Raw genomic sequence first — 54593 nt, forward strand, 5'->3', positions numbered from 1 at the left:
CGCCTCCAGGTGGTCCATCACGTCGTCGAGCAGCGAGCCCAGACGGTAGATGTCCTCCCGGTCGAACGGGGTGATGAAGGTGGAGTTGATCTTCTTGTAGAGCTCGTGGGTGATCTGGTCACTGTCGTGCTCGACCTCGGTGAGCCGCTCGCTCACCGACTGGACCTCGACGTCCGGCAGGCCCAGCTCGTTGAGCAGCTCGGTCCCCTTCACCAGGTTCTGCGCGGCCCTGGTGAAGAGCTCGTAGAAGGCGCCCTCGGTGGGACGGAAGGAAAACTTCACAGCACGGACCTCGTCGTGTCGGTGGAAGGGTGGCGGTCGCCCCGGAGGACGCCTGCTCTGCGCATGCTAGGTACCCCGTGGAACCGGGCAACCGCCGGCCCACCCCTGGTCAGGCCCGATTCACCACTCGTTCACCTGCCGTTCACCTTGCCCCGTGCCGCCCTCGCTCCGCAGCCGGTTCCGCTCCCGCGCGAGGTCGAAATCGGCAGGCGGATACCCCAGATCCAACCTGTCGAACGTCTCCCTGAGCAGGTGCGCCACCGCCCAGTCGCGGTACCACTTCCGGTCCGCCGGGACCACGAACCAGGGCGCGGCGTCCGGGCCGCACCGCTCGATCGCCTCGGCGTACGCGGCCTGGTATTCGTCCCAGCGTGCCCGGGTGTCCAGGTCGCTCGGGTTGTACTTCCAGTATTTCGTCGGGTCGGTGAGCCGCTCCATCAGCCGCTCACCCTGCTCGGCGTGCGAGATCTGCAGCATGACCTTCACCACGGTGACCGCGTTTCCGGCCAGCTCACGCTCGAAGTCGTTGATCAGGTCGTAGCGACCCCGCCAGGTGGCCTCGTCGACCAGGCCGTCGACCCGGGCGATGAGCACGTCCTCGTAGTGCGAGCGGTTGAAGACGCCCACGTAGCCGGGAGGCGGCAGGGCCCGGCGGATCCGCCAGAGGAAGTCGTGCCGCCGCTCCTCCTCCGTGGGCGGGCCGAACGAGCGGATGTGCAGCCCGAGCGGGTTCATGGCCCCGGCCACCCGCTTGACCGTGCCGTCCTTGCCACCGCAGTCCATGGCCTGGAGCACCAGCAGCACCCGGCGCGGGCGGTCACCGGACAGGTCGGCGCCGGCCTGGGTGGGCGCGCTGGTCGCGCTGTCCGGGCCGGCCGCGACCTTCGCGGACGCGTACAGCATCTCCTGCTGCCGGCCGAGCTCCGCGCCGAGCAGCTCGACCTGCCCGCGCGCCCACTCCTTGCGCGCCTTGCCGCGCCCGGCCGCCGCAGGCAGCCCCGGCGTCGACCGGGGGTCGATCGCCGCCAGATCCACCGCGCCCGGGCCGGCCCGGAGCAGCTCCCACATCGACCCGCCCTCGGGTCGCACCACCTCGTCGACACCGCTCATCCCACGATCCTCACCCACCCCGCCCGCCCCCGCCTCCCGAGCGATGTCACACCCGGGGGCGGCGGCACATCCAGGGGTACGGGGAGAATGGGAACTCCGGGCGGGAGGAGCGCGACGTGCAGGAGCGGGCGGCGGAGTTCGAGGCGGAACGCGGGCACCTCCTGGCGGTGGCGCAGCGGATGCTGGGCAGTCGGAGCGAGGCCGAGGACGCGGTCCAGGAGACCTGGCTGCGCTACGCGGGCGCGCTCGCCGACCCCGCCGCCCGCGAACAGGTCCGCGACCTGCGCGGCTGGCTCACCACCACGTGCTCGCGGATCTGCCTCGACGTGCTCCGGTCCGCCCGGGTGCGCCGTGAGGCGTACCCCGGTCAGTGGCTGCCGGAGCCGGTGGTGAGCGCGGCGCCGACCGCGGACGGGTTCGCCCCCGACCCGGCCGAGCGGGCGGTCCGGGCCGACCAGCTCGGCACCGCCCTGCTGGTGGTGCTGGAGCGGCTGACCCCCGAGCAGCGGGTCGCGTTCGTGCTGCACGACGTCTTCGCCGTGCCGTTCGCCACGGTCGCCGAGGTGCTCGGCACGAGCCCCGCGGCGGCCCGGCAGCTCGCCTCCCGGGGCCGCCGCGCGGTCACCGCGCCGGACGTCCCCCGGCACACGGCCGACCTGGCCGAGCAGCACAAGGTGCTCGCCGCGTTCGTGGCGGCGGTCGAGTCCGGGGAGCTGGACCGGCTGGTCGAGGTGCTCGCACCGGACGTGGTGGTGGTCGGCGACAGCGGCGGCCACTTCCCGGCCGCCCGCCGGCCGGTGGTCGGCGCCGAGCTGGCCGGCCGGTTCATCCTCGGCCTCTTCGGCCAGGCCGCCCGCTGGGGCGGCCCGGTGCACGCCCGGCCGGTGCTGGTCGACGGCACGCTGGGCTGGCAGGCGGAGACGGTGTTCCGGGACGGGCGGCCGCTGCGGATGGTCACCTCGTTCGCTGTGCACGAGGGGCGGGTCACCGGCGTGTTCAACCAGCTCAACCCGGAGAAGGTGACACACCTGAGCGGCATCGAGGGCGAGGACTGGCCGCCGCGCTTGTGAAGGCCCGGCTCAGACCACCAGGGCCAGCCACTTCCGGTAGGAGGTGGCGAAGGGCTCGGTGCCGTCGTCGAGCGCGCCGAGCAGCCAGCGGGCCGCGGCCTCGGCCTCGGCCACCACGTCGTCGGGGTAGCCCCAGCGGGCCCGGTGCTCGGCGAACTCGTCCTCGTCGCGCAGCTCGACCAGGCCGGTCTCCCGCCGGCGCACCACGTCCAGGTCGAGGTCGACCAGGTGGACCGTCTCCTCGCCCTCCCAGCGGGCCGGGGTGGCGATGTCGCAGTAGACCTCGCTGGTGCGCGGGGGCGGGTTGAACATGCCGGTCCACCAGCCCTGCCGGGGCACCAGCAGGACGAAGGGGATCCGCTCGACGGAGGGCCGGCCGTGGTAGACCGATTCGGTGCCGGCCGGGACGCCGAGCCAGACACCGAGATCGTCCTCGGCGAGGCGGCGGGCCGGGTAGTCGCGGTGTGCGCTGCCGTCGTACTTGCGGTAGATCACGCGGACCACGTCGCTCGGCATGACTGGCACCCTAACCGATTCCGGCCACGCGACGCGATCGGCAGGTAACCGGTCGCGACCTGCCGCCCACGCCACGCGGCGGAGCGACCCACCCCCTGTCGGCCGAGGCGGGTACGGTCGCACGGTGACCGCGCCCCGCACCGCCACCGGCCCCGTTCCCAAGAAGCGCCGGGGCGGCCGGCCCGGCGGCGGCGAGCTGCTGGCCGCCGCGGTCGGCGCGGTCCCCGGCGGCGCGGCCCGCCCCGGCCAGCAGCAGATGGCCGAGGCGATCGAGCGGAGCATCGCCTCGGGCGAGCACCTGCTGGTGCAGGCCGGCACCGGCACCGGCAAGTCGCTCGCCTACCTGGCCCCGGCGCTCACCGTGGACGGCCCCGTGGTGGTCTCCACCGCCACCCTGGCGCTGCAGTCCCAGCTGGTCGACCACGACCTGCCCCGGCTGGCCGACGCCGTCGAGCCGGTGCTCAAACGCCGCCCGACCTTCGCCGTGCTCAAGGGGCGGCACCACTACCTCTGCCTGGCCCGGCTGGACAGCTCGGTCGAGGAGGAACCGGAGGACACCCTCTTCGACACTCCGCGCCCCACGGGCGGCACGAAGTGGCTCGGCGAGGCGGGCCGGCTCGGCAAGCAGATGCAGCGGCTGCGCGACTGGGCGGAGGAGACCGCCACCGGCGACCGCGACGAGCTGGACCCGGGCGTGGACGACCAGGTGTGGCGGAGCATCTCGATGCCGGCCCGGGAGTGCGTGGGCGCCACCCGCTGCCCGTTCGGCCAGGAGTGCTTCGCCGAGGCGTCCCGGGCGCGCGCCCGCGAGGCCGACATCGTGGTGACCAACCACAGCCTGCTCGCCGTCGACATGCTCGCCGGCCGGCACATCGTGCCGCCGCACAAGCTCCTCGTGGTCGACGAGGCGCACGAGCTGGCCGACCGGGTGTCGTCGGCGGCGCAGGCCGAGCTGGAGCCCCAGCTCATCGACCGGTCCGCCCGCCGGGCCCGCCCGCTGCTCCGCCCCGAGGTGGCCGAACGCCTCACCGAGGCCGGCGACGCGCTCGCCGTGGGGCTGGCCGAGGCGCCGGCCGGGCGGCTCACCGCCGGCCTGCCGCCCGCGCTGCGCGAGGCGTGCACCCTGCTCGACGCCGCCACCCGGGCCGCGCTGGAGGCGATCGGCGACATCAAGGCCGACGACCCGGACCCGGTGCGCAAGCAGCAGGCCAAGTCCGTGCTGGACGAGCTCTCCACCACCGCGCAGCGGCTGCTGGAGGAGGCCGACCACGACGTGGCCTGGGTGGAGAAGCCGGAGAACGGCAGCCGCCGGGCGCTCGTGGTGGCGCCGCTCTCGGTCGCCGGCACCCTCGCCACCCACCTCTACGACGAACGCACCGTGGTCGCCACCTCGGCCACCCTGGCGCTGGGCGGCCGGTTCGACACGGTGGCCCGGGCGCTGGGGCTGGACGCGCCGCCGCCCGCCCCGCCGTCCCCGGCCGCCGCCGCGCTGGCCACCGCGGCCGCCGCCGGCCGCGCCGGCACCACGCCGCCGGTGGCGAGCACCGACGGCAGCCGCGCGGCGACCGGCACCGTCCCGGCCACCGAGGGGCCCGGCTGGACGTCGCTCGACGTCGGCTCGCCCTTCGACTACGCCCGGCAGGGCATCCTGTACGTCGCCGCGCACCTGCCCCGGCCCAGCGTCTCGGGGCTGCCCGAGGCGGCCGGCGAGGAGCTGCTGGCGCTGGTCGGTGCGCTCGGTGGGCGTACCCTCGGGCTCTTCTCCTCCCGCCGGGCCGCGCAGCAGGCGGCGGAGCTGCTCCGCGCGCGCACCGACCTGCCGGTGCTGCTCCAGGGCGAGGAGGCGCTGCCGCTGCTGGTCCGCCGGTTCCGGGAGGAGCGGGAGAGCTGCCTGTTCGGGGTGATGTCGCTCTGGCAGGGGGTGGACGTGCCGGGCGACTCCTGCCAGCTCGTCGTGATCGACCGGCTGCCCTTCCCCCGGCCCGACGAGCCGCTCGCGGCGGCCCGGGCGGCCGCCGTCGACGCCGGCGGCGGCTCCGGTTTCGCGGCGGTGAGCGTGCCGATCGCGGCCGTCCGGCTGGCCCAGGGGGTCGGCCGGTTGATCCGGGCCACCGGCGACCGGGGCGTGGTGGCGGTGCTCGACTCCCGGTTGGAGACCGCCCGGGGCTACGGCCCGTTCCTGCGCCGCTCGCTGCCCCCGTTCTGGTACACCACCCGCCCCGACGTGGCCCGGGGCGCGCTGGAGCGGCTCGGAAAGAGCTGACGCCCGCGCCTCCCCCGGTAGGGGCGACGCGGGCGTCGAGGGCTCGCTCGGGTCAGGGCGCCTGGGAGGCGACCACCACGGCGTCGGGCGGGGTGTCCGGCACGGTCCGCGCGGCCAGCCGGCGGACCGCGGTGTTGAGCACGGCGATCAGCGGCACCGCGACCAGCGCGCCCGCGATGCCGGCCAGCACCACCCCCGCGGCGATCCCGATGATCACGGCGAGCGGGTGGATGGCCACCGCCCGGCCCATGATCAGCGGCTGGAGCACGTGCCCCTCGACCTGCTGCACGCCGATCACCACGCCCAGGATGATCAGCGCGGTCACCGGGCCGCTGTCGACCAGCGCCACCAGCACGGCCACCACGCCGGACAGGAAGGCGCCGACGATCGGGATGAACGCGCCCAGGAAGACCAGCGCGGCCAGCGGGAACGCGAACGGGATGTCGAAGATGACCAGGAAGATGCCGATGCCCACGGCGTCGATGAAGGCGACCAGCACGGTGGCCCGGACGTAGGCGCCGAGCGTCGCCCAGGAGGCCCGGCCGGCGTCGTCCACCTTCCAGCGGGCGTTCACCGGCAGCAGCCGGACCAGGAACCGCCAGATGTTGCTGCCGTCCCGGAGGAAGAAGAAGGTCGCGAAGAGCACCAGGACCGTGCCGGTGAGCACCTCGGCCAGGGTGGCCGCCGTGTTGAGCGCCCCGCTGGTGAACTTCTCGGTGTTGCCGTTGATCCAGCTCTGCGCCTCGTCGATGTAGCGGTTGAGCTGGCCGTCGGAGAGGTGCAGCGGCCCGGTCTTGAGCCAGTCCTGGATCTGCCGGACGCCCTGTGACGACTTCTCGCTCAGCTCCGGCACGCCCTGGATGAACTCGTTCACCACCAGGGTCAGCGTGCCGATCACCGCGGCCAGGCCGCCGACCAGCACCACGCCGGTGGCCAGCGAGCGGGGCAGGCGGGCCCTGAGCAGCCAGCCGACGGCCGGGGCGAGCAGCGCGGAGAGCAGCAGCGCGACCGCCAGCGGGATGATCACGATGCGGATCGTGCCGACGATCTTGAGCAGTGACCAGGTGACGATGCCGATGACGATGAGCCGCCAGCACCAGGCCGCGGCGAGCCGCAGCGCGTGCGGCACCTCCCCGTCGTCCTGGCTGTTCGTCGAGGCGAACACGGGGGCGGAGGGCTCCGCGCCCACCACGGTCGCCGTCGGGGGCGCCACCGGGCCGGGCGAGGCGGGCGAGGCCACGCGCTCGTCCGGGTCGGTCCGCCGGGCCCGCGCCGACTCGCGGCCGGACTCGTACGCGCGGCGGAGCCGTCCACGCATCCGCTCGAAGCGGCTCAAGCGCACCTCCCGCAACTGGTCCACCCGGGGCACAGGGTGGACAGGATACGTCCGTCCGCCCCACCCTAGGGCGACTCCGCCACACATTGCCCCCCTGTCGCCCGGCCCAACCACACCGGGATCGACCCTCGGGCACGCGGTAGCGTCTTCGCGTGACCGCCGACCAGAATCTCGACGCCGGCCTGCCGATCCGCCTGCTGCACGACCGCGTGCTGGTGCGTACCGAGAACGGCGAGGGGGAACGCCGTTCCACCGCCGGCATCGTGATCCCGGCCACCGCGGCGGTCGGCAAGCGGCTGGCCTGGGCCACCGCCGTGGGCGTCGGGCCGCACGTCCGCTCCATCGTCTCCGGGGACCGGGTGCTCTTCGACCCCGACGACCGCTCGGAGGTCGAACTGCACGGCCGGGCGTACGTCCTGCTCCGCGAGCGGGACGTGCACGCCGTGGCAGCCGAGCGGGTGGAGCGGGAGCCGACCGGCTCGACCGGCCTCTACCTGTAGGCCCGGCCCCGCCGTTTGCGCCGCCGCCCGGCGGGAAGCCCCAGGCACGACCGCGCCCTGGGGAGGGACCATGCCGGTAGTCGTGAAGAAGATTCTCGCCTGGGGATTCCTCGCGTTCCTGATCTACTTCATGGCCTTCCGGCCGGACGGCGCGGCCCAGCTGTTCAAGGGGATCGGGGTGGCCCTCATGGCCATCGCGCAGGGCCTCGGCGACTTCCTCACCGGCCTGATGACCTGACGCACCCCGCGCACGGCGGGGTCAGGCCGGGGGCCAGGGGGCGGCCGACCGGTGGCCGTGCCAGCCGGACGGGCCGTAGCCGGGCGGGAAGGCCGGCGGTGGCGGCGGGGCCAGCACCACCGGGATCGGCACCACCGGCTCGTCGGGGGCCTCGACCGCGCGCCGCGACCCGTCCGGGAAGCGCAGGTGGTAGCGCTGCCCGTCCCAGACCCCGACCGGCGCCTGCGGGTCCCGGCCCACGAAGAACGCCCGGTACGCCCCGATCGCGTCCAGCAGTTCCCGCTCCTCCCGCGCCGTCCGGTCCCGCTCGGCCGGCTTGCGGTCCAGGCCCCGGCGCATCCCGTCGCGCAGCAGGGCCAGCCGGGTGGCGGCGAACTGGTAGCCGCGCATCGCCTTGACCCCGCCGTCCCCGGCCACCCGCCGGGCCCAGGTGCGCGCGGCGTGCCGCCGGCCCAGGCTGCCCAGCGCGGCCACCTCGGGCGGGGTGAGCCAGCCGGCCCGGACGTAGTCCGGCAGGGTGCGCTCGGTGAGCCGCCCCTCCCAGGCGCGCAGCCAGATGGCCAGCCCGACCATGCCGAAGAAGATCGGCACCATCACGCCGATGTAGCCGTAGAGGGCGATCAGCGGCTGCCCGGTGGCGGCGGCCAGCGAGGGCAGCAGGTTCCAGGTGCCGTGCAGCATCATGGCCAGCAGCAGGCCGGCGATCGGGGCGAGGATCCGCACCCGCCGGTCGGCGGTCCGCGCGGCGACGCCCAGGCCCACACCGGTCATCGAGGTGAACAGCGGGTGGGCGAAGCCGAAGAGCAGGATCCGCACGATGAAGATGGCGATCACCTGGCGCGCGCCGGTCGCCGGGCCGTATTCCTCGACGCCCGTGCGGTAGCCGTAGCCGCCCAGGTAGAGGATGTTCTCCACCATGGCGAAGCCGACCGCGGAGAGCCCGCAGTAGACCAGGCCGTCGGTGATCCCGGAGAACTCCCGGCGCCGGAAGATCAGCAGCAGCAGCGGGCCGGCGGCCTTGGTCAGCTCCTCGATGAACGGGGCGACCAGCACGGCGGTCAGCGCCGAGGGCAGCCCCCAACTGTCGAACAGCCGGGCGCCGGTCTCGTTGACCAGCAGCGAGATGGCGGTGGAGACGAACGCGCCCCAGGCGAAGCAGAAGATCAGGTACTTCAGCGGCTCCGGCTCGTAGCGGTCGAGCCAGAGGAAGCAGGAGACCAGCACCGGCACCGGCAGGATCGCCGCGATGACGCCGACCAGCAGCGCCTCCGCGCCGAGGCTCTCGCCCAGCGTGAAGACCATGAAGACCGCGCCCGCGGCGATCAGCAGCACCACACCGGCCAGCGCCAGGAACCGCCGCCAGCCGAGCCGGCGCAGCGGCATCCGGGGGGCCGGCGACCCGGGCGGGACGGCGGGCGCGGTCGGCGGCGGCGGCAGGGCTCCGCCGGGCGGGGTGACGGCCATGCGGTCAGCGTAGTCACCCGGGACCCACTGGTCCGGTCGCATCGCGGCCGCTATGCTCCCGGACAGGTCACGAGTGCCAGCGTCAAGCCCCGGCTTGCTGGCCGGCAACCCTCGTCGAGTTCGCGGTGGGGTGCCCCGGGTGATGACCGGGCCCAGCCCGAACCGCGTGCTGGGCAAGCGCGGACCCCGTCCCGGTGCCCACCCACCCGGGGTCCCCCTGGACCCGGGAGGCTCCGGCATGACCGTCACCCTCGCACCGTCGCTGCCCACCATCTCGACGCCGAGCCGGCCGGACCCGCTCGGCGTGCTCGGCGTACCCGGGGAGATCAACCTGGACCACGCCGCCAGCGCGCCGTGCGCGCGGGCCGCGGCCGACGCGGTGGCCGAGCTGCTGCCCTGGTACGCGAGCGTGCACCGCGGCGCCGGCGCGCTGTCGCGGCGCTGCACGCTGGCCTACGAGCGGGCCCGGGAGACGGTCGCCGACTTTCTCGGCGCCCGCCCCGACGACCACGTGATCTTCACCCGCAACACCACCGACGCGCTGAACCTGCTGGCCCGGGCCCTGCCCGCCGGCACCACGGTGGTCACCTTCGCGGGCGAGCACCACGCGAACCTGCTCCCCTGGCCGCGCGGCTCGGTCCGGCTCCCGGTGCCGGACGGCCCGGGCGGTGCGGTCCGCTCCCTCGACGCCGCCCTGAGTGAACTGTCCCGCGACGCCCGGCCCGGGCTGCCGGTGCTGGTCGCGGTGACCGGCGCGAGCAACGTGACCGGGGAGCGCTGGCCGGTGGCCGACCTGGCCCGGGTGGCCCGCCGGCACGGCGCCCGGATCCTGGTCGACGCCGCGCAGCTCGCCCCGCACGCCCCCGTGGACCTGGCCGCGCTGGACGTCGACTACCTGGCACTCTCCGGCCACAAGCTGTACGCCCCGTTCGGCGCCGGCGTGCTGGTCGGCCGTTCCGACTGGCTGGACGCGGCACCGCCGTACCTGGCCGGCGGCGGGGCCACCAGCCACGTCGGGGCGGCCACCCACGAGGTGCGGTGGGCGACCGGCCCGGCCCGGCACGAGGCGGGCACCCCGAACCTGCTCGGCGCGGTGGCCCTGGCGGCGGTCTGCGCGGCGCTGGCCGACGCCGACCGGGACGCCCTGCACGCCCGCGAGCAGGCGCTGCTGGCCCGGCTTCGGGCGGGCATCGCCGCCCTGCCGCACGTGGTGGAGCTGCGCACCTTCGGCCCGGACGCACCCCGGGTGGGCATCGTCAGCTTCGTGGTCGCCGGCCGGGACTCCGCCGAGGTGGCCGCCCATCTGGCGACCGCGCACCGGATCGGCGTCCGGGACGGCCTGTTCTGCGCCCACCCGCTCGCCCGCCGCCTGCTGACCGAGGCGGCGACCCGCAGCGGCCGCGGTGACCTGCCCCCCACCGCTCTCCGCGCCAGCCTCGGCCTGGGCACCACCCGCGCCGACGTCGACACCCTCCTGACCGCCCTGGCGACCCTCCCCTGAGTGGAGGTCAGCCGACCGGGGGCGCCGTGGGGGGTTTGGCATCGCCGTTCTGCTCGGTGGTCTCGCCCGAACGCTGCTCGCGGTCGCCGAACGCCTCGCGGACCAGGCGGTTCGCGTCCTCCTGGTCGACGCCGGAGGCGACCAGGAGGTCGCTCGCCGTGGTCCGCACCTGGGCGATCACCACGCTGCCGGAGAAACCCACCCCCTCGGCGTACGCCCGGCCGGCCTCGCTGACGGCGCGCAGTGACCGCTCCCGGGCCTTCTCCGGCTCCTCCCCGGCGGCGAACTCGTGCCGCAGCAGGCGTACCGACTCGGCCAGGTGGGCGATCGAGTCGGGCATCGGCTCCGGCACGGGTTCCTCGTCCTCGATCATGGTGACCGAGCGGCGGATCAGCGTGCCGCTGTTCCGCATGGCCCGGTCGATCGGGTCCGCCGCCTCGGCGTAGTGGGTCAGCTCGTCCCGCCGGTGCCAGCGCGCCGGCGAGATGGTGATGGTCTCCTTGGCGCCCTCGATGGCCTCGGAGAGCGCGGCCAGCTCGTCCTTGTTCTCCCGGAGCCGGAACAGCGCCTGCTGGGCCGTGCCCCGGTCCCTGCTACGCAGCGCCTCCGCGCAGATGTCCAGCTGCCCGGCGAGCAGGTCCAGCGCCGGCCGGGCCGCCCGGTTGATCACGCGTAGCGGGTTGAGCGGCAGCAGGATCGCGGTGACCAGCAGCGCGATGCCGCCGCCGATGAAGGCGTCGACGAAGCGGGGTATCTCCAGGTTCTGCGTCGACGGGCTGAGCGTCACGATCAGCACGGCGGTGGCCGCCGCCTGGATCACGATGGCGACGCTGGCCCCGGCGAAGACGGTCAGCAGGATCGCCGCGGTGACCACCAGGCCGAGCTGCCAGGCACCGGTGCCGAGGAAGTAGATGAGCAGGTCGCCGACGCCGACCCCGACCGCCACCCCGAGGATCAGCTCGACGGTGCGGCGGAACCGCTGGCCGACCGAGGCGGCCAGGGTGCCCACCGCCGAGATCGGCGCGAACACCGGCTGCGGATTCTTCAGCACCACATGGGAGATCAGGTAGGCCAGGCCGGCCGCGAGACCCGCCTGGACCGCCAGGCCGCCCGCCGTGCGCACCCGGTGCAGCCGGTCGTGCAGGGTGGCCCTGCTCCGGTGCCGGAGCTGCTCGACGGCCTCGGAGATCCGGGCCCCGTCGACGTCGACCAGTCCCTGGCGCAGCGCGGTACGCCGGAAGAACGGCGGTCGTCGGTCCCGGGCCACGGCCATGGCCGGGACTACCCGTCCCACCCCCGGTGAATCCTGCGCACCGGCCACGGTGGGGCAGACTGCACCGGGTGGACGAGCTGATCGAACGGTGGCGGGGCGCGGCCCGGGCGGCGGGTGCGGCCGACCCGGCCGGCGTCGAGCGGGCCGGGGCGCGGTTGCTGGCCGGCTGGCGGGAGCCGCACCGGCACTACCACACGGTGACGCACCTGCGGGCGGTGCTCGACGTCGTCGACGCGTACGCCGGGTCGGCCCGCCGCCCGGACCTGGTTCGGCTGGCGGCGTGGTGCCACGACGCGGTCTACGACCCGCGGGCCGGCGGTGACGCCAACGAGCGGGCCAGCGCCGAGCTGGCCGGGGACCTGCTCGCCGCCGCCGGGCTGCCGGCGGACGCGGTGACCGGGGTACGCCGGCTGGTGCTGCTCACGGCCGGCCACGCGGTCGGGCGGGACGACCCGGACGGGGCCCTGCTCTGCGACGCCGACCTGGCGGTCCTGGCCGCCCCGCCCGCCGACTACGACCGCTACGCCGCCGCGGTCCGCCGCGAGTACGCCCACGTCCCCGACCCGGACTTCCGCGCCGGTCGGGCCGCCGTGCTGACCGGCCTGCTGGCCCTGCCCGCGCTCTACCGGCTGCCCGAGCCGCACACCCGCTGGGAGCCCCGCGCCCGCGCCAACCTCACCCGGGAACTCGCGACCCTGAACTGATCCCGGCGTCCCGCGGCCCGGCCGGAGCGGGGACCGCAGGGGGCTCGGGGACCGCGCGGGGCTTGGGGCGGCGCAGGTCGGCGGCGCGGAGAAGGCGGACGATCTCGCGGGACGGGACGAGCCGGGCGCCCAGCCAGACGGCCACCGGGACGCGTTCGGCCGGCAGGTCGTAGTGGTCCCGGTCGAAGCCGCGCCGGGGCAGGCCCAGCGCCTCGGCGAAGGCGTGCAGCTCGGCGTACGAGACATCGCTCACGAGGTGCGACCAGAGCCGCCCCCGCGAGGGCACCGAGGGCGGGTCGAGGTAGAGCATGGCGACCAACGGTACGCCGGTTGGTCATCCCCGCCGGCACGACCTAGCCTTCCCGGCATGGCCGGCCATCCCCTCCTCGACGACCTGCGGACCGCTCTCGGCGACGCGGCCGTGCTGACCGACCCCGACCTGCTGGCGACCCACGCGCGGGACGAGGCCGACCTGTGCGAGGCGGGCACCCCGCTCGTGGTGGTCCGCCCGCGCGACACCGCGGGGGTGGTGGCGGTGGTCCGCGCGGCGGCCCGGCACGGCGTACCCGTGGTGCCGCAGGGGGCGCGGACCGGGCTGGCCGGCGCGGCGAACGCGGTGGACGGCGCGGTGGTGCTGAGCACCGTGGCCATGGACCGGATCCTGGAGGTCGACCCGGTCAGCCGGATCGCCGTGGTGCAGCCCGGGGTGGTCAACGCGACCCTGGCCGGGGCGGTCCGGGAGCACGGCCTCTGGTATCCGCCCGACCCCGGCTCCTGGGAGTCGTCCACCATCGGCGGCAACGTGGCCACCAACGCCGGCGGCATGTGCTGCGTGAAGTACGGCGTGACCACCGAGTACGTGCTCGGGCTGGAGGTGGTGCTCGCCTCCGGCGAGGTGCTGCGCACCGGCCGGCGCACCGCCAAGGGCGTCGCCGGCTACGACCTGACCCGGCTCTTCGTCGGCTCGGAGGGCACCCTCGGCGTGATCACCGAGGTGACCGTGGCGCTGCGCCCGGCGCCCGAGGAGTCGCTGACCCTGGTCGCGGTCTTCCCCACCACGGCCGCGGCCGGCACGGCGGTGGCCGGGATCGCCGCGCGCGGGCTCACCCCCAGCCTGCTGGAACTGCTCGACCGCACCCACCTGCGGGCCATCGAGGCGTACCGGCCGATGGGGCTGCGCACCGACGCCCAGGCGCTGCTGCTGGCGGCCGTGGACACCGGCTCCCGGGCGGCCGACGACCTGGCCCGGCTCGCCGAGGTGTGCAACGCGGCGGGGGCCGACGAGGTCTACGCCGCCACCGACGCGGCCGAGGCGGCCGCCCTGCTCCAGGCCCGGCGGCTGGCCCACCCGGCCATGGAGAGATTCGCCGCGGACGCCTTCCCCGGCGGCAACGGCGGCCTGGTCATCGACGACGTGGCGGTGCCGCGGGGCGCGCTCGCGGCGCTGCTGGACGGGGTGGCCCGCATCGCCGAGGAGTGCGCCGTGCCGATCGGCGTGGTGGGGCACGCCGGCGACGGCAACATGCACCCGAACATCGTGGTCGACCGGGCCGACCCGGCCAGCCTGGCGCGCGGGCGGCGGGCGTTCGACGAGATCATGCGGCTCGGGCTGGAGCTGGGCGGCACCTGCACCGGCGAGCACGGCGTGGGCCTGCTCAAGCGGGACTGGCTGGCCCGGGAGATCGGCCCGGTCGGCGTCCGGGTGCACCAGGCGATCAGGGCCGCGCTGGACCCGGCGGGGCTGTTCAACCCCGGCAAGGTCTGCTGAGGCTCAGCCCTTGTCCTCGGCCGGGGTGGACTGGGTGATCAGCAGCAGGACCTGGTAGGCCACCGGCGGCTTGGGCTCGCCCGGGCAGTCCTGGATGGTGACGGTCAGCCCCGGCGGGATCAGCAGCGTCGAGGTCAGCGCGTCGATGCAGCCCTGCTTGTAGTGCCGGGCCTCGTCGGTCTCCTGCGCCAGGGCCGGATCGGCGAGCATCCGCTGCAACCGCTGCGTCTGATCGGGGGTGAACGCCCCGGTCGAGTCGACACCGTCGCCTGCGCAGTCGCGGCACTGCCACCGCCCGGTCGGCTCCACCTCCAGGGTGCGCGGCGGCCCGCCCGACCCGACCTGCTGCACCAGGGAGACCCGCCGCCCCTCCGGTGTCGGCGAGGGGGCGTCCGCCTTGCCCGGTGTGGTGGCGCCCTCGGCCCGACCGAAGAGCGAGCAGCCGGACAGGGCGACCGCCAACAGGACGCCGACGGACAAAGAACGGACGCGCGACCAGGATGGGCGAACCACGCGGGGAAACCTACACTTCCGTAGGTAAGCCCGGAACCCTCCGGAACGACGTTACCGGCGGGTCACCGCGAGGGCAGTCCGACGCTGTCGCCGTCGCCGCCCCGATCCGCCGCGAAGCCGCGCACGTCCGGCGCGCCCAGCCGGGCCGCGTCGGCCGCCACGTCGTCCGCCATCAGCTGCGACTGCCGCTCGGCCTCCACCCGGGCCCGGTAGTTGGCCACCTCGCGGGCGCGGGTCGCCTCGTCCCAGCCGAGCACCGCACCCATCAGCTCCGCGGCGTGCTCCGCCGACTCCAGGCCGCGGTGACTGGTCTCGATGGAGATCCGGGTACGCCGGGTCAGCACGTCCTCCAGGTGCAGCGCCCCCTCGGCGCGGGCCGCATAGGTCACCTCGGCGGCCAGGTATTCCGGTGCGCCGGCCAGCGGGGAGCCGAGCAGCGGATCGGCGTCGACCAGGGCGAGCAGGTCGAGGGTGAGGGTGCCGTAGCGCTCCAGCAGGTGCTCCACCACCCCGACCGGCACCCCGTGCCGGCGGGCCAGGTCGGCCCGGTCCCGCCACATGGCCGCGTACCCGTCGGCGCCGAGCAGCGGCAGGTCGGCCGTGCGCGACGGCCGGGTCCAGCCCAGCCGGTGCACCGCCCGGTCGACCACGTCGGAGGCCATAACCCGGTACGTCGTGTACTTGCCGCCGGCCACCAGCAGCAGCCCGAGCATCGGCTCGATGACCGCGTGCTCCCGCGAGAGCTTGGAGGTGGAATCCGCCTCGCCGGCCAGCAGCGGGCGCAACCCGGCGTAGACACCCTCGATGTCGGCCGTGGTGAGCGGGCGGTCCAGCACCGCGTTGACCTGCTCCAGCAGGTAGTCGATGTCCTTCGCGGTGGCCGCCGGGTGGGACCGGTCCAGCCGCCAGTCGGTGTCGGTGGTGCCGATGATCCAGTGGCCGCCCCACGGGATGACGAACAGCACGCTGGTGGCGGTGCGCAGGATGAGGCCGGCCTCACCGGTGATCGCCGAGCGGGGCACCACCAGGTGCACGCCCTTCGAGGCCCGGACCCGGAAGCCGGGGCGCAGCCCGACGTCGTTGAGCATCCGGGACATGTCGTCGCTCCACACGCCGGTCGCGGCGATCACCGTGCGGGCGCGTACCTCGAACTCGGCGTCCGGCGAGCCGGCGGGCGCCTCCAGGTCACGGACCCGGACCCCGGTGACCTCCCGGGCCTGCCGGACCAGGCCGACCGCCCGGGCGCTGGTCACCACGGTCGCGCCGAGGCTCGCCGCGGTGCGGGCCAGGGTCACCACCAGGCGGGCGTCGTCGACCTGGCCGTCGAAGTAGCGGATCGCCCCGGCCAGCCTGTCGGGCCGCAGGCTCGGGAAGATCCGGTGGGCGCCCTCCCGGCTCAGGTGCCGGTGCAGCGGCATGCCGCGCCCGCCCCCGAACAGCCCGGCGAAGACGTCGTACGCGGCGACGCCGGCGCCGTAGTAGGAGCGGCGGAAGAACCGGCGGGGCAGGTCGCGCAGCCCGCCCTCGGCGGGGAGCGGGACCAGGATCGGCACCGGGCGCACCAGGTGCGGGGCGAGCCGGGTGGCGAGCAGCCCGCGCTCGGTCAGCGCCTCGTGCACCAGGTGGAACTCCAGCTGTTCCAGGTAGCGAAGGCCGCCGTGGATCAGCTTGCTGGACCGGCTGGAGGTGCCGGCGGCATGGTCGCGCGCCTCCACCAGAGCCACCTTCAGGCCGCGGGACGCGGCGTCGAGCGCGGCGCCCGCACCGGTCACGCCACCGCCGATGACCAGCACGTCGAACCGCTCGGCGCGCAGTCGGCGCAGGTCGTCGGCGCGGCGCTCGGCGGAGAGCTGACCGGCCGCGGATCGGGACACGTTGGGGTCGCGCACGTGTCCACCGTAACCGGCGCCGCACTCCGGCGGCAGGCACCCGCCGGGCCGTACGGTGAGGGCCATGCAGGCCGGCCCACCCACCGCTCCCGTCCCTCCGTTCCATCCCCCTCGCCCCGGCACCGGGCCGTGGCCGGTGGTCGCCGCGGCGGTGACCGGCGTCTGGGCCGTGCTGGTCACCGTGCCGGGCCAGCTCGTCGGCTGGGTGTTCGACCAGCTGGTGCTCGTCTCCGGCCTGGACCGCACGGTGGCCGTCTGGCCGGTGGTCGCGCTGGTCACCGTGCTGCTGGTGGGCGCGCCCACACTGGCGCTCGCGCTGCTTCCGCGCTCCCCCGCGATCCGGGCGACCGGGCGTGCGTGGCTGGCCGGCACGCTCGCGCTCGGGGCGCTGACCCTGCTCCGGGCGCTGCCGCCGGTGCACCACGAGGCGTACCTGGCGGCGCTGGCCGCGACCGCCGCGCTGCTCGCACTGGTCCTCGCCTGGCTGACCCGCCGCAGGTCCACCCCGCGGGTGCCCGGCACCGGCCCGGCGCCGTCCGTCCCGTCGGCGCCCGGGGATGGCCCGGCGCCGTCCGTCCCGTCGGTGCCCGGGGGTGGCCCGGCGCCGTCTGTCCCGTCGGCGACCGAGGGGGCGCCGGTGCCGGGCGGCACGCCGGCCGGTCCCGGTGGCGGCGCGGCCGGTCCCGGTGGCCGGGGTGGGCGGTTCGGGCCGGTGACGCTGCTGGCGGTGGCCGCCGGGCTGGCGTCGCTGCTGCCGTGGGCGTGGGTGGGCGCGCTGGGCGGCGCGCTGGAGACGCTCCTCGCCGGGCTGGCCGCGGCCGCGCTCGGCGCGCTCGCCGGCGTGCTCCTCGGCCCCAGGTTCTGGGCGGCCTTCGCGGTCGGCGCGCCGCCCCGGCCGGCCCGGCTCGTGCTGGTCGGCGGGCTGGTCGCCGGGGTGACCCTGGCGCTCCTGGGTGCCGGGGCCGGTCAGTCCGGCGCCCAACTGCCGGGGCTGCTCCTGCTGCCGCCGCTCGGCTTCGTGCTGGGCGCGCTGGAGGCGGCGGCCCGGCACGCCGGCCGTCCGGCCGGGCGCGGGCCGGTGCGCTGGCTGGTCGGGCTCGCGTTGCTCGGGCCTCTGGCGTTCACCGACCCGGAGGAGGTCACGGTCCTGCTGGCGACCACCCGTGACGTCCCGTTCTGGGTCGCGGTCGCGGCCGGCGCGGCGTTCGCTGTCGCGGTCCTGCTCGCCGTCGGGTACGGCGTGCTGCTCGCCCGGCCCCGCGCCCGCGCGCCCCGGCGCGGCCTGGCCGGGCTCGCCGCGGCATCCCTGCTCGCCGCCCTCGTCGTGGTGTACGCCGTCCCCGGACAACCCGGCCTGCACGGGGAACGGCTGCTGGTGGTGCTCCGCGAGCAGGCCGATCTGTCCGGCATCCCCGCGGGGGCGCCCGGTCGGGCCGGCCGGGACGCCCGGGCGGCCGAGGTCTACCGGCGGTTGGTGGCCACGGCCGAACGCAGCCAGGGCGACCTGCGCCGCGAGCTGGACCGGCTGCGCCTGCACCCGACGCCGTACTACCTGGTCAACGCCATCGAGACGGACGGTGGGCCGGCGGTCCGGGCCTGGCTCGCCGGTCGACCCGAGGTGGCGCGGGTGCTGGTCAGCCAGCGGCTGCGCCCGCTGCCCGCGGCGGCGCCGCCGACCCGGGGCGACGTGCCGGCGCCGACCGGTCCGACCTGGAACGTCTCGCTAATCGGCGCGGACCGGGTCTGGTCGGAGCTGGGTGTGACCGGCGCCGGCGTGGTGGTGGGCAGTTCGGACTCCGGAGTGGACGGCCGGCACCCGGCCCTGGCCGCCGGCTTCCGGGGCGGCGACGACTCCTGGTACGACCCCTGGGAGCACCGCCCCACGCCGGCCGACCGGGGTGGCCACGGCACGCACACGGTGGGCAGCGCGGTGGGCCGCAACGGGATCGGGGTGGCTCCCGGCGCGAGCTGGGTCGGCTGCGTCAACCTCGACCGCAACCTGGGCAGCCCGGCCCGCTACCTGGACTGCCTGCAGTTCATGCTGGCCCCGTTCCCGCCCGGCGGGAATCCGCTCACCGACGGGCGGCCGCACCGGGCCCCGGACGTGCTGACCAACTCGTGGGGCTGCCCGCCGGTCGAGGGCTGCGACCCGGGGGCGCTGCGCCCGGCGACCGCCGCGTTGGCCGCGGCCGGCATCCTGGTGGTGGCCGCGGCCGGCAACACCGGCCCGTACTGCGGCTCCATCGCCGACCCGCCGGCGCCGTACCCGGACGTGCTCACGGTCGGCGCGGTCGACCGGGCCCGCCGGCTCACCGAGTTCTCCAGCCGGGGGCCGGCGGCCGGGGGTGCCGCCAAGCCGGACCTGGTCGCGCCGGGAGCCGGGGTGCCGTCGGCGTACCCCGGGGGTGGTTACGCCACCCTGGACGGCACCTCGATGGCGACCCCGCAGGTGGCCGGCGTGGTGGCGCTCATGTGGTCGGCCAACCCGGCGCTGGTCGGCGACCTGGACCGCACCCGGCGCATCCTGGCCGACACCGCCACGCCGGCCGTGACACCCGCGGACGCGCCCTGCGGCGGCACCCGGAACCTCGCCGGCGCGGGGCTGGTCGACGCGTACGCGGCGGTCCGCGCCGCCCGCGCCGCCGACCTCGGTTAACAACCCTGTCCATTGCCCGGCGGATGGCCTAGGGTCGGCGTCCATGGACGTGGAGATCATCGAGCTGGGTCCGGACCGCCTGCCCGAGGTCGTCGACCTCTGCCGGCGCGCCCTGGACCTGCCGGAGGACGCCGCCGAGGCGCCGGCGATCGTGGCCACCCTGGCCGACCGCGCGGCGGCCGACCGGTCGGTGCTGCGGCTCGGCGCGGTCCGCGGCGGCACGCTGGTCGGGGCGCTGATCGGCTCGCTGTCCGCGCGGGATCCGCGGGTCGGTCACGTCGACCTGGTGGCGGTGGCGCCGGAGGAGCGCCGGCAGGGGATCGGCGGGTCGCTGCTGGCCGGGGCGGAGGCCCGGCTCGCCGGGCTCGGCGCCGCCGAGCTGCTGCTGGCCGGGAACCCGCCGCACTACGCCTGGCCCGGCATCGACGTGCGCTACACCCCGGCGGTCTGCGCCGCGCTGCGGCTCGGCTACCGCCAGGACCGGACGGCCTGGAACATGACCGCCGACCTGGGCGAGGGCTCGGCGGCACTGCGCTCCACCGAGGCTGCCGAGCGGCGGCTGGCCGGGCGGGGCGTGACCGTACGCCGGGCCGAGCCTTCGGACCTGCCGGCGCTGGCGGAGTTCGCCCGCGCCACCTTCGGCGGCGCCTGGGACGGCGAGCTGGCCGGCTCGGTCGGGCGGCCGGACGCCGGCGCGCACCTGGCCGAGCGGGACGGCGAGATCCTCGGCTTCGCCGCCTACGGCTCGTCGCGGCCGAGCTGGTTCGGCCCGATGGGAACCGCGCCGGCGGCCGAGGGTTCGGGGATCGGCGGGGTGCTGCTGCGGCGCTGCCTGCGCGACCAGGCGGCGGCCGGGATCGGGGCGGCGCAGATCGGCTGGGTGGGCCCGGTGCCGTTCTACTCGGGGGCGGCCGGCGCGCGGATCGAGCGGGTGTTCTTCCTGTACCGGAAGGCACTGAACGGACAGAAGTAACTAAAGTTACATAGACGGCAATAATGCCGTTCGGCCTCCTCGGCCATCGACCGGCCCCTACGGTCGGGAATTAGAGGAGGCGGGCATGACCACGGACGACGAACGGACCGACGACCAGCCGGCGAGCTGGCGACCGGTCGGCGAGCTTCCCGGCCAACTGCCGTTCGACCGGCTCGACTTCGGCGACGCCGAACAGCTCGCGGAAATGACCGCGGCGGATGGACCCGCCGCCGAGGAACCACTGCAACCGGTGGACGAACCGATCCGGCTCACGCCGCCCTACGACCGGGCGCACAAGCGGCGCAACCAGCGCCGACTGCCGACCTGAGACAGACGGAAAGGGGGCGGACCGCTGACGCGGCCCGCCCCCTTTCGGCGTGCTGGTGAAGCTGGACTCAGAAGTCCATCTCCCCGCCACCCGGGCCAGCCGGGGCGGCCGGGGTCTTCTCCGGCTTGTCCGCCACGACGGCCTCGGTGGTGAGGAACAGCGCGGCGATCGAGGCGGCGTTCTGCAGGGCGGAACGCGTCACCTTGGCCGGGTCGATGATGCCCGCGGCCAGCAGGTCCACGTACTCGCCGGTCGCGGCGTTGAGGCCGTGACCCGGGTCGAGGTTGCGGACGCGCTCGACGACGACGCCACCCTCGAGGCCGGCGTTGACGGCGATCTGCCGCAGCGGGGCGTCCAGCGCGATCTTGACGATCTGCGCGCCGGTCGCCTCGTCGCCGGCCAGGTCCAGCTTGTCGAAGGCGGTCTTGCCGGCCTGCACCAGCGCGACGCCACCACCCGGGACGATGCCCTCCTCGACGGCGGCCTTCGCGTTGCGGACGGCGTCCTCGATGCGGTGCTTGCGCTCCTTCAGCTCGACCTCGGTGGCCGCGCCGACCTTGATCACCGCAACACCGCCGGCCAGCTTGGCCAGGCGCTCCTGCAGCTTCTCGCGGTCGTAGTCGGAGTCGCTCTTCTCGATCTCGGCCCGGATCTGGTTGACCCGGCCCTGGATCTGGTCGGCGTCGCCGGCACCGTCGACGATGGTGGTCTCGTCCTTGGTCACCACGACCTTGCGGGCGCGGCCCAGCATGTCGAGGCTGACGGCGTCGAGCTTGAGGCCAACCTCCTCGCTGATGACCTGACCACCGGTGAGGATGGCGATGTCGGCCAGCATGGCCTTGCGGCGGTCACCGAAGCCCGGCGCCTTGACGGCGACCGACTTGAAGGTGCCACGGACCTTGTTGACCACCAGGGTCGCCAGGGCCTCACCCTCGATGTCCTCGGAGATGATCAGCAGCGGCTTGCCCGACTGCATGACCTTCTCCAGGATCGGGAGCAGGTCCTTCACCGAGGAGATCTTGCTGTTGACGATCAGGAGGTACGGGTCGTCGAAGACGGCCTCCATACGCTCCGGGTCGGTCATGAAGTAGGCGGAGATGTAGCCCTTGTCGAAGCGCATGCCCTCGGTGAGCTCGAGCTCGAGGCCGAAGGTGTTGCTCTCCTCGACGGTGATGACGCCTTCCTTGCCCACCTTGTCCATCGCCTCGGCGATGATCTCACCGACGCTGGGGTCAGCGGCGGAGATGGAGGCGGTGGAGGCGATCTGCTCCTTGGTCTCCACGTCCTTGGCGAGCTTCAGCAGCTCCTCCGAGACGTTGGCCACGGCCGCCTCGATGCCCCGCTTCAGGGCCATCGGGTTGGCGCCGGCGGCCACGTTGCGCAGGCCCTCACGGACCAGGGCCTGGGCCAGGACGGTCGCCGTCGTCGTGCCGTCACCGGCCACGTCGTCGGTCTTCTTCGCGACCTCCTTGACCAGCTCGGCGCCGATCTTCTCGTAGGGGTCCTCGAGCTCGATCTCCTTGGCGATGCTCACACCATCGTTGGTGATGGTGGGGGCACCCCACTTCTTCTCGAGCACGACGTTGCGGCCCTTGGGGCCGAGGGTCACCTTCACGGCGTCGGCGAGCTGGTTCATGCCCCGCTCGAGGCCGCGGCGCGCCTCTTCGTCGAACGCGATCATCTTGGCCATACGGCGTTGTCCTCCTGGACACTCACGGGCCACCCGGGGATTCCCCGGATGGGCCGTCTGGTGTACGCACCTTGGGGACGTCGCCACCTGGCGACGACGACGTCTCCTCGGTCGGGCCGGACAGCCCGCGACGACCGGCCCCGTGCCGCTCCGGCGCCATCTCGACACCGGCACGACCGTGGCCCTACCGTCCCGACCATTGGCACTCACCGTACGCGAGTGCCAATGACTTGTTTAGCACTCTCCCTAGCCGAGTGCAAGCACGCTGCCCCCGCTCAGCCGAGTTCCGCGGCCAGTCGGGCGGCGTTCACCGGGCCTTCGTGGGCCCGCTGTTCGGCGTACGTGGCGACCAGCCCGACGAGCTGCGCCAGATAGGCCGGGGTCGCCAGCACCGCGCCCACCACGGCCAGCGTCACGGCGCCCGCGGCCGTGCCGGGAGCGGCCATCGGGTCCACCCCGAAGGCGAGCTGGTTGACCAGCCCGAGCGCGCCGTCCAGCACCGCGGCGGCGATCAGCACGCCGATGACCAGCGCCACCCGGCCGAGCACCATGCCGAACCGCTGGTGGAACATCCGCCAGGCCCGGCCGATCGGCTCCTGCCGCTCGAACAGGTAGATCGGGCCGAACAGGGCAAATGCGAACGCCGCGTACAGGCCGGGCAGCAGGCAGAAGCAGGCGCCGACCGTGATGAGCAACGAGGCCACGATGGTCCAGCCCCAGAGGCCGAGGGCGCGGCGCAGCCCGTAGCGGAGCGCCGCCCCGACCCCGACCGGCTCACCGGCCGCCTGGCGGGCGACCACCCAGGTGCCGGCGGCCCAGCCGGCGCTCTGCAGCGGGCCGAAGATCAGCGCGGCGAGGAGCACGGCGCCGTAGAAGGCGAACACGTGCTCGAAGTAGCCGCTGGGCAGCACCGGGGCGCCGTCCGCGCCGGTGACCGGCTGCTCGGTCGGTGCGAGGGCGAGCGAGATCACCGCGATCACGGCCGCCGGAACGGTCTGGGTGAGCAGCATGATCGGCAGGAGTTGCCGCCAGCCGCGCCGCAGCGCGCCCCCGCACCGGCTGAACCAGCCGCCGACGCCCGCGTGCGGCGGGGTGACCAGCGGATCCTGCGGGTCGAGACCCGGGTGCCAGCCGTACGGCTGGCCGGGCAGCGGGTAGCCGGGGTAGGCCGCGCCGGGCAGCGGGTGGCCGGGGTAGGCCGCGCCCGGCAGCGGGTGGCCGGGGTAGGCCGCGCCCGGCAGCGGGTAGCCGCCGGGGTAGGGCGCCCCGGGCTGCGGAGCGCCACCGGCCGGCCAGGTCCAGCCCTGCGGCGGCCCGGCCGGGTACGCGTCCCAGGGTTGCCCGCCGACTCCCGGCTGGCCGGCGACGCCGCCCCAGCCCTCGGGCCCTGGCTGAGCGGGAACGGCGAACCCGCCCGGGCTGGCCGGCGAGGCGGGCTGGGCGGGCGCGACGGGATTGCCGAACGGGCCGGCCTGGGCGGGAGCCGCAGAGTCGGTCGACGGGCCGGCCTGGGCGGGAGCCGCAGAGTCGGTCGACGGGCCGGCCTGGGCGGCAGCCGCAGGGTCGGTCGACGGGCCTGCCTGGGCGGGAGCCGCAGGGTCGGTCGACGGGCCGGGTTGCGCCGGCACGGCGGGGCCGGCCGGAGTGGCGGGCCGGATCAGATCGGCCGGGCTGGCCGGGTCGGTCGGGGTGGTCGAGCCGGGCGCGGTGGGGTCGACCGCATGCCCCGACGCCGGGGCCGGCGCGGCGGCCGGCGGCGTGGACCGGGTCGGGTCGACCGGGACACCGGGCGACGCCGGGGGCACCGGCTCGGTGGAACCCGACGGGGGCAGGTCGGACATGAACCCTCCTCAGCAGCGGCGGCTGGAACGGTCCATGATCTTCCACGGCGCGGGGCTGCGCCGCAGCCCCCTCGTCGGGGTGACGCGGCCGCCGATCGGGCGGCGGCCACGGAGGATCAGGCGATGACGCGAACCCGCTCGGCCTGCGGGCCCTTCTGGCCCTGGGCGATCTCGAACTCGACCCGCTGGCCGTCGTCCAACGCCTTGTAGCCGTCCATCTCGATCGCGGAGAAGTGGACGAAGACGTCCTGCCCGCCGTCGACGGCGATGAAGCCGTAGCCCTTTTCGGAGTTGAACCACTTCACGGTGCCCTGTGCCACGGTGCACTTCCTCACTCTGCGCGGCGTTCCACGACCCCGGGAACCGGCGGACCGGCACCGGTGGGCCACCGGCTCAGCGATCGGCGACGGCCGCTGAATCGTGTGACCGAAATCGCACGCTACACGAGGCGTGACGACCGCGCACGACCACAAATCGGGCATATTCCGGTCGCAGTCCGGGCCCGGCCGGGCGCGGGTGGCGACCCTTCCGGTATGCATGCGACATGACCAGCGCGCCCACCACGACCACCACCGTCCGACGGGTCCGCCCGGCGGACGCCGCCCGGATGCGGGCGCTCCGGCTGGAGATGCTGGCCGACTCCCCGCTGGCGTTCCTGGAGACCGTGGCCGAGGCCGCCGCCCGGCCGCACGCCGAGTACGCGGCCCGGATCGCCGCCGTCTCGCAGGGCGAGCAGAACGCCCAGTTCGTGGCCGACCCGGGCGGCCGGCTGGTCGGTCACGCCGGCGGCACGGTCGATCCGGGGGAACCGGGGCTGACCGTGATCTACGCCGTCTACGTGACGCCGGCCTGGCGGGGCAGGGGGCTGCTCGGCGCGCTGGTGGACGAGGTGGCGGCCTGGTCCAGGGCGTGCGGCCGGCCCGAGCTGATGCTGGAGGTGGTGGTCGGCAACGACCGCGCCTGCCGGGCGTACGAGAAGCTGGGCTTCGTGGACACCGGCGTGCGCGTCCCGCACCCGAGGATCCCGACCCTGCGCGAACTCCAGATGCGCCGTCCCGCCTGACGGTTCGGGTGCGCCTGTCGTCGCTCCGGCGACAACAGACGCACCCGGACGCGGCGAGCGTCAGACGTGCCGGCGACTCTGCACGATGCGGAACCGGTTCGCCACGTACGCGCCGTCGGTCAGCGCCGAGTTCGCCGCCGGGTTCGCCCCCGAGCCGTGGAAGTCGGAGAACGCCGCGGACTGGTTGACGAACACCCCGCCGGTCAGGTTGCAGGACAGGTGCACGCCGGCATCGACAGCGGCCGCCTCGGCCGCGTCCAGCACCGCCTCGTCGGTCGAGTAGACGCCGGCGGTCAGGGCCCCCTTCTCGCCGACGGTCGAGCGGAGGATCTCCAGGCTGTGCGCGGTCGAGTCGGTCGCGATGGCGAACGAGATCGGGCCGAACCACTCGCGGGAGTAGGTCGCGGTGTCGGCCGCGTCGAGCTTCACCACGGTCGGCGTCCGCACCACGGCGTCGGGGAAGGACGGGTGCGCCACGGTCCGCGACTCCAGCACCGGCTCGCCGACCTTGGTGACCTCCTCCAGCCGCTCCAGCACGCCGTCGTTGACGATCGCGCCGGTCAGCTCGACGCCCCGGGCCGGGTCGGCGGTGAGCTTGGCGACCGCACCGGCGATGCCGGCGGCCACCTCGTCGAAGCTCTTGTGCCCCTGGTCGGTCTCGATGCCGTCCCGGGGGATCAGCAGGTTCTGCGAGGTGGTGCACATCTGGCCGCTGTACAGGGTCAGCGTGAAGCCCAGGTTGCGGCACAGCCCGGCGAAGTCGTCGGTGGAGTCGATCACCACCGTGTTCAGGCCGGCCTTCTCGGTGTAGACGGCGGCCTGCCGGGCGTTGGCCTCCAGCCAGTCGCCGTACTCGGTGGAGCCGGTGAAGTCGACGATCTTGACGGCCGGGTGCAGGGCCAGGGTCGAGGCGAGCTTCTCGCCGGCCGCCTCGGGGGCGAGCTGCACCAGGTTGGGGTCGAAGCCGGCCTCGGCGAGCACCTGGCGGGCGTACTTCACGGTGATGGCGAGCGGCAGCACCGCGCGCGGGTGCGGCTTGACGACCACCGGGTTGCCGGTGGCCAGCGAGGCGAACAGCCCCGGGTAGGAGTTCCAGGTCGGGAAGGTGTTGCAGCCGATCACCAGGGCCACGCCGCGAGGCACCACGTGGAAGGTCTTGCTCATCCGCAGCGGGTCACCCTTGCCGGCGGCCTTCTCCCAGCCGGCCGTGCCCGGGTGCCGGGTCATCTCGGCGTACGCGTAGGCGATCGCCTCCAGCGCCCGGTCCAGCGCGTGCGCGCCGCCGGCCTGGAAGGCCATCACGAAGGCCTGGCCGCTGGTGAACTGCACCGCGTTGGCCAGCTCGAAGATGTTCTTGTGCAGCCGGTCGAGGATCTCCAGGCAGACGCCCACCCGGGCCTGCGGGCCGGCGTCGCGCCAGGCCGGCAGCGCGGCGGTGGCGGCGGTCACGAGCTGGTCGGCCGTGGCGTGCGGGTAGCGCACGTCGAGCGCCAGGCCGAACGGGCTGACCTCGGTGGCGACCGTGCCGCCGTCGCCCGGCTGGTCGAGCGGGAAGTCGCCACCCAGGTACGCCTCGAAGGCGGCCTTGCCGTCGGCGGCGGCGGTCTCGCCGTACACCCGGGGGCTGGGCGACTCGGGATAGGCGGACCAGTACCCGCGCTCCGTGATCGCGGTCAGCGCCCGGTTGAGGGTCTCGGCGTGCCTGTCGTACAGGGGGTGCGGGGTCTCCGTCATGCCCGCCATCATGCAACAGCGAGCCACCAGATCAGTAGTGGCGTGTCACAAGTCAGATCGTCAGCTGCCAGTCGGTCGAGCCGGCCGCCGGCCGGTAGCCGAGTTGCTCGTTGATCGCGATCATGTGGGTGTTCGCCGCCGCGTTGTAGGTGTCGATCACGCGCAGCTCCGGCTCATGGGCGAGCGCGTGCTCCAGATTCTCGATCTTGGTGAGCAGGCCGAGCCGGTGGCCGCGGTGGTCCGGGTCGACGATGGTGATCTGCTGCCAGGCGTGCCAGGTGCTGCTCGCGTCGAGGCTGACCATGCTCCAGGCCACCAGCCGGCCGGACGCCTCGTGCACCGCCCCGGCGCTGTACCGGCGGACCCCGCGCGCGTCGAGCGCCCGCTCGGTGCCCCGGATCCGCTCGGCGTCGACCTTCTCCTGCTCCCATTCGAGGTCACCGAGGGGCGCGTCCAGCAGCAGCCGGCCCTCCAGGTAGGCGACGTCGGCGACGTACTCCTCGGGGGTGTGGTCCGACCAGCGGACGCCGCGATAGCCCGCGGACGCCTCCCGAGCCTCGGCCAGCAGGCCGGCCAGCCGGGGCCGGTCGAGCGCGGTGACGTCCAGCCGGCGGCGGACGTCGGCGAGCGCCGGCTTCGCGCCGACGGCCGCCGCGAAGGCGGCTCCGGGCAACTGTCGGCTCTCATCCCCGGGCAGCGCGGTGACGGTCGAACCGACGAGCCGCTTGCCGCCGTGCTCGCGCAGCAGCCGCAGCCCGTGCTCGTGCAGGGCGCGCCCGACCCCGCGCCGTCGGTACGCGGGGTCCACCATCAGCTCGACGCTGGCGTTCTCGGTGTTGTCCAGCGTGTGCAGGTACAGCCGGGCCCAGCCGGCGGGCACCCCGTCGAGGCGGGCCACCCACCAGTGGGTGTCGACGCCGGGCATGGGGTGCCGCAGCGGCGCCTCGAACCGCCGCCGGCACAGCGGCGGGAGGTCCGGCTCGTCGACGGCCTGGGCCGCGACCGCCATCCGGTGGACCGCGTCGAGGGTCGCCTGGTCGGCCGGATCGAGGGGGGAGACGGAGATGCCCATGCCCCGAGCGTGGCCCCCGCACAGCGAAGGGGCCAGCGGTTTTCCGCTGGCCCCTTCGGACGTTGGTCGGGAGGGACGTCCGCACAACGCCTCCGGCGTTGGGTCGCAAGAACTTGAAAAGTCTCCGGCGGATGCCCTCCCGCACGGAGCATCTTGCGCCGTCCAATTCCTGCCGTCAAGTCCTTGTCGGCGCGTTTTCCACACTCACAGCGAAAAGCCAGTTACCCAACGGATCACCCCAATCCCCCGCCCGGGCGATCCGCCCATCCCCCGCCCGGATGAGTCCGGGCCGGGTCAGGACAGGAGGCCCGCGTCACGGGCGGCGCGGAGGCTGGGCCGGATGCGGTGGGTGGGCCCGACCTCGGGGGCGACCGCGTCGAGGGTCTTGAGGCCCTCGCCGGTGTTGAACACGACCGTCTCGGCCGCCGGGTCGAGCCGGCCGGACTCGACCAGCTTGCGCAGCACCGCCACGGTGACGCCGCCGGCCGTCTCGGCGAAGACGCCGGCGGTGCGGGCGAGCAGCCGGATGCCGGCGCGGATCTCGTCGTCGTCGGCGTACTCCATCCAGCCGCCGGTGCGGCGCACCGCCTCCAGCGCGTAGAGGCCGGCGGCCGGGTCGCCGATGTTCAACGACTTGGCGATGCCGGTCGGCTTGACCGGGACGATCGTGTCGGTGCCGGCGTGCAGCGCGGTGGCGATCGGGTTGCAGCCGGCGGACTGCGCGCCGAACACCTTCCAGCCGCCGGCCGGCGCCTCGACCAGCCCGATCTCGACCAGCTCCTGGAACGCCTTGTCGATCTTCGTGAGCAGCTCGCCGCTGGCCATCGGGATCACCACCTGGGCGGGGATCCGCCAGCCGAGCTGCTCGGCCACCTCGTAGCCGAGGGTCTTCGAGCCCTCCGCGTAGTAGGGCCGCACGTTCACGTTGACGAACGCGGTGTCCTCGAACTCGTCGGTCTCCACCAGCTCGCCGCAGAGCCGGTTCACGTCGTCGTACGAGCCGTCGATGGCGACCAGCTCGCCGCCGTAGACGGCGGTGGTCACCACCTTGCCCTGCTCCAGGTCACCGGGGATGAAGACCACCGAGGGCACCCCGGCCCGGGCCGCGTGGGCGGCCACCGAGTTGGCCAGGTTGCCGGTGGAGGCGCAGGCGTAGCGGGTGAAGCCGAGCGCGCGGGCCGCGGTCAGCGCCACGGAGACCACGCGGTCCTTGAACGAGTGGGTCGGGTTGGCGCTGTCGTCCTTGACCCAGAGCGGGCCGGTGACGCCCAGCTCGGCGGCGAGGTGCGGGGCGGCGACCAGCGGGGTCAGCCCCGGGTCGAGGGTGACCCGGGTGGCCGGGTCCTGGCCGGCGGGGAGCAGGGCGGCGTACCGCCAGAGGTTCTTCGGGCCGGCCTCGATCTGCTCGCGGGTCACCGCGGACAGGGCGGCGGTGTCGTAGTCGACCTCCAGCGGGCCGAAGCACTCGTAACAGGCGTGCTGGGCGGCCAGCGGGTAGCGCGCGGAACAGGCGCGGCAGACCAGGGCGCGGGCCGGGCTGAGGCTGGTGTCGATGCCGGAGGCGGCGGGAATCGTCGACGTCATGTCGAGGGTTTCCTCTCATCTTTCCCCGCATCGCCGGGTGCGGCGGGGACGGAATTGGCACCTGCCCGCGGTCGCTCGTCGTCGAGCGCGCGGGTGGTTGCCGGGGCGTCATCGGGCCGTATCCCTCAGCCCCTCTGGATGAGGTATGCAGTTGTGCCGCCGAGTCTATGCGGGTGCCGGGCCGCTGCCGACCCGGGTTCCCACGGTGTGAGCCGCCGCCCCGGTCAGCGCGCGACGACCGCGACCGGCTCGATCACCGCGGGGTGGTCGGTCACGGCGACCACCGCCGGGGTGGCGGGCGCCTTCCGGGTACGGGTGGCCAGGTTCGCGGCGACCAGGGCGCCGATGGTCAGCGCGGCGCCGACCAGTTCCACCGGGCCGGGCCGGTAGCCGCGCAGGATCTGCACCGCGAACGTGGTCACCGGGACCAGGTTCATGAACAGCGCCGCGTCGGCCACGCCGAGCCGGCGCACCCCGGTGTTCCAGGCCAGCACCGCGAGGACGGCGGCGACCACCACGGCGTACGCCAGTTGTGGGGCGACCGCGACGAGGTCGGCGGCGGCCGGCGCGTGCTGGAGGCCGGTGAGGTCGGCGACGGTGCTGGCGGCGAGCATGGCGAGCAGGCCGGCCACGGAGGTCAGCGTGGTGTAGCGCAGCGGCGACCACCCGGTGAACCGGCTCGCGCCGTGCGTGTAGAAGGCCCAGCCGAGCACCGCGCCGATCATGAGCAGCCCGCCCACGCCGAACTGGTCCAGCCCGTCGAGCCGGCCCCGGGTGATCACCAGCCCGACGCCGAGCAGGGCGACCAGGGAGAAGCCGAGCAGCGCCGGCCGGGGGCGTACGCCGTCGCGCGCCCAGCGGACGAGCTGGGTGACCAGCGGGGTGCTGGAGGCGAAGAGGGCGATCTGCTGCGGGGTGGCGTGGCCCAGGGCGAGGTTGGTCAGCACGTTGAAGCCGGCGAACCCGAGCACCCCGAGCAGCACGACCTCCGTGGCGCGTCGCTGTGTCCGCAGGGCGGCCCACCCCTCGCGGCCCAGCAGCAGGGCGAGCAGCACGGCGGTGGCGAGCAGGTACCGGGCGGTGGTCAGGTTAAGCGCGTCCACCCGGGTGAGCGCGCTGGCCAGCACGGGGAACATGACGCCCCAGCTCACCACGGCGAAGAGCGGGAAGGCGGCGGAACGGGAACGCATCGCGACTCCAATGTTCGAGTATCGTCGAACCAGCGGAGCCGACTCTAGGAGGTTGTTCGACGGTTGTCGAACATGGGTTACGCTGGTCACATGGAGCTGCACGAACCCGAGCTGCGCGAGGTGCCCGTCACCGCCGTGCTGGCCGCCCTGGCCGACGACGTCCGGCTGCAGATCGTGCGCGCCCTGGCCGAGGGCGGCGAGTACGCCTGCGGCACCTTCGAGTTCGGCGTCTCCAAGGCGACCCGCAGCCACCACCTCAAGGTGCTGCGCGAGGCCGGCATCACCCGGACCCGGGTCGCCGGCACCAGCCGCTACGTCCGGTTGCGCCGCGAGGAGCTGGAGCGCCTCTACCCGGGGCTGCTCGACGCGGTCCTCGCCGCGCCCGCCCGCGCCTGACCCCCGCGCCCCGGGCAGCGCCGGACGGCCGCGGGCTGGAATGATCGGCCGGATGCGGACAGCGGCGGCGCGGATCGGAGTCCTCGCGGGCGTCACGGCGCTCGCCGCCTGCGCCCCCGGGCCGACGCCCGAGAGCGCGTCCGGCCGCCCCGGCACGCCGGCCCGGCCGACCCCGGCCGCCAGCACGTCGCCGCCCCCGCCGGCCTGCTCGCCCGAGGGGATCCGCATCACCGAACTCGGGGTGAGTGCCGCCATGGGCCTGCGGGCCATGGGCCTGGAGCTGGTCAACTGCGGCGACCGCCCGTACGTGCTGCGCGGCTATCCCGTGCCGAGCCTCCGGGACACCGACCGGGACCCGTTGGCGGTCCAGGTCATCCCCGGCGCGCGCCCGATCACCTCCGGCTTCGACCAGCCGCCCACCCGGATCGTCCTGCGCCCCGGCGAGCGGGCCAGCGCCGCGCTGCTCTGGCGCAATCTGGTCACCGACGCCACGGTGGTGGCGAGCAACGGGGCCTACCTCGACGTCGCCCCGCTGCCGGGCCGGCCCGCGCACCCGGTCGAGCTGGACGGACCCATCGACCTCGGCAACACGGGCCGGCTCGGCGTGAGCGCCTGGAAGCGCTACAACGGCGCAACGTCGACGCAACCACCCGCCCCGAGCGGCCCACCCTCCACCGCACCCACCCCCGACAGCCGCCTCTGAGGGTCGTCCCGACATCAGATCTTGGTAGGAAACGACCCCTGGGAGGGCCACTTCCTACCAGGATCTCGGGACGGATCCGGTCAGGCGGGGACCGAGGGGCGCGTCGTCGGGGTGGTGACCGGTGCGCGGCGGCGGGAGAGCAGCGCGTCCAGGGCCCAGGTGCCCGGGCCGAGGACCGCGACGAGCAGGAACGACCAGCAGAAGAGCGCGGCCGGCTCGCCGCCGTTGCGCAGCGGCAGCGGGCCGTCCGGCTGGTGCACCACGAAGTACGCGTACGCCATCGAGCCGGAGGCGAGCAGCGCGGCGGGCCGGGTGAGCAGGCCGACGAGCACCAGCGCGCCGCAGACGAGCTGGATCAGCGCGGCCCACCAGCCCGGCCACTCGCCGACCGGCAGCGCCTCGCCGGTCATCGGGTTGCCGCCGAGGACGCCGAAGAGGGACGCCGCGCCGTGGCAGAGGAAGAGCAGGCCGGTGACCATGCGGAACAGGGAGAGCACGGGACCGTTCAGTTGCGCCGGGACCATCGAAGCCTCCATAGATAGGGATGGATATCCCCAGCATGAGGCACCGTTCTATCGATGGTTAGCTATTCCTTGTGGGTGAGAAGACTTTTTGGGAACGCTCCCATACTACCTGGCCGGCTCAGCTCGTGACGTCCTTGCGAGTGAACCGCCAGTAGGCCAGTCCCCAGAACAGCGTCGCGTAGGCGATCGCCGAGATGGCGCCGCGTACCACGTCGTCGGTCTGCACCGGGGTGGACAGCAGCCCGAGCCAGGCGCTGCTGTAGTGGGTGGGCAGGAACGCGCGCAGCCCGCCCAGCGCGGTGATCTGGTCGAGGATGCTGGAGAGGATCCAGAGCAGCACGGCGCCGCCGACCGCGCCGAGCGCGGCGTCCGTGGTCACCGAGAGCAGGAACGCCAGGCCGGCCACCACCAGCAGGACGACCGCCAGGTAATTCAGCACGCCGAGCAGGCGGACCAGGCCCTCGCCCGGGGCCAACTCGGCGGCGACCTGGCTGCGCAGCGGGGACCAGCCGTACCGGAGGGTGCCGGCGAGCAGGGCGGTGCCGGCGAGCAGCACGAGCGCCAGCGCCGAGTACACGAGCGCGACCACCAGCTTGACCGTGAGCAGCCGGGCCCGGGGCACCGGCACGGCCAGCAGGTAACGCAGGCTGCCCCAGCTCGCCTCGCTGGCCACCGTGTCACCGCAGAACAGGGCCACCACCACGACGAGCAGGAAGGACGACGACACGAAGATCGAGAAGAGGGTGAAGTTCAGCCCGCCCGAGGTGGCCAGGTCGACCAGGCTGGCGAACTCGCCCCGGCCGTTGTCGTCGTCACCGCCCGAGTCGAACTGGAACGCGATCAGGATGATCAGCGGCAGCAGCACCATGAACCCCAGTGCGAGCTGGGTACGCCGGCGCGCCGCCTGCCGGCGGAACTCCGCCAGGAACGGCAGGGTGGCCGACGGCCGGTAACCGGTCGCCGCCCCGACCGGCCCCACAGAAGACGACTGAGCCATCACCGGTCCCCGCTTCCCCGAGAGTTCTCGCCGACCAGGGCGAGGAACGCGTCCTCCAGGCGCCGCCGGGGCACCACCCGGTCCACCCCGATGCCGGCCCGCACCAGTTCGGCCACCACCTCGCTGCGGGCCGTGCCGTTGGTGTCCACGACCAGCCCGCCGTCGCCGTCGGGCAGCACCCGTACGCCGGCCAGCCGGTCGAGCACGCCACGCGCCGCGTCCGGGTCGCTCACGTCGAACAGGACGCTCGGCGACTCGCCGACGATCTCCTCGACCGGGCCGGACGCCACGATCCGCCCCTTGTTCACCACCACCGCGTGGGTACAGGTCTGCTCCACCTCGGCGAGCAGGTGGCTGGAGACCAGGACGGCCCGGCCGTCGGTGGCGTAGCGCTGGAGCACCCGGCGCATCTCGGCGATCTGCGGCGGGTCCAGCCCGTCCGTCGGCTCGTCGAGCACCAGCAGTTCGGGCAGGCCCAGCATGGCCTGCGCGATCGCCAGCCGCTGGCGCATGCCGTGGCTGTAGTTCTTCGTCCGCCGGTGCACCGAGTCGCCCAGCCCGGCGATCTCCAGCGCCTCCTCGAAATGCGCGTCCGCCCACGGCCGGCCGGTCGCTCGCCAGTACGCCCGCAGGTTCTCGATGCCGGACAGGTGCGGCAGGAATCCCGGCCCCTCGACCAGCGCGCCGATCCGGGAGAGCACCGGCGAGCCGGGCACCAGCCGGTGCCCGAAGACGTAGATCTCGCCGGCGGTGGGCTGGGTCAGCCCCATGAGCACCCGCAACGTGGTGGTCTTGCCGGCGCCGTTCGGCCCGAGCAGGCCGACCACCTGGCCCGGGTGCACCTCGAAGTCCACGTCGGAGACGGCGACGAAGCCGTCCGCGTACTCCTTGCGCAGGTTGCGGACGGCGAGCGGGACGCCCGCGTACGCCGGGTGGATCGAGCTGTCCTGGCGGCGGTGCCGGCGGCGCGCGATCAGGACGACCACGACGAGCCCGACCGCGATCGCGGCGAGCAGGCCGGCCAGCACCCAGCGCCAGACCGTGGCGGTGGTGGGGATGGGCGTGGCGTCGACCGTGGGCAGCACCAGCGGGCCGTCACCGAGCGCCACGGTGTGCACGGCCGGCTCGGCCGGGGTGGCGTACGCCTGGTCGGAGGTGGCCACGACGACCCGCAGCCGGTGGCCGGCCTCGACCCGGCGGACGATCGCCGGCAGGGTGACCGTGACCGGCCGGGCCTCCTCGACGGTCCGCGGCAGGCCGGTCAGCCGGACCGGCGCCACCAGACCGTCCGGCAGGGTGGCCCCGCCCTGCGGGTCGACGTCGTAGAGCTTGACGAAGAGCACCGCCTCGCCGGTCGCGGACGCGGCCCGGATCCGCACGGCCGGCGCGCCGACCACGTCGACCGGGTCGGCGAGCGGCGCGGACTCGAACCGGGCGTGCTGGCCGGGGATGTCGCCGGCAACCCCGTCCAGCAGCGAGCCGAGCGCCCCGGCGAACGGCACCGACGAGATCGCCGCCGGATTGCCGTTGGGCGGGTTGGCGATGGGCTGCGCCGGCCCGGCCAACGGCACCTCGCGGCGGCCCTGCCCGGTCACGCCCGGGTAGTCGGCGGTGCGGTAGCCGGTGGCCACGAGGCCCCGGTCGAGCGCGTCGAACCCGGCGATCCGGGAGAAGGTGAAGCTGTCGCCGGGAGCCTCCCCCTCGCCCTTGACGTAGTGGTCGAGCCACTGCGCGGTCAGGAACTTCACCCGGTCCGAGTCGGAGGTCGGGCCCGCGCCGCCGTCGTGGCCGCCGGTGAACCAGGCGACCCGCACCGGGGTGCCGGCGGCGGCGATGCCCCGGGCGTTGGCGTCGGCCTCGGTGAGCGGGAAGAGGGTGTCGGCCTCGCCCTGCACCAGCAGGGTGGGTGCCGTGATCCGGTCGAGCACCCCGGCCGGCGAGGAGCGGCGCAGCAGGTCGACCGCCGGGCCGTCGGCCCGCCCGGTGGTGGCGATCCGTAGGTACGCGGCGCAGACGTCGGCGGCGAACCGGCCGCAGGACGGGTCCGCGGCGCCGGCCGGGGCGCGACCGGGGCCGGAGCCCGGACCGGAGCCGGGCTGCGGGCTGGGCGCGCCGGCCGACGCCGGGGCGCCCTCCGGCTGGGCCGCGGTGGTCCCGGAGAGCCCGGCCGGGCCGGAACCGGCGTTGCCGCCGCCGCCGAAGAAGATGCCGGCCCAGCCCTTCTTGAACACGCCCTCGGTGGGCGCCCTGCCGGTGCTCTCCGGCAGGAAGGCGCGGGACAGGTCGTTCCAGGTGATCATCGGGACGATCGCGTCGACCCGGCGGTCCTGCGCGGCCAGCAGCAGGGCCAGACCGCCGCCGTACGAGCCGCCGACCACGCCGACCCGGGGGTCACCGGCCGCGTCGAGGCGGATGTCCGGGCGGGCGGCGAGCCGGTCCAGCAGGCGCTGCGCGTCCCGCACCTCGTAGTCGGGACTGTCCAGGTGGATCTCGCCGCCGCTGCGGCCGAACCCGCGGGCCGTCCAGGTGAGCACGGCGTACCCCCGGTCGGCCAGGTCCTCGGCGTCGGAGCGCACCGACTCCTTGGTGCCGCCGAAACCGTGCGCCAGCAGCACCGCCGGGACCCGGTGCCGGGCCGAGGCGTCGCCGGGGAGGTAGAGCGTGGTGTCCAGGTCGACCGGCTGGTCGCCGGCCGGTCCGGAACGGACGGTCACCAGGGCCGACTCGGTGCGGAAGCCGGGGCGGTCCGGGCGGGCCGCCCAGACCACGGCGGCGGCGACCAGGAGGAGCACCACCACCGCGGCGACGAGCCGGCGAGGGCGGCCGGCCAGGGCGCGCCGGATCCGCGCGACGGGCAGCGGTGATCTCATGCGGCACACGGTACGGGCCGCCGGCTGAGCGTTCCCTGAGATCCGCCGTACGTCCGTCCGGCTGGGCCATTCGTTGTCCGGGTCCCGTCGACCGTGGAAGGTCCAGAGCGTCCCAGCGGGATGAATTCTGATTCCGTGAATTCACATCTACGCTCGCAAATGCCGCCGATGCCACCTTCCCCCCGGTCATATCGGACGCTCCGTAGGTGCAAGGTCAACCGCACGTGACGGGACCCCAAGTGACGTGAAGCCGACTCGCGGACCACGCTGCCACCCGCGCCCGGTTCGATTACTTTTCCGGTCCGGTGCACGGGACTGCGTGAACGGCGACCCCCGGCTCCGGACCGTCCCCCGCCGTCGCCGGAGGAGACAGACCATGACCGTCCCCGCGCCGCGGGTCCGCCGGCGGCCCTCCGTACCGGGCCGCACCCTGCCCCTGCTGCTCGTGCTGGCGCTGCTGGCCCCGCTGGGACTGCTCTTCGCCCAGACCGACGGGCACACCGGCGACGACCGCGACCTGGCCGCCCGGGAACGGCTCGGCGTCCGCTACCTGCGCGCGCTCGGGCCGGTCACCGACGCGCTGACCGACGCGCAGACCACGGCGGTCGCCGGCCGGCCGGTCACCCGGGCGGCGCTCACCGCCGCCGTCGAGCAGGCGGCCCAGGTGGACGGCGCGATCGGCGACCAGCTCCGCACCCGGGAACGCTGGGCGGGGGTACGCGCCAAGCTGGAGGCGCTGCCCGAGCGCGGGCTCGCCGACCCGGAGGCGGCCTTCCAGGCGTACGGCGAGGTCACCGATCTGCTGCTGGCCCTGCACCGGAAGGTCCGGGAAGCCTCCGGCCTGGTCCGCGACCCGCGCTCCGACTCGTTCTTCGTGCAGGACGCCATCGGCGCGGACCTGCCCGCGGCCATGGTCGCCGCCGGCCGCCTCGCCGACGTGGCCACCCTCGCCCCGAACCGGCCCGCGGCGGACCGCCCGAGGACGATCGCCGAGCTGGCCGAACTCCGGGTCGCCGCGCTCGGGCCCGCCACCGACCTGGTGGACGACCTGCGGGCGGCCGTGGACAGCTCGGAGAGCACCGACCTCGGCCCGACCGTGCTCACCCCGCTGGACACCTACCAGCGCGCGGTGGAGGCGCTGGCCGCGTTCTCGGCGCCCGCCGGTGCGGCCGGGCCCGATCCCGTCCAGCTCGGCGCCGCGCGGCGCGGCGCGCAGTCGGCCGCCACCCAGCTCCGGCAGGTCATCCTCGACCAGCTCGACGCGCTGCTGGCGGATCGGCTCGACCGGCTCGACCGGGACCGCTGGCTGGCCCGGGGCGCCGTCGCGGCGGCCGGGGTGCTGCTCGCCGTGCTGGCCGGGGTGCTGCTCTCCACGCTGCGGCGAGCCCGCCGCCGGGCCGCCGAGGCGGACCGCGAACCGGCCGACGCCGCCGCGTACCCGGCGGCCACCCGTCCGGACCCGCCGATGTCGCCCGGAAACGGCGAACTCCTGGCGGTCGGCGGCGGACGGGCCGGCGAATCCGAGCGGTGGAGGCCGTTCGATGCTGCTCGGTAGGCTCCGGATCCGGGGCCGGCTCGCCCTGCTGGTGATCATCCCGCTGCTCAGCATGGTCGGGCTGGCCGTGCCGGTCGTCCTCGACCGGGTCGCCGCCGCCCAGCGGGCCGCCGAGATCGCCGACACCGTCCGGGTGGCCAGCCGCATCGGCAGTCTCGTGCAGGATCTACAGCAGGAACGGCTGCTCTCGGTGGGGTCGCTGCTCGGCCGGGTGACCCGCTCCGAGTTGATCCAGAAAGCCGCCACCGTGGACGACCGGGTCGCCGACCTGCGGGCCGAGTCGCTGCCGGCGCCGGTCCGGGCGGCCCTCGACGGGGTACGCACGCTGGCCGACCTGCGTACCGCCGTGCTCGCCCGGAAGGCCACGCCGGACGAGATCATGGGTGCGTTCCGCACGGTCGACATGGCGCTGATCGAGGCGCTGCGGCTGCCCTTCCAGGTGGACACCGGCACCTCGGCCGGGCGGCAGGTGCTGGCGCTGGACGCGCTGCTCCGCGCGGACGAGGGGCTGGGCGCCTGCGCCACGCTGATCGTGCTCGTCAAGGCCACCGGCGACCCGAAGGTGGCGGGCTCGTACATCGCCTGCATGGCCGCGCTCCAGGTGGACAACCAGCGGTTCCGCAGCCTCATCACACCGGAGCAGTACCGGCTGGCCATGCTGGACGACGCTGCGGTCGCCGCGCGCACGAGCCCCACCTTCCTGGTCGACAGCGTCAAGGACCCGGTGGCGGCGATCGCGGCCGTGCCGATCGACGCGCTGTTCCCCTCGGTCCGCTCGATGATCACCCTCGGCCAGTTCGTGGAGAAGAAGATCGTCGCGGACGTCATCGCCGAGACCCGGAGCGAGCAGCGGGGCGCGCTCGTCGCCGCCTGGCTGGTCAGCGCGGCGGCCGCCCTCATCCTGCTGAGCGTGGTGCTGCTCGGCATGGCGGTGGCCCGGACCGTGGCCCGGCCGCTGACCCGGCTCACCCGCTCCGCGGACCGGGTCGCCCGGGTCGCCGAGGCGGAGCTGACCCGGGTGGTCGACGACGAGGCCGAGAGCGTCGCGCCGGTCCGCCTCGACCCGATCGACGTCGGCGCCCGCGACGAGATCGGCGACCTGGCCCGGGCGTTCGAGCGGGTGCAGCGCACCGCCGCCCGGCTGGTCGAACGGCAGGTGGCCGGCCGCCGCAACGTGGCGCAGATGTTCGGCCACGTCGGCCGGCGTACGCAGAACCTGGTCGGCCGGCAGATCGCCCTGATCGACCGGCTGGAGCGGCAGGAGACCGACCCGGGACGGCTGGAGCACCTGTACCGCCTCGACCACATCTCCAGCCGGCTGCGCCGCAACGCCGGCAGCCTCGTGGTGCTCTCCGGTGCGACCGGGTCGGACGGGCACGTCGCGCCGGTCCCGCTCGCCGACCTCGTCCGGCTCGCGCTCGGTGAGATCGAGGACTACACCCGGGTGGACGTGCAGGTCCCGTCCGGGGTGTCGGCGGGGCCCGCGACCGCCGGCGACCTGGTGCTCGCGCTGGCCGAGCTGATGGAGAACGCCACCACCTTCTCCCCGCCGCACACGCGGGTGCTGGTGGCCGGCGAGCAGACCGACGGCGGCGCCCGGCTCACCGTGGTGGACCGGGGCATCGGCATGACCGAGGAGCGCCTCGCCGCCGAGAACGCCCGGCTCACCCGCCGGGAGCGGCTCGACCTGGCGCCGACCGAGGTGCTCGGGCTCTTCGTGGTGGGCCGGCTGGCCCGCCGGCACGGCTGGAGCGTCCGGCTGGCCGCGACCGCCGGTGGCGGCGTGACCGCCCACCTGGAGATCCCGGCCGCCCTGCTGGTGGTCCGCCGCCCCGAGCGCGCCGGTGCGACCGTGGCGCGGGCCTCCGTGCCGTCCCGGGAGCGGCGGGCGCTGCCCGAACCCGCCCGGACGCCGACCGCCGGCGAGCCCGCCGGCTTCGACGCGGCGCTGCTGAGCCGCGCCACCCGCAGCCTGGAGGCCGGCCAGTCCTGGAATGCCTTCGGCAACCCGGCCGTGGCAGCCGGGACGCCCGCCGTCGAGCCCGGGACGCCCGCCGTCGGCCCTGGGACGCCCGCCGTCGAGCCCGGGACGCCCGCATTGGAACCCTGGACGCCCGCCGGCGGACCGCCGCTCGCCTGGCCGCCCGCCGTGGCGCCCGCCACCCCGGCGCCGGCCACCCCCGGCCCGGGCCTTTCCGACCCGCCGACCCCGGTCGTCGGCCCGGCACCGGCCGCTCCCCCGGCCGCTGGGCCGGCGACCGGCCTCCCGCCGGCCGGGACGGGGCCGCTGATCCGGCAGCGGGTGCCCGGGGCGAGCCTGCCCGCCGCCGGGCCGGCGCCGGGGCCGGTCACCGCCACCACCGCCGACCCGGCCGCCGTCCGGGCCCTGGTCGAGGCGTTCCAGGACGGCGTACGCCGGGCCGAGGACGACACCGCCCCGGCCGTGCCCACCCCCGGCCGGCCCCTGCTCAGCCGGCGGGTGCCCGGGGCGAACCTGGCCGTGTCGCCGGTGCGGCCCGCCCCGCCGGCCAGCCCGCCGCCGGGGGACCCGGCCGAGGTCCGCGACCTCATCACCGATTTCGAGGCGGGCGTCGCCCGTGCTCTGCGCGAAGTCAGTCCAGACCGACGCTACGAAGAGGACGCATCACGGTGACCAGCCCGTTCCTGCACGACAACGCCGACCAGACCACCACCGGCGGTCTCAGCCCCGAGGCGCGCACCTTCAACTGGTTGCTCGACTCGTTCACCTCCAGCACGGCCGGGGTCATGGAGGCGATCGCGGTCTCCTCGGACGGACTGCTGATGGCCATGTCCGCCATCAAGGACCGGTCCAACGCGGAGCGGCTGGCCGCGGTCGTCTCCGGCATGACCAGCCTCGCCGGGGGCGCGGCCAGCTGGTACGCGCTCGGCGGGTTGAACCGGGTGATCGTGGACATGGCCGAGGGCTACCTCCTGATCAGCGCGATCAGCAGCGGCTCGGTACTCGGCGTGGTCGCCGACCGCTCCGCCAACCTGGGCACCGTGGCGTACGAGATGACGCTCTTCGCCGGCCGCGCCGGCGGCGCCCTGACCCCCCGCCTGATCGCCGAACTGAAGAACGCCGTCCAGCAATGACCCCGGAGGCGGCCGGTGAGGACCCGGAGCCGGAGCCCGGCACCCGGATCCGCCCCTTCCTGCACGCGCCCTCCCCCGGCCCGGGGTCGGACGCGGGCGGCGGGGAGCCGGCCGGCCCGCGCCCGTTCGTGCTGACCGCCGGCCGGGTGGACGGCGATCCGGCGATCGGCCTGGAGACCCAGGTGACCGCCCGGCCGGAGAGCGGCTCCTGGGCGGTCATCGCCCAGCTCGCCCCGGAACTGGCGACGATCGTGGCGCTCTGCGCCGAACCGATCTCGGTCGCCGAGATCTCCGCCCGGGCGCGGATGCACTTCGGCGTGACCCGGGTGCTCGTCGGCGACCTCCGCGCCGCCGGGCACCTCGACGTGCACGTCGGGGACGCCGACGACGCCCTCGACCCCGACCTCATCCTGCGAGTGATTGATGGACTCCGTGCGATCTCCTGAATGGCCGGCGGCCGCCGCGGGCGGTCCCGCCGCGAACAGCGCCGCCACCCGGTACGCCGCCCCGCCCACCGGCGCCGGGCCGGCCGCCGCCCCGCCGGCCGGGCGGACCACCACACCGGCTCCGCCCCCGCCGTACCGGCCGCCGGAGATGGCCGCCCCGACGGTCAGCCCGGTGCCCGCGCCGCGCCCGCCGATCCCGGTGAAGATCCTCATCGCCGGTGGCTTCGGGGTGGGCAAGACCACCACGGTGGGCGCGATCTCCGAGATCGCGCCGCTGACCACCGAGGCGGAGATGACCACCGCCGGGATCGGCGTCGACGACCCGGGCGCGGTCTCGGACAAGACCACCACCACGGTGGCCATGGATTTCGGCTGCGTCACCATCGACCGCAGCCTCAAGCTCTACCTCTTCGGCACGCCCGGCCAGGCCCGCTTCGGGTTCATGTGGGACGACCTGGCCCGGGGCGCGCTCGGCGCGCTCGTGGTGGTGGACAGCGCCCGGCTCGACGACTGCTATCCGGCGATCGACTTCTTCGAGCGGGCCGGGCTGCCGTTCGCGGTGGGGGTGAACGCCTTCGACGGCCGGCTGGCCCTCGACCTACCCTCGATCCGCTGGGCGCTGGCGATCGGCGAACATGTGCCGCTGGTGCAGTTCGACGCCCGGGACCGGCTCTCCGTACGGGACGCACTGCTGGTGGTCCTGGACCGGGCGCTGAACCGGGCGACCCGGGAGAAAGGGGCCTGAACCGGCAGCCGGTTCGACCCGTGTCACGGAAGGGGTGCACGTGATGAGAGGCGATCTGGACGAGACCCTGGCCCGGCTGGCGCGGCGCGATGAGGCGCTGCGCCGCCGGGCGCCACTGCCCGGCGAGCCGGCCGAGGAGGCCGCGCGCGACGGGTCGGCGGACGAGCGGGCGGGGCACGGCGCGTACCGGTTGCGTGGGGGCGACCGGCCGGAGCGGCGGGACCCGGTCGAGGAGGTGGCCGAGGCGGTCCGCCGGGTGGTCGCCGAGCACCCCGGCCTGGCCGTCGTCGTGCGGGTGGAACTGGGCGGCCAGGCGTACCCGTTGCGGGTCGCCTGGTCCGGCCCGGAGGTGACGGTCGGCGCCACTGCCGCGCCCGCGCCCCCGCCGGCCTGGCCCATGTCGGTGAAGACGGTGCCGGCCCCCGGGCAGGACGGGATGGTCGCCGACCCGGCGGCCCGGCTGGCCGAGATGATCCGGCGCGATCCCTCCCTGCTGGACGATACCGGCCCGCTGTAGAGGCCCGCCGGCACGACGTGGTGCCGGCGGCTACTGTCGGGCGGGTGGCGGAACCCGACCTGACCCTGACCGCGATCCTGCGGCCGGCGGCGCTGGACGCCCGGCGCGGCGTCGTCCGCCTGCACCCTGAGGTGCTGACGGCGCTGGCCCTGCGCCCCGGCGACCCGGTGCGGCTAGCCGGCCGGCGGGTGACCGCCGGCATCGCCGCGCCGGCGGACCCGGGCGCGAGCAGCGCCCTGCTCTACGCCGACGACCTGCTGCTGGGCAACCTGGGCCTGCGCGACGGCGGGCAGGTCACGGTGAGCCCGCTGCCGGCGGTCCCGGCCCGCCGGCTCACCCTCGCCGGCCCGGTCGGCGTCGTCGCCGCCGTCTCCCCGGAGATGCTCCGGCTCGCCCTGCTCGGCAAGGTGGTCACCGCCGGGGACGACGTCTCGCTGCTGCCCCAGGACGTGCTCCCCGACGCCGCGCTCCGCGGCCTGGTCGAGGCCGCCCGCCGCAGCCTGGCCACCACCGTCGGGTACGCCTGGACCAGCACCCTGCTCACCGTGGTGGCGGCCGAGCCGGCGACCGGCGCGCTGGTCACCATGGACACCGTGGTCGGCTGGGAGCACGGCGCGGCCACCCGCGGCTCCGGCCCGGCCGGCGGGACGGGCCCGGCGACCCCGGCCGCTCCCGCGCCCGCCGACGGCCTGCTCGGCCCCGAGGACGCTCCCGACGTGGACGAGCTGCCCGGGCTGCGGGCCCAGGCCGAGGAGCTGACCGAACTGCTCGACCTGGGCTTCCACCACGGGGAGGTGCTGGGCCGGCTCGGCACCACCGTCTCGCTCGGCGTCCTCGTCGGCGGCCCGGCCGGCTCGGGCAAGTCGGCGCTGGTCCGCGCGGTCGCCGCCCGGGTCCGCGCCCGGGTCCGCCCGCTGTGGGGCCCGGAACTGGCCGCGCTGGGCAACGACGCCGCCGCCCGCCGGCTGCGCGAGGCCGCCGCGGAGGTCCGGGCCAACGGGCCGGCCGTGCTGCTGGTCACCGACGTGGAGGCGGTCGCCCCGGCCGACGAGCCCGGTCCGCTGGCTACGGTGTTCCGGCAGGTGGTCGCCGAGACGGTCCAATCGGGGGCGGCGGTGGTCTGCACGACCGGGCGTCCCGAGGCGGTGGACCCGGCGCTGCGCGCCCCGGACCTGCTCTCGCTGCGGATCACCGTGCCGCTGCCCGACGCGGCGCTGCGCCGGGAGCAGCTGACCGTGCTCACCCGGCAGGTGCCGCTGGCTGAGGACGTCCGGCTGGACGAGGTGGCCGCCCGTACGCCGGGGTTCGTGGCCGCGGACCTGGCCGCGCTGGTCCGCGAGGCCGGGGTGCGGGCCGCGCTGCGGCAGAAGGCGGCGGAGACGCCGACCGTGGCGATGGCCGACTTCGCCGCCGCCCTGGAGGTGGTCCGGCCGACCACGATGGCCGCGTCCACCCTGGAGCTGGCCTCGGTGACCCTGGACGACGTCGGCGGCCTGCACGAGGTCAAGCAGACGCTGACCGAATCGGTGCTCTGGCCGCTGACCTACCCGGACACGTTCGCCCGGCTGGGCGTGACGCCGCCGCGCGGGGTGCTGCTCTACGGGCCGCCCGGCTGCGGCAAGACCTACCTGGTCACCGCGCTGGCCGGCTCGGGCCGGGCCAACGTGCTGTCGGTGAAGGGCGCGGAGCTGCTCTCCAAGTGGGTCGGTGAGAGCGAGCGCGCGGTCCGCGAGCTGTTCCGCCGGGCCCGCGAGGCGGCCCCCACGCTGGTCTTCCTCGACGAGGTGGACGCCCTCGCCCCGGTCCGCGGCCAGGCCAGCGACGGGGGCACCACCGACCGGGTGGTCGCCGCCCTGCTCACCGAGCTGGACGGGGTGGAGGCGCTGCGCAACGTCGTGGTGGTCGGCGCGACGAACCGTCCCGAGCTGGTCGACCCGGCGCTGCTCCGCCCCGGGCGGCTGGAGCGCCTGGTGTACGTGCCGCCGCCGGACGGCCCGGCCCGCGCCGAGATCCTCCACGCGGCCGCCCGGCACGTCCCGCTCGCGCCCGACGTGGACCTCACCGCGCTGGGCGCGGAGCTGGACGGCTTCTCCGCGGCCGACTGCGCCGCGCTGATCCGGGAGGCGGCGCTCGCCGCGATGCGCGAGTCGCTGGCGGCCAGCACGGTCACCGCCGCGCACGTCGAGGCGGCCCGCACCCGCGTACGCCCCTCGCTGGACCCGATCCAGCTCGCCCTCCTGGAGGCCTACGCCGCCACCCGGCGCTGAGCCGGCTCAGTCGGTGGGCAGCAGCGGGCCGAGCGGGCCGAGGTCGAGGTTGAGGTCCTCGGGGGCCAGGCCGAAGTACTCGCGGAGCTGGGTCATCTGCTCCTCCAGCGCCATCAGCGTGGCGCCGACCCGTTCGACCTGCTCCTCGGTCAGGTCGCCCAGGTCGACCCGGCGCAGCGCCTGCCGTTCCATGAGCTGCCGGAGCAGCTCGATCACGGTGAGCACCAGGCTGGCCAGCCCGCGCTCGACCGAGTCCTGGTCCACGGCCAGCCTGCGGTCCAGCGGCCGGACCCGGGGCGCCGTCCACCGCGGCTCGCCCAGCGCCGCCGCCAGGTCGGCCGCCTCGTCCCGGCCGGTCACGCCGCGGCCTCCGGCTCGGGCGGGGCCAGCGCGCCGACCGAGGCGATGAGCGCCCGCAGCGAGACGCGGACCAGGTCGATGTCCGCGATGGCCAGGGTGATGTCCCCGGTGATCACCACGCCGGTGGCGAGCACCCGGTCGAGCAGGTCGACCAGCGCCACCGGCCGGTAGGTCAGCGGATCGTCGGCGCTGCTGGGCGCCAGCGTGCTCACGCCCATGCCGGCTCCGCCTCCGGTTCCGCCACGAAGGAGTACGGCGGCCAGGGGCCGGTCAGCTCCAGCCGCAGCTCCGGGTGCCGTTCCGCCAGCTCCCGGGCCAGCCCCGCGAAGCCGTCCCAGCGGTCCCGGTCGACCAGGTACGCCCCGTTGAGCACCATGGCGGTGGGCGCGCCGGAGAGCCGCCGGTCCTGCGGTGCGTGCCGGCGGGCGGCGACCGCGTACCCGGCGAGGGCGGTGTGCACGGCGGCGGCCCCGTCGGCGGCGACCCGCTGCCCCTCCTCCCGGGCGGTGAGCTGGGCCCGGCGCCGCCGCAGGTACGCCGCGCCGGCCCCGCCCCCGTCGACGGGTTCCTCGGCCGTCGGGGTCGCCCCGGGCACCACGTAGCCCTTGACTCCCCACTCCGCGCGGCCGTCGAGCCGGGCCAGCGTGCCGGCCAGCTCGTCGTGCCGCTCGATCAGCACCCGGGCCACCCGGTCGTCGTCCCGGTGGACGGTGGCGAGCCGGGCGGGCACCACCGTGCCGGACCGGGACAGCGCGTCCACCACGGCGTGATGGGCCCGGGCGGCCCGCTCCAGCCAGGCCAGGTCCTCCAGGTTGCGGCGCAGCGCCGCCTCGCCGTACTCGCTGAGCGGGGCGTCGCTGACCACGGCGACCAGGCCGGCGGCGGCAACGGCCCGGACCGGCGTGCCGGCGATGCCGGGCAGCCCGGCGGGCGTGGCCGTGCCGGCGACCACGCCGTGCAGCCAGACCGCGGTCCCGGTGTCCGGGGTGGGGTCAGAGGTCGTGGTCATGCCAGCCCTCCCGCTCGTCCCGCTCGTCCCGCTCGGCCCGGGCGGCCACCCGCGGCCGACGGGACGCCTCGACCTCCTCCGGGTCACGCGGGCCCGGCTCGACCGGCGGCCGAGCCTTGGAGCTCAGCCACGGGTCGTGCTCCCACCAGTCGATGCCGATCTGCCGCGCGGTGTCCACCGAGGCGATGACCAGCCGCAGCTTCAGGGTCAGCAGCTCGATGTCGAGCAGGCTGACCCGGATGTCACCGGCGATCACGATGCCGCGGTCGAGCACCCGTTCCAGGATGTCGCCGAGGTTCGCCGGCTCATGACCGGCCGGCAGCACCTGACCGGAGTTCTGCACGACCGACGGCGCCCGCCCAATGGTCATCTCAGTCCCCCTTGCCGCGCTGGTAGCGGCGCGTCCGCCGGTAGCCGAGCAGGCTGCCGGTCATGTCCAGCTCGACCTCGTAGAGGCCGAGCAGGTCGGTCGACGCCGGGATGCGGTGGTCCTCGACCACCTCCACCCCGACCCGCCACCCGTCGTCGGTGGGCTGGATCGAGGTGATCCCGAGCGGATCCTTGCCGGTCAGCGCGACGATCAGGCGCAGCCCCTCCTGGGCCGCCTCGGCCGCGCCGACCGCCTCCTCGTCGTCCTCGTCGAGGTACCGCTCCTCGGCCCGCCCGCCCCGGTCCCGCCACCGCTCGCGGTCGCCGTCACCCCGGATCCGTGCTGTCATCGCCCTCCCCCTCGTCCGCCACGCGGCTCGCCGCGGCGGCCGCCGGTTCCCCGCCGGGCGGGCGCCGGCCGCCGGGGCGCGCCGTTACGCCCCGGCGGGGTACGGCCGGCGCCGGCGGCCGGCCTCGTCAACCGGTCCAGCACCTGCTGCTGCCCCCAGTCCCGCTCCTCCGGCGTGATGTCGCCGGCCGCCGCCGCCCGGTCCAGCTCCTCCAGCTCGCGCCGGATGTTGACCGGGTTGTACTGCTGCGACTCCGCCTCCCGCGCCACCACCTTGACCAGCGCGGTGAGCCCCCGCACCGGCGCGTACGGCAGGGTCAGCAGCGTCCACAGGATGTCCACGTGTCACTCCACCAGTTGGTGCGCGCTGACGAAGTCGTACGGGGCGAGCGGTCCGATGAGCCGCATCCGGATCAGGTCCCGCCGCTGCTCGGCGAAGTCCTCCACGGCCTGGACGAACTCGTCCTCGTCGTCGCCCTCCACCAGGAAGGAGACGCGCACCGCGTCCAGCTCGTTGCTGGGCGGGAGTGGCACGTCGGCCACCACGTACCGGCCCACCGCGTCGATCAGGTCGCGGTTCTCCGCCTCCCGGCGCAGCTCCACCGCCTGGCTGATCATCTCGCCGAGCCGGATCCGCTGCTCCCGGCTCTCGACCTCCGGCCGGCCGCGCACCTCGTCGGCGAGGGCACCGGCGGCGGCGTTCTCCGCCAGGAAGCCGCTGATGAACTCCTGCTCGTCGAAGCGCCCGTGCACGGTGTACTGGAGCCGGCCCTCGAACTCGTCGAGGGCGGCGGCGAACCGGTCGTGGTGCGCGGCGAGCAGGTCCTCGACCGCGTCCTCGCCGGTCACCACCGTGCCGAACCGCACCGGCAGCACCGGCGCGACCACCGCCGTCCCGTCCAGCAGCCGCTCGTACGCGGTCAGGTCGGCCGGCCGGCCCAGCGGCTCCTCCAGCCCGACCTCGCTGACCAGCGCCGCCAGCTCACCGTGCCGGATCGCGGTCACCTCGCCCGGCGGGGAGCCGACCCCCTCGGCCTCGGGGGTCGGCTCCACGTCGGAGGGCACGATGCCGTAAATGAACAGCCCGTTCTCCTCAGCCATCTCAGCGCTCCTCGTCCCGCCGCCGGCGCGGCCGCTCCCGCTCCCGCTCGTCGCCCCGGTCGCGGAGCGAATCGGCCACCGCGCCGCTGATCTCCTGGGCGGCCTTGCCGAGCCCGGAGACCGCCTTGCCCTTGGTGGCCGCGCCGGCCGCGTCACCGACCAGGTCCGGCAGGCCCTTCTGGTCCTTCGGCACGATGCTCAGCCGGTCGACCGCCTCGGCGAACCGCAGGTACGTCTCGACACTGGCGATGACGATCCGGGCGTTGATCTCCAGGAGCTGGATGCCGACCACGGCGACCGACACCTGGGCGTCGATCACCACGCCCTTGTCGAGCACGGTCTCCACGACGTCGGCGAGGGTGCCCCCACCGCCGCCGCTCGTGCGTTCCAGGGCGCTGCCCGACTGTCCCGTCGTGGTGGACACGGTCATTCGTCACGCTCCTCTCGCCGGCGGCGCACCACCGGCCGTCGTGGTGTCTCGGGAGCCCGCCGGACCGGGCGCGGCCGCTCGGGGCGCGCCTCCCGCTCCTCGCGCGGCTGGGGGCGGCGCGCCCGCTCGGGGGCGCGGCGGCGCGGCGGCTCCTCCTCCTCGGGCTCCTCGGCGTACTCGTCGTCGTCGAAGTCGTCGCCCTCGTCGTAGTCCGCGTACTCCTCCTCTTCCGGGCTGGGACGGCGGCGCGGCGGCGGTGGCCGGCGGCGGCCGCGTCCGGCGGGCCGGCGCTCCTCCTCCGGCTCCTCCTCGGGCTCCTCCTCCGGCTCCTCCTCGGGTTCCCCGGCGCGGCCCCGCTGCTTCTCGCGGCCCGGCCGCTCCTCGCGGCCCTCCTGCTCCTCGCGGCCCTCCTGCTCCTCGCGGAGCGCTGTCTCGTGGTCCTTGACCACCTGGGAGTCCTCGATCTCACCGCGCCAGCCCTCGACCGAGTCGGGGTCGAGCACGGTCTGCGTCATCACGTGCCGGACGAAGTGCTTCAGCTCCAGCCGGACCCGGCGGCCCTGGGCGCGCCACAGGTTGCCGGTGTGCTCGAAGAGGCCCTGCGGGTGGTACTCCAGCACGACCAGGATCCTGGTCAGCTCCGGGCCGACCTCGTGGAAGCTGACCGTGCCGTCGACGGAGCCCTTCTCGCCCTTGGACCGCCAGTGGATGAGCCGGTCCGGGATCTGCCGGACGATGGTCGACTCCCAGGTCCGGTGCGACCAGAAGACCTGCGCCTTCCAGGTCATCTTCCCGTCCGAGTCCCAGTCGGCCTGCTCGACCTTCTTCATGAAGCTCGGGAAGTCGCCGAACTGCGTCCACTGGTTGTAGGCCACCCGGACCGGCACGCCGACCTCGATGGTCTCGACGATGTTGGTGACCTTGAGCTTCTTGCCGCCGCCCTTGCCGCCCTTGCCACCGCCGAATGCCGCCATCAACTTCTCCTTACCGCCGGCCAGGCCGGCATGGAACATGGCCTTGACCGGGGAGTTGCCCTCGGCGAGCTTCTGGGCGCCGGTGGCGGCCGCGACCAGGCCGGGGCCACCGCCCTCCTTGGCGTAGTCGCTGAGCCGCCCGGTGGCGCCGGTGATCCGCTCGGTGACCGCGTGCACGGCACGCTCACCGATGGCCGAGGCGAGGTTGCGCAGCTCGCTGCCGAGCTGCTCCCGGGCCCGATCCGTGAGGTTGCTGGTCGCCATGGTCACCGCCCCCGCTGCCGTCGTGCGACGACCGGGCGCCCGCCCCGGTCCGTCTCGTCCTCCGCGGCGGGCTGCTCGTCCAACTCCTCCTCGTCGTCGGCGGCCGAGCGCTCGCCGTCCGTCGGCTCCTCGTCGGCGCGGCCGCCGCCGTCACCGGCCGTCTTCCGCCGCAGCGCGTCGGCGCTGCCGCGGAGCTTGCCGCTGAGCGCGTCGATGCCACTGCCCGCGGCCGCGGTCGCCGCGGCCTTGCCGGCGGTGGCCAGCGGGCCGCCCAGCTTGCCGAGGCCGCCGAGCTGGGGGTTCACGTTCATCAGGTCCGCGCCGAGCTGCTTCAGCCCGCCCGGCCGCTGGCTGGCCCGCCCAGCCGCCACGGCGGCTGCGAGGGTGAGGGCCGTACGCATCTTCTTCCGGCGCCCGAGGAGGTAGCCGAAGCCCACCGCCAGCGCCACCCGTGCTCCGCTCTTCATCTGTTCTCCTTCGCTCCCCGGCGGAAGCGGACACCTCGTCTGGAGCAGGCCCGGAATGACAGCTGCCGGGGATCAGCGGAAACGGGCCTGCGACCGAGTTCCGTATCAGCGGACCCGGCGGGCAGTACCCGTCACCCCACCGGCAAAACATTCCGGCAGGGTCAGGGAGACGCGTGTAACTGGAGAATTGGATAACCGGCAGCGTGACGGTCAGACCGCGCAAAACGGGCAGACGGGCCGAGCTGACCAGGGAGAAGTCAAATCGCTTGACTGAGGGCAATCAGCAATTCAGTGCGTCGGCAAAGCCGAATCGAGACACATTTCCGCGCGGAGCTTGCCGTCCTTCTCGCGCAATTCCGCGCCACATTTACGAAGGACCGAGACAGCGCCGTGGTTGTCCGGTGTCGTCTCGGCCACGACGGTGCGCATGCCGGCCGCCGCGGCGGCGTGGAGCAGCTCCCGCAGAGCCGCCGCGCCGAGCCCCTGGCCGCGCGCCGAACGGCCCAGCCACATCCCGGTCTCCACCGTCCCCGGCTCGCCGCAGCGGGTCATCCGAACCATGCCGACCACCTCGCCGCCGGCCACGATCGCGTACATCAGGGTGCGGGTCGGGCCGTCCAGGCCGCCGAAGCTCGCCCGGTGGAACTCGCGGAAGGCCTCCCGGCGGGCCAGCGACCACCCGGCCGGGGCCTGGACCGGGGGCATGACGTCCTCCGGCTCCGCCTCGGCAGCCGCTACGGAGAGCAACGGCTCCAGGTTTCGCTCGTCCACCGGCTCCAGTCGTACGGCACCCTTCACGAGGCGCAGTCTGCCGGTCGTACCGGCCCAAGTCCACCCCTTTGGGCCCGGACTGCCGGTCCGGCGGAGGGGGTCGGCCGGTCGTACCCCCCGGGTGTTCCGCCTCACGCTCCGTTGTCAGCCGACCGGTCCGTTTCGGCGGTGAGGGTGCTCACTCCGCCGGGGCGAACTCGCAGAGCGCCACCGACGCGTCGTCGCTGCGCTTGTGCCGGCGCAACCGGTCCGGATGGTCCCGCTCGGCCGCCCGGACCCGGTCGATCAGCCCCTCCGGGCCCTCGGCCGCCGCTACGTCGAGCAGGCCGGTCCAGTCGAAGAGGCCGAACTGCTCGACCGCGCAGGAGGCGCCGTCGGTGAGCAGCGCGGCCCGTCGCAGCGCACCCGCCCCACGCAGCGGCAGCGTGCCGGTCACCGCGTGGTACGCCGCGTCCGGGTCGCTGGCGGCCGCCCAGTAGCCGTGCGTCCGGTTCATCAGGGTGCGCTGCACGGTCACCGCCCGGTGGAACCGGGTCGCCGCGTCGACGCCCCCGTCCGGCAGCGCGGCGGCGGTGCGGCGCAGGTCCTCCAGCGCCGTGTCCAGCCGGTCGTCGGAGACCACATCGATCCGGTCCCCGCTGTCGAGCACGAGCGGGCTGTCGCAGAGGACCAGGTAGTCCACCTGGTCGCCACCCTCCCGGAGGAGGCAGACCGTGGAGGACGGGGTGCCCGGGTGGTCCAGGTCGCAGTCGCCGCCGTGGTCGGCCCGCACGGCCAGGATCGCCGCGGCCAGGCTGCTCATCAGCGTGGCCGCCGGGCGGGCCGCGACGGCCAGGCCGATCCGGGCGGCCAGGTGCCGGACGTACCAGGCCGGGCCGTGCACGCACCCGGTGTCGAACCCCTCCGGCACGGTCGCCCCGTCGAGGACGCCGACCAGCGGGCCGAACCGGAAGACCAGGTCCTCGTTCTCCAGCCGGTCCGGGGCCGGATCGGAGGCGGAGCGTACCCGCATCATCGGCGCCGTCCCGACCGGCCGGGCCGGCCGGCTGCCGATCGGGTACCGGCGGTCTGGTGCCCCCATCCGTCTGCTCCCTCCGTCGCCGTCCGCCGCCTACCCGGAGCGCCGGAGCCCATGCCGGTGCGGCCGGAACCGGGGGCGGCCTCGCCGGTCAGCGTCGCCGGTTCCGCGCCCGGGACGAGCGCAGCCGGCGCAGCCGGCCGACCAGCACCGGCTCCGCGGCGAGCGCGGCCGGCTGGTCCAGCAGCGCGTTGAGCAGCTGGTAGTAGCGGGTCGCGGAGAGCCCGAAGGTGTCCCGGATGGCCTGTTCCTTGGCGCCCGCGTGCTTCCACCACTGCTGCTCGAAGGCGAGGATCTGCCGCTCCCGCTCGGTCAGCCCGTCGGTCTCGCCGGGCGCCTCCGGCGCCTGAGCCGCCGGTCCGTCGTCCGGCGGTGCGGCCTCGACCGCGGGTGCGGAGCGGGGTGGCGGGACGGTGCGGCCGGCCTCCCGGCGGGCGACGTCGGTGGTCCCCGACGGCTCGGGCCGGTCGGTGGCGGCCCGCTCCGTGGCGTCGGCGGGCAATGGCGCTCCTCAGCGGGACGGGGCGGCCGGCGCGACGACGCCGGCCGGGGGACCCCAGCCTAACCAGGGTCCGCCCGGCCCGCATCGGACGCGGGGTCCGCGCCGGTCAGGCGATGTCCCGCCGGCGCATCGACCAGAACGAGGCGATCAGCGCCGCGGCGGCGCCCACACCGAGCACCAGCGCGGACTGCTGCCAGGTGACCACCAGCTTGGCCGGTTCACACGCGCCCTTGGCGAACTGGCAGGTGTCGTAGTCGAAGAGTTCCACCTTCTTCATGAACCACGACTGGGCGTACGTGGACAGGACGTAGCGGTCGCCGAACGGCACGGAGAGCACGGCGACCGCGATCCGGATGCCGATCTCGCTGATCGCGAAGACCGCCACGGCCGCGCCGAGCGCCATCGCGGTGTGCCGCCCCAGTGAGGCGAGCGCGAAGGCGACCGCGCCGACCAGCAGGATGAGCCCGACCGCCCGCAGGCCGTCGAGGCCGATGGACTGCCACACCCCGGAGGTCACCTTGGCGGTGGTCCCCCGGTAGCGGCCGATGAGCCAGAAGGCGAGCGTCCAGAAGGCGCCGAGCACCAGGCTCACGCCCAGCACCGTGGTGAGCAGCGCGGCCAGCTTGGTGCCCAGCACGGCGAGCCGTTTCGGCCGCCAGAGCAGCAGGTTCATCATCCCGCCGGTGCTCCACTCGGCGCCCACGTAGGAGGCGCCGACGATGAACGCGAAGAGCGCCACCGCCCCGGCGAAGACCGCGATGAACATGGGGAACTCGGCCCGGAAGTCGAACTGGTAGGGCAGGTTCCACTTCGGGTCGAACATCTCCGGCTGCGGCTGCCAGTCCCGGCCGCAGTTCGGGCCGTACCGGTCCTCGGTGTCCTGGTCGCCCCTGGCCTTGGCGGCGTCGCAGTCGGCGACGCTCTTCTTCCAGTCCCCCAGCGCCCGCTGGTACTGGGCGTCGGACTCGACCTGGGCGGCCGCCACCGTCTCCTTCGAGAGCTGGTGGCTGGAGAAGCTGAACGCGGTGGCCACCGTGGCCAGCCCGAGCAGCAGCAGGACCAGCAGCAGCCGGGTGAGCCGGCGCTTGCTGAGCCGGCGCAGTTCGGTCACGTACAGGCTCATGCGCCCCAACCTCCCGTGGTGGCGCCGCTGCCCGGCTCACCGACCTTCGTGGACTGGTCGACCTGCCGGTGCTGGCCGGGAACCGGCGCGGTGGCGGTCAGTTCGAGGAAGACGCTCTCCAGGTCGACCGCGACCGGGGTCAGCTCGCTGACGTAGAGGCCCTGCTCGGCCAGGACGCGGCTGACCGCGGCGGGCTTGTCGACGCCTGCGAGCATCAGGTGGTCGGCCTCGGCGGCGACCCGGATCCCGGCCCGGGTCAGCGTCTCGGCCGCCTGCGGCAGGTCGGTGACCGCCTCCAGGCGGACCCGCACCGCGCCCTGCGAGTGTGCGGCGAGCACCTCGTCGACCGGCCCGTACGCGACCCGCCGGCCCAGCGAGATGATGGTGACCGAGTCGCAGATGAGCTGGATCTCGCCGAGGATGTGGCTGGAGAGCACCACGGTCATCCCGGCGGCGGCGAGGTCGCGCATCAGCCCGCGCATCTCCCGGATGCCGCCCGGGTCGAGGCCGTTGGCCGGCTCGTCCAGGATCAGCAGCTTCGGGTTCTTCAGCAGCGCGGAGGCGACCGCGAGCCGCTGCTTCATGCCGAGCGAGTAGGTCTTCACCCGCTCGCCGGCCCGGTCGCGCAGCCCGACCAGCTCCAGCACCTCGTCGACCCGCTGCCGCGGCAGCTCACCGGCCTGGGCGAGCAGCCCGAGGGTGTCCCGGGCGGAGAAGTGCGGGAAGAACTGCGGGCTCTCCACGATGGCACCGACCTGGCCGGCGACCGCGGGCAGCGCCTGCGGCAGCTCCTGACCGAGAATGGCCATGCGGCCGCCGTTGGGCCGGATCAGGCCGAGCAGCGTCCGCAGCGTGGTGGTCTTGCCCGAGCCGTTGGGGCCGAGGAAGCCGTGCACCTGGCCGGCCTCGACCCGCATGTCGAAGCCGTCGAGCGCGTGGCGGACCCCGCGTTTCCGGCTCCGGTACGTCTTGCGGAGACCTTCGATCTCCAGGACAGCCGACAAGCTGACCTCCCCCGATAAGTAGGTGTCAGCTCGACACCATACGCGGTATGCAGCCGCAGACAATACCCGGTATGCATCGGGGTTTTCCCGGATTCGCGTC

The 54593-nt window shown here is 75.0% G+C and carries 53 protein-coding genes, 1 pseudogene and 2 riboswitches (1 of these 56 cut by a window edge); of the genes and pseudogenes, 20 read left to right on the plus strand and 34 right to left on the minus strand.

The window, feature by feature from the left end; translation table 11 throughout:
• Positions 1-282, minus strand: the beginning of a protein-coding gene (locus ABZ452_RS11575) for a DUF47 family protein (RefSeq protein WP_148431186.1). The gene continues 345 nt to the left of window position 1, outside the view; the window shows 282 of its 627 coding nt (coding positions 1-282); its start codon is at positions 280-282; its stop codon lies beyond the left edge, outside the window.
• Positions 283-402: 120 nt separating this feature from the next.
• Positions 403-1392, minus strand: coding sequence for a PPK2 family polyphosphate kinase (locus ABZ452_RS11580; protein ID WP_357941484.1), 990 nt, complete (start codon positions 1390-1392; stop codon positions 403-405).
• A 116-nt stretch (positions 1393-1508) separates the two neighbouring features.
• Here ABZ452_RS11580 and sigJ point away from each other — a divergent pair, with 116 nt between their 5' ends.
• Entirely contained in the window at positions 1509-2462 is a 954-nt protein-coding gene (gene sigJ / locus ABZ452_RS11585) for an RNA polymerase sigma factor SigJ (RefSeq protein ID WP_357941486.1), read from the plus strand.
• Between the two features lie 9 nt (positions 2463-2471).
• On the opposite strand, the gene ABZ452_RS11590 is transcribed toward sigJ, so the two are convergent.
• Complete coding sequence (locus ABZ452_RS11590; RefSeq protein WP_151463380.1) at positions 2472-2978, minus strand: DUF402 domain-containing protein; 507 nt, start codon at positions 2976-2978, stop codon at positions 2472-2474.
• A 124-nt stretch (positions 2979-3102) separates the two neighbouring features.
• On the opposite strand from ABZ452_RS11590, the gene ABZ452_RS11595 reads away from it, so the two are divergent.
• Positions 3103-5241 carry an ATP-dependent DNA helicase gene (locus ABZ452_RS11595; RefSeq protein ID WP_357941488.1) on the plus strand — a complete coding sequence of 713 codons (2139 nt, stop codon included), beginning with the start codon at positions 3103-3105 and terminating at the stop codon, positions 5239-5241.
• Positions 5242-5293: 52 nt separating this feature from the next.
• On the opposite strand, the gene ABZ452_RS11600 is transcribed toward ABZ452_RS11595, so the two are convergent.
• Complete coding sequence (locus ABZ452_RS11600) at positions 5294-6559, minus strand: AI-2E family transporter (RefSeq protein ID WP_357941987.1); 1266 nt, start codon at positions 6557-6559, stop codon at positions 5294-5296.
• Positions 6560-6729: 170 nt separating this feature from the next.
• On the opposite strand from ABZ452_RS11600, the gene ABZ452_RS11605 reads away from it, so the two are divergent.
• On the plus strand, positions 6730-7077 hold the full coding sequence (locus tag ABZ452_RS11605) for a co-chaperone GroES (RefSeq protein ID WP_357941490.1): 348 nt from the start codon (positions 6730-6732) through the stop codon (positions 7075-7077).
• Positions 7078-7147: 70 nt separating this feature from the next.
• A complete protein-coding gene (locus tag ABZ452_RS11610) occupies positions 7148-7315 on the plus strand; it encodes a hypothetical protein (protein WP_262282836.1) in 168 nt (55 codons plus the stop codon).
• A 21-nt stretch (positions 7316-7336) separates the two neighbouring features.
• Here the strand turns inward: ABZ452_RS11610 and ABZ452_RS11615 are convergent, their stop codons facing one another.
• A complete protein-coding gene (locus ABZ452_RS11615; RefSeq protein WP_357941493.1) occupies positions 7337-8821 on the minus strand; it encodes a PrsW family intramembrane metalloprotease in 1485 nt (494 codons plus the stop codon).
• 23 nt (positions 8822-8844) lie between these two features.
• Positions 8845-8965, plus strand: a riboswitch (SAM riboswitch).
• A 52-nt stretch (positions 8966-9017) separates the two neighbouring features.
• Here ABZ452_RS11615 and ABZ452_RS11620 point away from each other — a divergent pair.
• The gene (locus tag ABZ452_RS11620) at positions 9018-10280 is read left to right on the plus strand and encodes an aminotransferase class V-fold PLP-dependent enzyme (RefSeq protein WP_357941495.1); all 1263 of its coding nucleotides are present in this window, start codon (positions 9018-9020) and stop codon (positions 10278-10280) included.
• Between the two features lie 7 nt (positions 10281-10287).
• Here the strand turns inward: ABZ452_RS11620 and ABZ452_RS11625 are convergent, their stop codons facing one another.
• A complete protein-coding gene (locus ABZ452_RS11625; RefSeq protein WP_357941989.1) occupies positions 10288-11547 on the minus strand; it encodes an FUSC family protein in 1260 nt (419 codons plus the stop codon).
• Between the two features lie 74 nt (positions 11548-11621).
• Here ABZ452_RS11625 and ABZ452_RS11630 point away from each other — a divergent pair, with 74 nt between their 5' ends.
• Positions 11622-12257 carry a metal-dependent phosphohydrolase gene (locus ABZ452_RS11630; protein ID WP_357941497.1) on the plus strand — a complete coding sequence of 212 codons (636 nt, stop codon included), beginning with the start codon at positions 11622-11624 and terminating at the stop codon, positions 12255-12257.
• On the opposite strand, the gene ABZ452_RS11635 is transcribed toward ABZ452_RS11630, so the two are convergent.
• Positions 12229-12567 carry a DUF4031 domain-containing protein gene (locus ABZ452_RS11635; protein ID WP_357941499.1) on the minus strand — a complete coding sequence of 113 codons (339 nt, stop codon included), beginning with the start codon at positions 12565-12567 and terminating at the stop codon, positions 12229-12231. The two genes, ABZ452_RS11630 and ABZ452_RS11635, sit on opposite strands and share 29 nt — an antisense overlap.
• 57 nt (positions 12568-12624) lie before the next feature.
• On the opposite strand from ABZ452_RS11635, the gene ABZ452_RS11640 reads away from it, so the two are divergent.
• The gene (locus tag ABZ452_RS11640; protein WP_357941501.1) at positions 12625-14025 is read left to right on the plus strand and encodes an FAD-linked oxidase C-terminal domain-containing protein; all 1401 of its coding nucleotides are present in this window, start codon (positions 12625-12627) and stop codon (positions 14023-14025) included.
• Between the two features lie 3 nt (positions 14026-14028).
• Here the strand turns inward: ABZ452_RS11640 and ABZ452_RS11645 are convergent, their stop codons facing one another.
• Positions 14029-14505: a hypothetical protein gene (locus ABZ452_RS11645; RefSeq protein ID WP_357941503.1), complete on the minus strand. Its 477-nt coding sequence runs from the start codon at positions 14503-14505 to the stop codon at positions 14029-14031.
• A 95-nt stretch (positions 14506-14600) separates the two neighbouring features.
• Positions 14601-16427, minus strand: a complete 1827-nt coding sequence (locus ABZ452_RS11650) for a glycerol-3-phosphate dehydrogenase/oxidase (RefSeq protein WP_357941505.1) — start codon at positions 16425-16427, stop codon at positions 14601-14603.
• Positions 16428-16491: 64 nt separating this feature from the next.
• Between ABZ452_RS11650 and ABZ452_RS11655 the strand changes: the two genes are divergently transcribed.
• From ABZ452_RS11655 to ABZ452_RS11665, 3 genes are all read left to right on the plus strand, one after another.
• Positions 16492-19083: a S8 family serine peptidase gene (locus ABZ452_RS11655; RefSeq protein ID WP_357941506.1), complete on the plus strand. Its 2592-nt coding sequence runs from the start codon at positions 16492-16494 to the stop codon at positions 19081-19083.
• A gap of 43 nt (positions 19084-19126) precedes the next feature.
• Positions 19127-20056, plus strand: a complete 930-nt coding sequence (locus ABZ452_RS11660) for a GNAT family N-acetyltransferase (RefSeq protein WP_357941507.1) — start codon at positions 19127-19129, stop codon at positions 20054-20056.
• 85 nt (positions 20057-20141) lie between these two features.
• The gene (locus tag ABZ452_RS11665) at positions 20142-20384 is read left to right on the plus strand and encodes a hypothetical protein (protein ID WP_357941508.1); all 243 of its coding nucleotides are present in this window, start codon (positions 20142-20144) and stop codon (positions 20382-20384) included.
• Positions 20385-20451: 67 nt separating this feature from the next.
• Here the strand turns inward: ABZ452_RS11665 and groL are convergent, their stop codons facing one another.
• From groL to ABZ452_RS11680, 3 genes are all read right to left on the minus strand, one after another.
• Complete coding sequence (groL, locus tag ABZ452_RS11670; protein ID WP_091317388.1) at positions 20452-22074, minus strand: chaperonin GroEL; 1623 nt, start codon at positions 22072-22074, stop codon at positions 20452-20454.
• 275 nt (positions 22075-22349) lie between these two features.
• Positions 22350-23915 carry a hypothetical protein gene (locus tag ABZ452_RS11675; protein WP_357941509.1) on the minus strand — a complete coding sequence of 522 codons (1566 nt, stop codon included), beginning with the start codon at positions 23913-23915 and terminating at the stop codon, positions 22350-22352.
• Between the two features lie 116 nt (positions 23916-24031).
• Positions 24032-24235: a cold-shock protein gene (locus tag ABZ452_RS11680; RefSeq protein ID WP_067305333.1), complete on the minus strand. Its 204-nt coding sequence runs from the start codon at positions 24233-24235 to the stop codon at positions 24032-24034.
• A gap of 224 nt (positions 24236-24459) precedes the next feature.
• Here ABZ452_RS11680 and ABZ452_RS11685 point away from each other — a divergent pair, with 224 nt between their 5' ends.
• Entirely contained in the window at positions 24460-24978 is a 519-nt protein-coding gene (locus tag ABZ452_RS11685) for a GNAT family N-acetyltransferase (RefSeq protein ID WP_357941511.1), read from the plus strand.
• Positions 24979-25038: 60 nt separating this feature from the next.
• Here ABZ452_RS11685 and paaN read toward each other — a convergent pair whose 3' ends face one another.
• The 4 genes from paaN to ABZ452_RS11705 form a co-directional block, all read right to left on the minus strand.
• Positions 25039-26712, minus strand: a complete 1674-nt coding sequence (gene paaN / locus ABZ452_RS11690; protein WP_357941513.1) for a phenylacetic acid degradation protein PaaN — start codon at positions 26710-26712, stop codon at positions 25039-25041.
• Positions 26713-26764: 52 nt separating this feature from the next.
• Positions 26765-27784 (minus strand): GNAT family N-acetyltransferase, encoded by a 1020-nt coding sequence (locus tag ABZ452_RS11695; protein ID WP_357941515.1) that lies wholly within the window; start codon positions 27782-27784, stop codon positions 26765-26767.
• 294 nt (positions 27785-28078) lie between these two features.
• Entirely contained in the window at positions 28079-29368 is a 1290-nt protein-coding gene (thrC, locus tag ABZ452_RS11700) for a threonine synthase (RefSeq protein WP_357941517.1), read from the minus strand.
• A gap of 12 nt (positions 29369-29380) precedes the next feature.
• Positions 29381-29513: riboswitch (SAM riboswitch) on the minus strand.
• A 79-nt stretch (positions 29514-29592) separates the two neighbouring features.
• Positions 29593-30558: a DMT family transporter gene (locus ABZ452_RS11705; protein ID WP_357941519.1), complete on the minus strand. Its 966-nt coding sequence runs from the start codon at positions 30556-30558 to the stop codon at positions 29593-29595.
• Between the two features lie 90 nt (positions 30559-30648).
• On the opposite strand from ABZ452_RS11705, the gene ABZ452_RS11710 reads away from it, so the two are divergent.
• Together ABZ452_RS11710 and ABZ452_RS11715 are read left to right on the plus strand one after the other, a co-directional pair.
• Positions 30649-30954, plus strand: a complete 306-nt coding sequence (locus ABZ452_RS11710; RefSeq protein WP_357941521.1) for a metalloregulator ArsR/SmtB family transcription factor — start codon at positions 30649-30651, stop codon at positions 30952-30954.
• 52 nt (positions 30955-31006) lie between these two features.
• Positions 31007-31657, plus strand: coding sequence for a DUF4232 domain-containing protein (locus ABZ452_RS11715; RefSeq protein WP_357941523.1), 651 nt, complete (start codon positions 31007-31009; stop codon positions 31655-31657).
• 80 nt (positions 31658-31737) lie between these two features.
• Here the strand turns inward: ABZ452_RS11715 and ABZ452_RS11720 are convergent, their stop codons facing one another.
• From ABZ452_RS11720 to ABZ452_RS11730, 3 genes are all read right to left on the minus strand, one after another.
• Positions 31738-32181 (minus strand): DoxX family protein, encoded by a 444-nt coding sequence (locus ABZ452_RS11720; protein ID WP_357941525.1) that lies wholly within the window; start codon positions 32179-32181, stop codon positions 31738-31740.
• Positions 32182-32299: 118 nt separating this feature from the next.
• Positions 32300-33178 carry an ABC transporter permease subunit gene (locus ABZ452_RS11725; protein ID WP_357941527.1) on the minus strand — a complete coding sequence of 293 codons (879 nt, stop codon included), beginning with the start codon at positions 33176-33178 and terminating at the stop codon, positions 32300-32302.
• The gene (locus ABZ452_RS11730) at positions 33178-36048 is read right to left on the minus strand and encodes an alpha/beta fold hydrolase (RefSeq protein WP_357941529.1); all 2871 of its coding nucleotides are present in this window, start codon (positions 36046-36048) and stop codon (positions 33178-33180) included. The genes ABZ452_RS11725 and ABZ452_RS11730 overlap by 1 nt, the downstream gene beginning before the upstream one ends.
• A 376-nt stretch (positions 36049-36424) precedes the next feature.
• Here ABZ452_RS11730 and ABZ452_RS11735 point away from each other — a divergent pair, with 376 nt between their 5' ends.
• The 7 genes from ABZ452_RS11735 to ABZ452_RS11765 are packed head-to-tail and all read left to right on the plus strand — an operon-like array spanning position 36425 to position 44692.
• Entirely contained in the window at positions 36425-37603 is a 1179-nt protein-coding gene (locus tag ABZ452_RS11735; RefSeq protein ID WP_357941531.1) for a hypothetical protein, read from the plus strand.
• Complete coding sequence (locus ABZ452_RS11740) at positions 37590-40256, plus strand: nitrate- and nitrite sensing domain-containing protein (RefSeq protein ID WP_357941533.1); 2667 nt, start codon at positions 37590-37592, stop codon at positions 40254-40256. The genes ABZ452_RS11735 and ABZ452_RS11740 overlap by 14 nt, the downstream gene beginning before the upstream one ends.
• Positions 40253-40717, plus strand: coding sequence for a roadblock/LC7 domain-containing protein (locus ABZ452_RS11745; protein WP_151463027.1), 465 nt, complete (start codon positions 40253-40255; stop codon positions 40715-40717). Before ABZ452_RS11740 ends, ABZ452_RS11745 begins: the two co-directional genes overlap by 4 nt.
• Positions 40714-41163, plus strand: coding sequence for a DUF742 domain-containing protein (locus ABZ452_RS11750; protein ID WP_357941535.1), 450 nt, complete (start codon positions 40714-40716; stop codon positions 41161-41163). Before ABZ452_RS11745 ends, ABZ452_RS11750 begins: the two co-directional genes overlap by 4 nt.
• On the plus strand, positions 41141-41908 hold the full coding sequence (locus ABZ452_RS11755) for an ATP/GTP-binding protein (protein ID WP_357941537.1): 768 nt from the start codon (positions 41141-41143) through the stop codon (positions 41906-41908). Before ABZ452_RS11750 ends, ABZ452_RS11755 begins: the two co-directional genes overlap by 23 nt.
• 43 nt (positions 41909-41951) lie before the next feature.
• Entirely contained in the window at positions 41952-42425 is a 474-nt protein-coding gene (locus tag ABZ452_RS11760) for a hypothetical protein (protein WP_357941539.1), read from the plus strand.
• A 44-nt stretch (positions 42426-42469) separates the two neighbouring features.
• Positions 42470-44692, plus strand: coding sequence for an AAA family ATPase (locus ABZ452_RS11765; RefSeq protein ID WP_357941541.1), 2223 nt, complete (start codon positions 42470-42472; stop codon positions 44690-44692).
• 6 nt (positions 44693-44698) lie between these two features.
• Here the strand turns inward: ABZ452_RS11765 and ABZ452_RS11770 are convergent, their stop codons facing one another.
• The 15 genes and pseudogenes from ABZ452_RS11770 to ABZ452_RS11840 all read right to left on the minus strand — a co-directional run bounded on the left by ABZ452_RS11770 (position 44699) and on the right by ABZ452_RS11840 (position 54493).
• The gene (locus ABZ452_RS11770) at positions 44699-45052 is read right to left on the minus strand and encodes a gas vesicle protein K (protein ID WP_355665971.1); all 354 of its coding nucleotides are present in this window, start codon (positions 45050-45052) and stop codon (positions 44699-44701) included.
• The gene (locus tag ABZ452_RS11775) at positions 45049-45270 is read right to left on the minus strand and encodes a gas vesicle protein (protein ID WP_357941543.1); all 222 of its coding nucleotides are present in this window, start codon (positions 45268-45270) and stop codon (positions 45049-45051) included. The genes ABZ452_RS11770 and ABZ452_RS11775 overlap by 4 nt, the downstream gene beginning before the upstream one ends.
• Entirely contained in the window at positions 45261-46061 is an 801-nt protein-coding gene (locus ABZ452_RS11780) for a GvpL/GvpF family gas vesicle protein (protein ID WP_357941545.1), read from the minus strand. Before ABZ452_RS11780 ends, ABZ452_RS11775 begins: the two co-directional genes overlap by 10 nt.
• A complete protein-coding gene (locus ABZ452_RS11785; protein WP_357941547.1) occupies positions 46045-46431 on the minus strand; it encodes a gas vesicle protein in 387 nt (128 codons plus the stop codon). The genes ABZ452_RS11780 and ABZ452_RS11785 overlap by 17 nt, the downstream gene beginning before the upstream one ends.
• Before the next feature lies 1 nt (position 46432).
• A complete protein-coding gene (locus ABZ452_RS11790; RefSeq protein WP_357941549.1) occupies positions 46433-46780 on the minus strand; it encodes a gas vesicle protein in 348 nt (115 codons plus the stop codon).
• Positions 46777-47121 (minus strand): gas vesicle protein GvpG, encoded by a 345-nt coding sequence (locus ABZ452_RS11795; protein WP_357941551.1) that lies wholly within the window; start codon positions 47119-47121, stop codon positions 46777-46779. The genes ABZ452_RS11790 and ABZ452_RS11795 overlap by 4 nt, the downstream gene beginning before the upstream one ends.
• A 3-nt stretch (positions 47122-47124) precedes the next feature.
• Complete coding sequence (locus tag ABZ452_RS11800) at positions 47125-47880, minus strand: GvpL/GvpF family gas vesicle protein (protein ID WP_357941553.1); 756 nt, start codon at positions 47878-47880, stop codon at positions 47125-47127.
• A gap of 208 nt (positions 47881-48088) precedes the next feature.
• Positions 48089-48310: pseudogene (gvpJ, locus tag ABZ452_RS11805) on the minus strand (gas vesicle protein GvpJ); the annotation flags it as partial.
• Entirely contained in the window at positions 48307-49548 is a 1242-nt protein-coding gene (locus ABZ452_RS11810) for an SRPBCC family protein (protein ID WP_357941555.1), read from the minus strand. The pseudogene gvpJ and the gene ABZ452_RS11810, both read right to left, overlap by 4 nt.
• Before the next feature lie 2 nt (positions 49549-49550).
• On the minus strand, positions 49551-50015 hold the full coding sequence (locus ABZ452_RS11815) for a hypothetical protein (protein WP_357941557.1): 465 nt from the start codon (positions 50013-50015) through the stop codon (positions 49551-49553).
• Between the two features lie 288 nt (positions 50016-50303).
• A complete protein-coding gene (locus tag ABZ452_RS11820) occupies positions 50304-50813 on the minus strand; it encodes a GNAT family N-acetyltransferase (RefSeq protein ID WP_357941559.1) in 510 nt (169 codons plus the stop codon).
• 151 nt (positions 50814-50964) lie between these two features.
• Positions 50965-51867, minus strand: coding sequence for a hypothetical protein (locus tag ABZ452_RS11825; protein WP_357941561.1), 903 nt, complete (start codon positions 51865-51867; stop codon positions 50965-50967).
• A gap of 88 nt (positions 51868-51955) precedes the next feature.
• A complete protein-coding gene (locus tag ABZ452_RS11830) occupies positions 51956-52366 on the minus strand; it encodes a DUF3263 domain-containing protein (protein WP_357941563.1) in 411 nt (136 codons plus the stop codon).
• Positions 52367-52472: 106 nt separating this feature from the next.
• A complete protein-coding gene (locus ABZ452_RS11835; RefSeq protein WP_357941565.1) occupies positions 52473-53489 on the minus strand; it encodes an ABC transporter permease subunit in 1017 nt (338 codons plus the stop codon).
• Complete coding sequence (locus ABZ452_RS11840) at positions 53486-54493, minus strand: ATP-binding cassette domain-containing protein (protein ID WP_357941567.1); 1008 nt, start codon at positions 54491-54493, stop codon at positions 53486-53488. Before ABZ452_RS11840 ends, ABZ452_RS11835 begins: the two co-directional genes overlap by 4 nt.
• Positions 54494-54593 lie beyond the last annotated feature (100 nt).

The organism is Micromonospora sp. NPDC005707 (assembly GCF_040631005.1).
Taxonomy (GTDB): Bacteria; Actinomycetota; Actinomycetes; order Mycobacteriales; family Micromonosporaceae; genus Micromonospora.

What these genes read in the sequence shown, in the direction of transcription:
- ABZ452_RS11715 (WP_357941523.1), top strand. Translation starts at nt 31,007, where the DNA reads ATGCGGACAGCGGCGGCGCGGATCGGAGTCCTCGCGGGCGTCACGGCG.
- ABZ452_RS11750 (WP_357941535.1), top strand. Translation starts at nt 40,714, where the DNA reads ATGACCCCGGAGGCGGCCGGTGAGGACCCGGAGCCGGAGCCCGGCACC.
- ABZ452_RS11675 (WP_357941509.1), bottom strand. Translation starts at nt 23,915, where the DNA reads ATGTCCGACCTGCCCCCGTCGGGTTCCACCGAGCCGGTGCCCCCGGCG.
- ABZ452_RS11775 (WP_357941543.1), bottom strand. Translation starts at nt 45,270, where the DNA reads ATGGGCGTGAGCACGCTGGCGCCCAGCAGCGCCGACGATCCGCTGACC.
- ABZ452_RS11785 (WP_357941547.1), bottom strand. Translation starts at nt 46,431, where the DNA reads ATGACCATTGGGCGGGCGCCGTCGGTCGTGCAGAACTCCGGTCAGGTG.
- ABZ452_RS11835 (WP_357941565.1), bottom strand. Translation starts at nt 53,489, where the DNA reads ATGAGCCTGTACGTGACCGAACTGCGCCGGCTCAGCAAGCGCCGGCTC.
- ABZ452_RS11580 (WP_357941484.1), bottom strand. Translation starts at nt 1,392, where the DNA reads ATGAGCGGTGTCGACGAGGTGGTGCGACCCGAGGGCGGGTCGATGTGG.
- ABZ452_RS11735 (WP_357941531.1), top strand. Translation starts at nt 36,425, where the DNA reads ATGACCGTCCCCGCGCCGCGGGTCCGCCGGCGGCCCTCCGTACCGGGC.
- groL (WP_091317388.1), bottom strand. Translation starts at nt 22,074, where the DNA reads ATGGCCAAGATGATCGCGTTCGACGAAGAGGCGCGCCGCGGCCTCGAG.
- ABZ452_RS11710 (WP_357941521.1), top strand. Translation starts at nt 30,649, where the DNA reads ATGGAGCTGCACGAACCCGAGCTGCGCGAGGTGCCCGTCACCGCCGTG.
- ABZ452_RS11755 (WP_357941537.1), top strand. Translation starts at nt 41,141, where the DNA reads ATGGACTCCGTGCGATCTCCTGAATGGCCGGCGGCCGCCGCGGGCGGT.
- ABZ452_RS11655 (WP_357941506.1), top strand. Translation starts at nt 16,492, where the DNA reads ATGCAGGCCGGCCCACCCACCGCTCCCGTCCCTCCGTTCCATCCCCCT.
- ABZ452_RS11810 (WP_357941555.1), bottom strand. Translation starts at nt 49,548, where the DNA reads ATGGCGACCAGCAACCTCACGGATCGGGCCCGGGAGCAGCTCGGCAGC.
- ABZ452_RS11760 (WP_357941539.1), top strand. Translation starts at nt 41,952, where the DNA reads ATGAGAGGCGATCTGGACGAGACCCTGGCCCGGCTGGCGCGGCGCGAT.
- ABZ452_RS11610 (WP_262282836.1), top strand. Translation starts at nt 7,148, where the DNA reads ATGCCGGTAGTCGTGAAGAAGATTCTCGCCTGGGGATTCCTCGCGTTC.
- ABZ452_RS11730 (WP_357941529.1), bottom strand. Translation starts at nt 36,048, where the DNA reads ATGAGATCACCGCTGCCCGTCGCGCGGATCCGGCGCGCCCTGGCCGGC.
- ABZ452_RS11815 (WP_357941557.1), bottom strand. Translation starts at nt 50,015, where the DNA reads ATGAAGAGCGGAGCACGGGTGGCGCTGGCGGTGGGCTTCGGCTACCTC.
- ABZ452_RS11800 (WP_357941553.1), bottom strand. Translation starts at nt 47,880, where the DNA reads ATGGCTGAGGAGAACGGGCTGTTCATTTACGGCATCGTGCCCTCCGAC.
- ABZ452_RS11780 (WP_357941545.1), bottom strand. Translation starts at nt 46,061, where the DNA reads ATGACCACGACCTCTGACCCCACCCCGGACACCGGGACCGCGGTCTGG.
- ABZ452_RS11790 (WP_357941549.1), bottom strand. Translation starts at nt 46,780, where the DNA reads ATGACAGCACGGATCCGGGGTGACGGCGACCGCGAGCGGTGGCGGGAC.
- ABZ452_RS11600 (WP_357941987.1), bottom strand. Translation starts at nt 6,559, where the DNA reads ATGCGTGGACGGCTCCGCCGCGCGTACGAGTCCGGCCGCGAGTCGGCG.
- ABZ452_RS11615 (WP_357941493.1), bottom strand. Translation starts at nt 8,821, where the DNA reads ATGCGACCGGACCAGTGGGTCCCGGGTGACTACGCTGACCGCATGGCC.
- ABZ452_RS11720 (WP_357941525.1), bottom strand. Translation starts at nt 32,181, where the DNA reads ATGGTCCCGGCGCAACTGAACGGTCCCGTGCTCTCCCTGTTCCGCATG.
- paaN (WP_357941513.1), bottom strand. Translation starts at nt 26,712, where the DNA reads ATGACGGAGACCCCGCACCCCCTGTACGACAGGCACGCCGAGACCCTC.
- ABZ452_RS11635 (WP_357941499.1), bottom strand. Translation starts at nt 12,567, where the DNA reads ATGCTCTACCTCGACCCGCCCTCGGTGCCCTCGCGGGGGCGGCTCTGG.
- ABZ452_RS11685 (WP_357941511.1), top strand. Translation starts at nt 24,460, where the DNA reads ATGACCAGCGCGCCCACCACGACCACCACCGTCCGACGGGTCCGCCCG.
- thrC (WP_357941517.1), bottom strand. Translation starts at nt 29,368, where the DNA reads ATGACGTCGACGATTCCCGCCGCCTCCGGCATCGACACCAGCCTCAGC.
- ABZ452_RS11640 (WP_357941501.1), top strand. Translation starts at nt 12,625, where the DNA reads ATGGCCGGCCATCCCCTCCTCGACGACCTGCGGACCGCTCTCGGCGAC.
- ABZ452_RS11705 (WP_357941519.1), bottom strand. Translation starts at nt 30,558, where the DNA reads ATGCGTTCCCGTTCCGCCGCCTTCCCGCTCTTCGCCGTGGTGAGCTGG.
- ABZ452_RS11740 (WP_357941533.1), top strand. Translation starts at nt 37,590, where the DNA reads ATGCTGCTCGGTAGGCTCCGGATCCGGGGCCGGCTCGCCCTGCTGGTG.
- ABZ452_RS11695 (WP_357941515.1), bottom strand. Translation starts at nt 27,784, where the DNA reads ATGGGCATCTCCGTCTCCCCCCTCGATCCGGCCGACCAGGCGACCCTC.
- ABZ452_RS11825 (WP_357941561.1), bottom strand. Translation starts at nt 51,867, where the DNA reads ATGGGGGCACCAGACCGCCGGTACCCGATCGGCAGCCGGCCGGCCCGG.
- ABZ452_RS11660 (WP_357941507.1), top strand. Translation starts at nt 19,127, where the DNA reads ATGGACGTGGAGATCATCGAGCTGGGTCCGGACCGCCTGCCCGAGGTC.
- ABZ452_RS11620 (WP_357941495.1), top strand. Translation starts at nt 9,018, where the DNA reads ATGACCGTCACCCTCGCACCGTCGCTGCCCACCATCTCGACGCCGAGC.
- ABZ452_RS11725 (WP_357941527.1), bottom strand. Translation starts at nt 33,178, where the DNA reads ATGGCTCAGTCGTCTTCTGTGGGGCCGGTCGGGGCGGCGACCGGTTAC.
- ABZ452_RS11590 (WP_151463380.1), bottom strand. Translation starts at nt 2,978, where the DNA reads ATGCCGAGCGACGTGGTCCGCGTGATCTACCGCAAGTACGACGGCAGC.
- ABZ452_RS11665 (WP_357941508.1), top strand. Translation starts at nt 20,142, where the DNA reads ATGACCACGGACGACGAACGGACCGACGACCAGCCGGCGAGCTGGCGA.